Annotated in this window: 55 protein-coding genes and 1 pseudogene (1 of these 56 cut by a window edge); 37 read left to right on the top strand and 19 right to left on the bottom strand. The window is 67.0% G+C overall.

Annotated features, from left to right (window positions below):
- Positions 1-190: 190 nt before the first annotated feature.
- Together ACGGKE_RS08290 and ACGGKE_RS08285 are read left to right on the top strand one after the other, a co-directional pair.
- The gene (locus ACGGKE_RS08290) at positions 191-1,129 is read left to right on the top strand and encodes a right-handed parallel beta-helix repeat-containing protein (protein WP_394436908.1); all 939 of its coding nucleotides are present in this window, start codon (positions 191-193) and stop codon (positions 1,127-1,129) included.
- A gap of 37 nt (positions 1,130-1,166) precedes the next feature.
- On the top strand, positions 1,167-1,361 hold the full coding sequence (locus ACGGKE_RS08285) for a hypothetical protein (RefSeq protein WP_317516587.1): 195 nt from the start codon (positions 1,167-1,169) through the stop codon (positions 1,359-1,361).
- 4 nt (positions 1,362-1,365) lie between these two features.
- Here ACGGKE_RS08285 and ACGGKE_RS08280 read toward each other — a convergent pair whose 3' ends face one another.
- From ACGGKE_RS08280 to ACGGKE_RS08260, 5 genes are all read right to left on the bottom strand, one after another.
- Positions 1,366-1,719: a YbaN family protein gene (locus ACGGKE_RS08280; RefSeq protein WP_394436905.1), complete on the bottom strand. Its 354-nt coding sequence runs from the start codon at positions 1,717-1,719 to the stop codon at positions 1,366-1,368.
- A gap of 6 nt (positions 1,720-1,725) precedes the next feature.
- Complete coding sequence (locus tag ACGGKE_RS08275) at positions 1,726-2,103, bottom strand: endonuclease domain-containing protein (protein ID WP_394436902.1); 378 nt, start codon at positions 2,101-2,103, stop codon at positions 1,726-1,728.
- Positions 2,104-2,212: 109 nt separating this feature from the next.
- On the bottom strand, positions 2,213-3,517 hold the full coding sequence (locus ACGGKE_RS08270; protein WP_394441835.1) for a sensor histidine kinase: 1,305 nt from the start codon (positions 3,515-3,517) through the stop codon (positions 2,213-2,215).
- Between the two features lie 174 nt (positions 3,518-3,691).
- A complete protein-coding gene (locus ACGGKE_RS08265; protein WP_394436900.1) occupies positions 3,692-4,357 on the bottom strand; it encodes a response regulator transcription factor in 666 nt (221 codons plus the stop codon).
- 44 nt (positions 4,358-4,401) lie between these two features.
- Positions 4,402-4,740, bottom strand: a complete 339-nt coding sequence (locus tag ACGGKE_RS08260) for a hypothetical protein (RefSeq protein WP_394436898.1) — start codon at positions 4,738-4,740, stop codon at positions 4,402-4,404.
- A gap of 73 nt (positions 4,741-4,813) precedes the next feature.
- On the opposite strand from ACGGKE_RS08260, the pseudogene ACGGKE_RS08255 reads away from it, so the two are divergent.
- A pseudogene (locus ACGGKE_RS08255) lies at positions 4,814-5,089 on the top strand (DUF389 domain-containing protein); the annotation flags it as partial.
- Positions 5,090-5,300: 211 nt separating this feature from the next.
- Here ACGGKE_RS08255 and ACGGKE_RS08250 read toward each other — a convergent pair.
- Positions 5,301-6,035, bottom strand: coding sequence for an SIMPL domain-containing protein (locus tag ACGGKE_RS08250; RefSeq protein WP_394436896.1), 735 nt, complete (start codon positions 6,033-6,035; stop codon positions 5,301-5,303).
- 139 nt (positions 6,036-6,174) lie between these two features.
- Here ACGGKE_RS08250 and ACGGKE_RS08245 point away from each other — a divergent pair, with 139 nt between their 5' ends.
- Positions 6,175-7,968, top strand: a complete 1,794-nt coding sequence (locus ACGGKE_RS08245; RefSeq protein WP_394436894.1) for an ABC-F family ATP-binding cassette domain-containing protein — start codon at positions 6,175-6,177, stop codon at positions 7,966-7,968.
- Positions 7,969-7,978: 10 nt separating this feature from the next.
- On the opposite strand, the gene ACGGKE_RS08240 is transcribed toward ACGGKE_RS08245, so the two are convergent.
- Positions 7,979-8,758, bottom strand: coding sequence for a ThuA domain-containing protein (locus ACGGKE_RS08240; RefSeq protein WP_394436892.1), 780 nt, complete (start codon positions 8,756-8,758; stop codon positions 7,979-7,981).
- Positions 8,759-8,945: 187 nt separating this feature from the next.
- Here ACGGKE_RS08240 and ACGGKE_RS08235 point away from each other — a divergent pair, with 187 nt between their 5' ends.
- The 4 genes from ACGGKE_RS08235 to ACGGKE_RS08220 all read left to right on the top strand — a co-directional run bounded on the left by ACGGKE_RS08235 (position 8,946) and on the right by ACGGKE_RS08220 (position 12,324).
- Positions 8,946-9,656, top strand: a complete 711-nt coding sequence (locus tag ACGGKE_RS08235; RefSeq protein WP_394436890.1) for a VIT family protein — start codon at positions 8,946-8,948, stop codon at positions 9,654-9,656.
- A 40-nt stretch (positions 9,657-9,696) separates the two neighbouring features.
- Positions 9,697-10,242, top strand: a complete 546-nt coding sequence (locus tag ACGGKE_RS08230) for a glutathione peroxidase (protein ID WP_394436888.1) — start codon at positions 9,697-9,699, stop codon at positions 10,240-10,242.
- Entirely contained in the window at positions 10,239-11,549 is a 1,311-nt protein-coding gene (locus ACGGKE_RS08225) for a M20/M25/M40 family metallo-hydrolase (RefSeq protein WP_394436886.1), read from the top strand. The genes ACGGKE_RS08230 and ACGGKE_RS08225 overlap by 4 nt, the downstream gene beginning before the upstream one ends.
- 130 nt (positions 11,550-11,679) lie before the next feature.
- On the top strand, positions 11,680-12,324 hold the full coding sequence (locus ACGGKE_RS08220; protein ID WP_394436883.1) for a trimeric intracellular cation channel family protein: 645 nt from the start codon (positions 11,680-11,682) through the stop codon (positions 12,322-12,324).
- A gap of 299 nt (positions 12,325-12,623) precedes the next feature.
- Here ACGGKE_RS08220 and ACGGKE_RS08215 read toward each other — a convergent pair whose 3' ends face one another.
- Positions 12,624-14,021: a short-chain fatty acyl-CoA regulator family protein gene (locus ACGGKE_RS08215; protein WP_394436881.1), complete on the bottom strand. Its 1,398-nt coding sequence runs from the start codon at positions 14,019-14,021 to the stop codon at positions 12,624-12,626.
- 170 nt (positions 14,022-14,191) lie between these two features.
- Between ACGGKE_RS08215 and ACGGKE_RS08210 the strand changes: the two genes are divergently transcribed.
- Both ACGGKE_RS08210 and ACGGKE_RS08205 read left to right on the top strand, forming a co-directional pair.
- Positions 14,192-15,784, top strand: a complete 1,593-nt coding sequence (locus ACGGKE_RS08210; protein WP_394436879.1) for an isocitrate lyase — start codon at positions 14,192-14,194, stop codon at positions 15,782-15,784.
- 324 nt (positions 15,785-16,108) lie between these two features.
- Entirely contained in the window at positions 16,109-16,396 is a 288-nt protein-coding gene (locus ACGGKE_RS08205; protein WP_228165525.1) for a LysR family transcriptional regulator, read from the top strand.
- A gap of 199 nt (positions 16,397-16,595) precedes the next feature.
- On the opposite strand, the gene ung is transcribed toward ACGGKE_RS08205, so the two are convergent.
- Positions 16,596-17,306: a uracil-DNA glycosylase gene (gene ung, locus ACGGKE_RS08200; protein ID WP_394436876.1), complete on the bottom strand. Its 711-nt coding sequence runs from the start codon at positions 17,304-17,306 to the stop codon at positions 16,596-16,598.
- 94 nt (positions 17,307-17,400) lie between these two features.
- Here ung and bla point away from each other — a divergent pair, with 94 nt between their 5' ends.
- The 3 genes from bla (at position 17,401) to ACGGKE_RS08185 (ending at position 20,074) form a co-directional block, all read left to right on the top strand.
- Positions 17,401-18,519 (top strand): class A beta-lactamase, encoded by a 1,119-nt coding sequence (gene bla / locus ACGGKE_RS08195; RefSeq protein ID WP_394436874.1) that lies wholly within the window; start codon positions 17,401-17,403, stop codon positions 18,517-18,519.
- A gap of 87 nt (positions 18,520-18,606) precedes the next feature.
- Positions 18,607-18,963, top strand: a complete 357-nt coding sequence (locus ACGGKE_RS08190; protein WP_394436872.1) for an Mpo1-like protein — start codon at positions 18,607-18,609, stop codon at positions 18,961-18,963.
- Between the two features lie 43 nt (positions 18,964-19,006).
- A complete protein-coding gene (locus tag ACGGKE_RS08185) occupies positions 19,007-20,074 on the top strand; it encodes a GNAT family N-acetyltransferase (protein ID WP_394436870.1) in 1,068 nt (355 codons plus the stop codon).
- Here ACGGKE_RS08185 and ACGGKE_RS08180 read toward each other — a convergent pair.
- Together ACGGKE_RS08180 and ACGGKE_RS08175 are read right to left on the bottom strand one after the other, a co-directional pair.
- Entirely contained in the window at positions 20,052-20,903 is an 852-nt protein-coding gene (locus tag ACGGKE_RS08180) for a cupin-like domain-containing protein (RefSeq protein ID WP_394436868.1), read from the bottom strand. The two genes, ACGGKE_RS08185 and ACGGKE_RS08180, sit on opposite strands and share 23 nt — an antisense overlap.
- 14 nt (positions 20,904-20,917) lie before the next feature.
- A complete protein-coding gene (locus ACGGKE_RS08175; protein WP_394436866.1) occupies positions 20,918-22,039 on the bottom strand; it encodes a GNAT family N-acetyltransferase in 1,122 nt (373 codons plus the stop codon).
- A 129-nt stretch (positions 22,040-22,168) separates the two neighbouring features.
- Here ACGGKE_RS08175 and ACGGKE_RS08170 point away from each other — a divergent pair, with 129 nt between their 5' ends.
- The 4 genes from ACGGKE_RS08170 to ACGGKE_RS08155 all read left to right on the top strand — a co-directional run bounded on the left by ACGGKE_RS08170 (position 22,169) and on the right by ACGGKE_RS08155 (position 25,877).
- Complete coding sequence (locus ACGGKE_RS08170; RefSeq protein ID WP_394436864.1) at positions 22,169-23,173, top strand: NAD-dependent epimerase/dehydratase family protein; 1,005 nt, start codon at positions 22,169-22,171, stop codon at positions 23,171-23,173.
- A 341-nt stretch (positions 23,174-23,514) separates the two neighbouring features.
- Positions 23,515-24,474: an SIS domain-containing protein gene (locus ACGGKE_RS08165; protein WP_394441832.1), complete on the top strand. Its 960-nt coding sequence runs from the start codon at positions 23,515-23,517 to the stop codon at positions 24,472-24,474.
- Entirely contained in the window at positions 24,471-25,280 is an 810-nt protein-coding gene (locus ACGGKE_RS08160; RefSeq protein WP_394441829.1) for a 3-deoxy-manno-octulosonate cytidylyltransferase, read from the top strand. The genes ACGGKE_RS08165 and ACGGKE_RS08160 overlap by 4 nt, the downstream gene beginning before the upstream one ends.
- 6 nt (positions 25,281-25,286) lie before the next feature.
- The gene (locus ACGGKE_RS08155) at positions 25,287-25,877 is read left to right on the top strand and encodes a histidine phosphatase family protein (protein WP_394436862.1); all 591 of its coding nucleotides are present in this window, start codon (positions 25,287-25,289) and stop codon (positions 25,875-25,877) included.
- On the opposite strand, the gene ACGGKE_RS08150 is transcribed toward ACGGKE_RS08155, so the two are convergent.
- Both ACGGKE_RS08150 and ACGGKE_RS08145 read right to left on the bottom strand, forming a co-directional pair.
- Positions 25,874-26,908, bottom strand: a complete 1,035-nt coding sequence (locus ACGGKE_RS08150; RefSeq protein ID WP_394441826.1) for an LD-carboxypeptidase — start codon at positions 26,906-26,908, stop codon at positions 25,874-25,876. The two genes, ACGGKE_RS08155 and ACGGKE_RS08150, sit on opposite strands and share 4 nt — an antisense overlap.
- An 8-nt stretch (positions 26,909-26,916) precedes the next feature.
- Positions 26,917-27,360, bottom strand: coding sequence for a cupin domain-containing protein (locus ACGGKE_RS08145; RefSeq protein ID WP_394436860.1), 444 nt, complete (start codon positions 27,358-27,360; stop codon positions 26,917-26,919).
- 57 nt (positions 27,361-27,417) lie between these two features.
- Here ACGGKE_RS08145 and dapE point away from each other — a divergent pair, with 57 nt between their 5' ends.
- Positions 27,418-28,563, top strand: a complete 1,146-nt coding sequence (gene dapE / locus ACGGKE_RS08140; RefSeq protein ID WP_394436858.1) for a succinyl-diaminopimelate desuccinylase — start codon at positions 27,418-27,420, stop codon at positions 28,561-28,563.
- A gap of 3 nt (positions 28,564-28,566) precedes the next feature.
- Here the strand turns inward: dapE and ACGGKE_RS08135 are convergent, their stop codons facing one another.
- From ACGGKE_RS08135 to ACGGKE_RS08120, 4 genes are all read right to left on the bottom strand, one after another.
- The gene (locus tag ACGGKE_RS08135) at positions 28,567-30,252 is read right to left on the bottom strand and encodes a putative bifunctional diguanylate cyclase/phosphodiesterase (protein WP_394436856.1); all 1,686 of its coding nucleotides are present in this window, start codon (positions 30,250-30,252) and stop codon (positions 28,567-28,569) included.
- Positions 30,253-30,350: 98 nt separating this feature from the next.
- Positions 30,351-30,887, bottom strand: a complete 537-nt coding sequence (locus ACGGKE_RS08130) for a Smr/MutS family protein (RefSeq protein ID WP_394436854.1) — start codon at positions 30,885-30,887, stop codon at positions 30,351-30,353.
- Positions 30,888-30,898: 11 nt separating this feature from the next.
- On the bottom strand, positions 30,899-32,152 hold the full coding sequence (locus ACGGKE_RS08125; protein ID WP_394436852.1) for a murein transglycosylase A: 1,254 nt from the start codon (positions 32,150-32,152) through the stop codon (positions 30,899-30,901).
- A gap of 31 nt (positions 32,153-32,183) precedes the next feature.
- A complete protein-coding gene (locus ACGGKE_RS08120; protein ID WP_394436850.1) occupies positions 32,184-32,837 on the bottom strand; it encodes a Tim44/TimA family putative adaptor protein in 654 nt (217 codons plus the stop codon).
- Positions 32,838-33,018: 181 nt separating this feature from the next.
- Between ACGGKE_RS08120 and secB the strand changes: the two genes are divergently transcribed.
- From secB to ACGGKE_RS08100, 4 genes are all read left to right on the top strand, one after another.
- Entirely contained in the window at positions 33,019-33,525 is a 507-nt protein-coding gene (gene secB, locus ACGGKE_RS08115) for a protein-export chaperone SecB (RefSeq protein ID WP_394436848.1), read from the top strand.
- Positions 33,526-33,645: 120 nt separating this feature from the next.
- Positions 33,646-35,220, top strand: a complete 1,575-nt coding sequence (gene murJ, locus ACGGKE_RS08110; RefSeq protein ID WP_394436846.1) for a murein biosynthesis integral membrane protein MurJ — start codon at positions 33,646-33,648, stop codon at positions 35,218-35,220.
- 20 nt (positions 35,221-35,240) lie between these two features.
- Positions 35,241-36,245, top strand: coding sequence for a tryptophan--tRNA ligase (gene trpS, locus ACGGKE_RS08105; RefSeq protein ID WP_394436844.1), 1,005 nt, complete (start codon positions 35,241-35,243; stop codon positions 36,243-36,245).
- A gap of 255 nt (positions 36,246-36,500) precedes the next feature.
- Complete coding sequence (locus ACGGKE_RS08100) at positions 36,501-37,142, top strand: DUF4136 domain-containing protein (protein ID WP_394436842.1); 642 nt, start codon at positions 36,501-36,503, stop codon at positions 37,140-37,142.
- A 172-nt stretch (positions 37,143-37,314) separates the two neighbouring features.
- Here ACGGKE_RS08100 and ACGGKE_RS08095 read toward each other — a convergent pair whose 3' ends face one another.
- Both ACGGKE_RS08095 and ACGGKE_RS08090 read right to left on the bottom strand, forming a co-directional pair.
- Entirely contained in the window at positions 37,315-37,443 is a 129-nt protein-coding gene (locus tag ACGGKE_RS08095) for an entericidin A/B family lipoprotein (RefSeq protein WP_228165547.1), read from the bottom strand.
- 334 nt (positions 37,444-37,777) lie between these two features.
- Positions 37,778-38,734 (bottom strand): cell wall hydrolase, encoded by a 957-nt coding sequence (locus ACGGKE_RS08090; protein WP_394436840.1) that lies wholly within the window; start codon positions 38,732-38,734, stop codon positions 37,778-37,780.
- Between the two features lie 205 nt (positions 38,735-38,939).
- Between ACGGKE_RS08090 and ACGGKE_RS08085 the strand changes: the two genes are divergently transcribed.
- From ACGGKE_RS08085 to ACGGKE_RS08015, 15 genes are all read left to right on the top strand, one after another.
- Positions 38,940-39,935: a cysteine synthase A gene (locus tag ACGGKE_RS08085; RefSeq protein WP_394436838.1), complete on the top strand. Its 996-nt coding sequence runs from the start codon at positions 38,940-38,942 to the stop codon at positions 39,933-39,935.
- A 44-nt stretch (positions 39,936-39,979) separates the two neighbouring features.
- Complete coding sequence (locus ACGGKE_RS08080; RefSeq protein WP_394441823.1) at positions 39,980-40,309, top strand: hypothetical protein; 330 nt, start codon at positions 39,980-39,982, stop codon at positions 40,307-40,309.
- A gap of 4 nt (positions 40,310-40,313) precedes the next feature.
- Complete coding sequence (locus tag ACGGKE_RS08075) at positions 40,314-41,570, top strand: ABC transporter (protein WP_394436836.1); 1,257 nt, start codon at positions 40,314-40,316, stop codon at positions 41,568-41,570.
- A 172-nt stretch (positions 41,571-41,742) separates the two neighbouring features.
- Positions 41,743-42,240 (top strand): division/cell wall cluster transcriptional repressor MraZ, encoded by a 498-nt coding sequence (locus ACGGKE_RS08070; RefSeq protein WP_394436834.1) that lies wholly within the window; start codon positions 41,743-41,745, stop codon positions 42,238-42,240.
- Positions 42,237-43,199 (top strand): 16S rRNA (cytosine(1402)-N(4))-methyltransferase RsmH, encoded by a 963-nt coding sequence (gene rsmH / locus ACGGKE_RS08065; RefSeq protein WP_394436832.1) that lies wholly within the window; start codon positions 42,237-42,239, stop codon positions 43,197-43,199. Before ACGGKE_RS08070 ends, rsmH begins: the two co-directional genes overlap by 4 nt.
- Entirely contained in the window at positions 43,196-43,846 is a 651-nt protein-coding gene (locus ACGGKE_RS08060; protein WP_394436830.1) for a colicin transporter, read from the top strand. The genes rsmH and ACGGKE_RS08060 overlap by 4 nt, the downstream gene beginning before the upstream one ends.
- Positions 43,846-45,549, top strand: a complete 1,704-nt coding sequence (locus ACGGKE_RS08055; RefSeq protein WP_394436828.1) for a peptidoglycan D,D-transpeptidase FtsI family protein — start codon at positions 43,846-43,848, stop codon at positions 45,547-45,549. Before ACGGKE_RS08060 ends, ACGGKE_RS08055 begins: the two co-directional genes overlap by 1 nt.
- Positions 45,549-47,003 carry a UDP-N-acetylmuramoyl-L-alanyl-D-glutamate--2,6-diaminopimelate ligase gene (locus tag ACGGKE_RS08050; protein WP_394436826.1) on the top strand — a complete coding sequence of 485 codons (1,455 nt, stop codon included), beginning with the start codon at positions 45,549-45,551 and terminating at the stop codon, positions 47,001-47,003. Before ACGGKE_RS08055 ends, ACGGKE_RS08050 begins: the two co-directional genes overlap by 1 nt.
- A complete protein-coding gene (murF, locus tag ACGGKE_RS08045; RefSeq protein ID WP_394436824.1) occupies positions 47,000-48,391 on the top strand; it encodes a UDP-N-acetylmuramoyl-tripeptide--D-alanyl-D-alanine ligase in 1,392 nt (463 codons plus the stop codon). The genes ACGGKE_RS08050 and murF overlap by 4 nt, the downstream gene beginning before the upstream one ends.
- Positions 48,391-49,464 carry a phospho-N-acetylmuramoyl-pentapeptide-transferase gene (gene mraY, locus ACGGKE_RS08040; RefSeq protein WP_394436822.1) on the top strand — a complete coding sequence of 358 codons (1,074 nt, stop codon included), beginning with the start codon at positions 48,391-48,393 and terminating at the stop codon, positions 49,462-49,464. The genes murF and mraY overlap by 1 nt, the downstream gene beginning before the upstream one ends.
- Positions 49,465-49,468: 4 nt before the next feature.
- Positions 49,469-50,794 (top strand): UDP-N-acetylmuramoyl-L-alanine--D-glutamate ligase, encoded by a 1,326-nt coding sequence (gene murD, locus ACGGKE_RS08035; RefSeq protein WP_394436820.1) that lies wholly within the window; start codon positions 49,469-49,471, stop codon positions 50,792-50,794.
- Between the two features lie 37 nt (positions 50,795-50,831).
- Entirely contained in the window at positions 50,832-52,034 is a 1,203-nt protein-coding gene (locus ACGGKE_RS08030) for an FtsW/RodA/SpoVE family cell cycle protein (protein WP_394436817.1), read from the top strand.
- The gene (gene murG / locus ACGGKE_RS08025; protein ID WP_394436815.1) at positions 52,031-53,197 is read left to right on the top strand and encodes an undecaprenyldiphospho-muramoylpentapeptide beta-N-acetylglucosaminyltransferase; all 1,167 of its coding nucleotides are present in this window, start codon (positions 52,031-52,033) and stop codon (positions 53,195-53,197) included. The genes ACGGKE_RS08030 and murG overlap by 4 nt, the downstream gene beginning before the upstream one ends.
- Before the next feature lie 148 nt (positions 53,198-53,345).
- Complete coding sequence (gene murC, locus ACGGKE_RS08020) at positions 53,346-54,773, top strand: UDP-N-acetylmuramate--L-alanine ligase (RefSeq protein WP_394436813.1); 1,428 nt, start codon at positions 53,346-53,348, stop codon at positions 54,771-54,773.
- Positions 54,773-54,802, top strand: partial view of a hypothetical protein gene (locus ACGGKE_RS08015; protein ID WP_394436811.1) — the start only. It continues 168 nt past the right edge of the window; only the first 30 of its 198 coding nucleotides appear in the window; the start codon lies at positions 54,773-54,775; its stop codon lies off the right edge, out of view. Before murC ends, ACGGKE_RS08015 begins: the two co-directional genes overlap by 1 nt.

Genomic DNA, 54,802 nt, shown 5'->3' with positions numbered 1-54,802 from the left:
GGGATGCGCACTCCTTCGAACAAAGGCGAATGCCGCTTCCTTATCGGATCGCGCGCCCGATCGAAACCACCGGGCCGGCTCGCCGCCACCGTTCATCGTTCGCCCGCCGCCCGTCCCAATTCAGGCCAGCCTTCGTCCGCCGCGCCGCGCCGGCTTGGCGAAAATGCCGCCACCCTCTATGACGCGCGCCATGCGTACCCTTTCCACCGCCCTGCTGCTGTCCGTCGCCGTCGCGGCGACCGCGCTCGCGCAGGGGCGCGCGGCGCCCTTCACGCTCGGCGACTCGGGCCGCGCCTTCGCAACCCTGTCCGACGCGCTGCAGGCGATCGGCGATGGCCGGGGCACGATCATCGTCGCGCCCGGCACCTATCACCAATGTGCGGTGCAGCAGGGGGGCGACATCACCATCCGCGCCGCGACGCCTGGCACCGCGATCTTCGACGGCGTCCCGTGCGAAGGGAAGGGCGCGCTGGTCCTGCGCGGCCGCTCCGCCACGGTCGACGGCATCGTCTTCCAGAATATCCGCGTGCCTGACGGCAATGGCGCGGGCATCCGCCTGGAAAGCGGCGACCTCACCGTCACCAACAGCCTGTTCCGCAATAGCGAGGAAGGCATATTGACCGGCGACTATGCCGGCGGCCGCGTCGCCATCGACCGGTCGACCTTCCGCAAGCTTGGCCGCTGCGACCGCGATCTCGACTGCGCCCATGGCGTCTATATCGGCCGTCTCGCCAGCCTGTCTGTCACCAACAGCCGCTTCGATCAGGGCGATGGCGGCCATTATCTCAAGACCCGCACGCCGCGCGTCACCATCACCGGCAACAGCTTCGACGACAGCGCCGGCCACCTCACCAACTATATGATCGACCTGTCCAACGGCGCGACCGGCACGATCAGCGGCAATGAAATGGTGCAGGGCAAGGACAAGGATAACTGGTCCGCCTTCATCACCGTCGCGCCCGAAGGACGGGAAAACAGCAGCGCCGGCCTCGTCATCGACGGCAATCGCGCGGGTTTCGTTCCGGGGCTGGAGCGCGGCTCCACCTTCGTCGCCAATTTCACCGACGATCCCGTGCGCATCGGCCGCAACCAGCTCGCCCCGTCGATGAAGGTCAGCGACCGGCGCTGACTTGCGCCGCCGCCGCGCAGCCGCGATAAGCCGCCTCATGCGCACCACCTATGACGGCGCGACCGTGCGCCTCTATCATCTGGGCGATGACGGCGGCGTCACCACCCTGCTGTACGGCCCCTTGAGCGAAGCGCTGCGTGTCGCCGACCAGCAGCCTGCGGACATGCAGGACGGCCTCTTCATCGCCACCGACAATGATGTCGTCGCCTATCTCGACCTGATCGAGGAATAGCGGCTCAGGCCTCTGGCCGCGTCCAGATCCAGCTGCCGCCGATCAGCGCGGCGGCGACCGGGACCAGGAACCAGGGCCAGGGCGACAGGATCAGCGCCAGCGCGATGCTGAAGCCGAACGCCGCCAGCGCCGCGACCTTCCCCCGCCGCCTGATCGCCCCATGCTCGCGCCAGCGCCGGATATGCGGCCCGAACTGCCGATGGTCGAGCAGCTTGGCCTCCAGCCGCGGGCTCGACCGCGCGAAGCAGAAGGCCGCCAGGATCATGAACGGCACCGTGGGCAACAGCGGCAGAAATGCCCCGATCGCGCCCAGCCCGATCGAAACAAAGCCCGCCATGAGATAGAGGTGCCGCCGCATGGGGGGTCATTGGGCCTTTCTTCTCCCCTCCCTGGAAGGGAGGGGCTGGGGGTGGGTGCCGCCGAGGCACTCGGCGGTCTTTTCCAGGATCACGGTCAAGACGCCTTCCAGATTGCTGAACACCTCCCCGTTCCAGAAACGCAGCACGGTCCAGCCTTGATCCTTCAGAAAAGCGGTGCGCGCCGCGTCGTAGGCTATCGCATTCTGATGCTGTGCCCCGTCGAACTCCAGCGCCAATTTGGCTGAACGACAAGCGATGTCGACGATATAGGGGCCGATCACCAGTTGTCGCGTGAAGCGGGGGCGATAGCGGGACAGGTGCCGCCACACCATGCGTTCGGCCTCCGTTGCCCCATTGCGCAAAGCTCGGGCGTGGCGGGTCATCGGTTCAGGAACGCGACGCATAGGTCAGCATAGCGCCGCACGTCCGGCGCCTACCCACCCCCGGCCCCTCCCTTCCAGGGAGGGGAGGGCGGTCGCCGCACGTCCTCCTTCACGCCGCCGGCAGCCGCAACCGCACCAGCAGACCGCCCAGATCCTCGCTTTCCTCCAGCGCCACCGCGCCGCCGTAGATCTCCGCGACGTCGCGCACGATGGCGAGGCCGAGGCCGGTGCCCGGCTTGCCCGAATCGAGCCGGACGCCGCGGTCGAAGATGCGCACCCGTTCCTCCTGCGGAATCCCCATGCCGTCATCCTCGATCAAAATCTCGACCATGCCGGCCGCGCGGCCGACCGTCGCAAACACGCTGCCGCCGCCATATTTGGCGGCATTCTCGATCAGATTGCCCAGCATTTCGTCCAGGTCCTGCCGCTCGACCCGCACGGCCGCGGCCTTGTCGCCATCCATGTCGATGCGAGCGTCGGGATAAAGGCGACGAACCGCGCGCTCCACCGCCTCCAGGCTGCTCCACACCTCCGCCCGGCTCTGCGCTGCGCCGCGCCGGCCGACCGCGCGGGCGCGGGCGAGATGATGGTCCACCTGCCGCCGCATCGTCGTCGCCTCGCGGATCACCGCGTCGCCCAGGTCCGGCGCCTTGGCGGTCGCAGCGTTCATGATGACGGTCAGCGGCGTCTTGAGCGCATGGGCCAGATTGCCCGCATGGGTGCGCGCTTCCTCCGCCTGACGCTCATTATGCGCCAGCAGCGCGTTCAGCTCCTCCACCATTGGCAGCACTTCGGCCGGCATCGGCTCGGTCACGCGGTTCTTCTCGCCCGCGCGCATCCGCACGATTTCCTGCCGGACCTTGCGCAAGGGTCGCAGGCCATAGATGGTCTGCAGGCTCGCCAGCACGAACAATCCCAGCGCCAGCAGCGCAAAGCTCTTGAACAGGGTGGAGCGCAACGTCTTGATCTGCGCGTCCAGCCCGGACCGCGCCTGCGCCACCATGAACAGCCAGCGCGTGTCCGATCCGGGCAGCACCACCGTCCGCTCCATCACCCGCAAGTCCTCGCCCGGGAACTGCTTGCTGTCATAGACATGGAGCTGCCGGTCATGATGCTCGCCCGGCGCCTTGAGCGCCCGGTCCCACAAGGAACGCGACCGCCAATCCTCATGGCCCTTGGCGCTGATCTGGTAATAGAGGCCGCTATTGGGCTCCAGGAAGCGCTGGTCGGCCAGTTCACGGTTGAACAGCACCTCGCCATCGGGCCCGATCTCGGACGCGCCGATCATCGCGGTCAGCACATAATTCATGCCGTCGTCGAAATTGCGCGTGATCGCGTCCGACAGCACCCTGTCCAGCGCCACCCCGCCGCCGATCAGCAACACGCTGATCCACAGCGCCGCGATGCCGATCATGCGCCGGCTGATCGACCCGGTGGAACGGACGGGGGAAGGGGATACTGCGTCAGTCACAATCTGCCGTTCGGTTGGAGCAGCTTCGAGCAAAGCAGAGGAGCGCCAGTCGAGAACAAGAGCGCCAGCATCTGTTCTCGCCAAGCTCGAACCGAACGGGCTGGAGCGACGGTGATTTTACCGCCCCGGCTCGTCCAGGCTGTAGCCAAGGCCGCGGATCGTGGTGATGACGTCCGCGCCCAGCTTCTTGCGGATGCGCGTGACGAACACCTCGATCGTATTGGAATCGCGGTCGAAATCCTGGTCGTAAATATGCTCGATCAACTCGGTGCGGCTTACCACCTTGCCCTTGTGGTGCAGCAGGTAGGACAACAGCTTATATTCCTGCGCCGTCAGCTTCACCGGGTCGCCCTTCAGCGTCACCTTGCCTGAACGCGTGTCCAGCCGCACGTCGCCGGCGGTCAGTTCGCTCGATGCATTGCCCGACGCGCGGCGAATGAGCGCGCGCAGCCGCGCGATCAGCTCCTCGCTCTGGAACGGCTTGGCCAGATAATCGTCCGCGCCCGCGTCCAGAACCGCGACCTTGTCCGACCAGCTGTCGCGCGCGGTCAGCACCAGCACGGGGAAGCCACGGCCTTCCTTGCGCCACTTGTCGAGCACGGTCAGCCCGTCGATCGTGGGCAGGCCCAGGTCCAGCACTACCGCATCATAACTTTCGGTCGAACCCAGGAAATGGCCGTCCTCGCCGTCCGTCGCCAGGTCGACGGCATAGCCCGCTCCCTCCAGCGTGGTCCTGAGCTGATGGCCCAAGCTCGGTTCATCCTCGACGATCAGCAGGCGCATAGGCGTTTATTCCGTTTCTGTTATAACCAGTGTGCGGCGCGGGTTCAGCGCGCCATGCCGATAATATCGCCGGTCCGGCCATCGGCATCAACCCACATGACCTTGCCATTCTTCACATATTTCAGGCGATAGCGGTTGGCCGACGGGTGGAACTCGCTGCCGACATAAGTCGCGCCGCCCACCGCCGCATCGACGCGACGCTTGATCATGGCAAAGGGCATGACCTGCCCGTCCAGCATCGCGCGGCGGGCGGCATCCTGTTCGTCTCGGCGTCCGCCGGCTTCAGCGGTCGGAACCATCAGCATCGCGGCCATCAGCATGCCGGTGCCGGCTGTCAGGCATTTCCACGTCATCATCATGGGCATGCCATAGGCGCAGGCCATTGAACAGGTGGTGAATGATCGCAAGCCGGCGCTGGCTGGAAAGCCGCGCCGCGCTCGATTATGGCCTTGTGTCATGATGATGCAGGACGAAGGGCCCGTCGCCGATCCGCCACTCTGGCGCGCCATACCCCGTTGGTGGCGCAGCCATGTGATCCGTGAAATCGACCATCAGGCGGTGGTCGATCGTGTGCGCGAAGATGATGGCTGGAGCCCGCGCTACGCCTTCATGATCCTCATGTCGGCGGGTATCGCGGTGCTGGGGCTGCTGCTGTCCTCGCCGGCCGTTGTCATCGGCGCGATGCTCATCTCGCCCGTGATGGCTGCCCGACCTTGCGCTGGATCAGGATGGCGCGCCCGCCAACGCGGATTCGCTGGCGCTCGCTTTATGGGCGACGCAGCGCATCGGCCTGCCGATCGACATCGCGGTGCGCGGCGACGATCACGCGCCCCTGGCTCAGCCCTTCGCCGACCGCGGCGTCGACGCGCGCCTGACCGACGGCGCCAGCGCGGACCGGGCGGCCCTGCGCTGGCGCGTCGCGGAATGAAAGGGCGTCAGCCCATCATTTCTCCAGCGCATATTGGACGGTCAGCGTCACCGACGCGCTGACCTGCCCCGGCTCCACCGGCGTCATCGGTGCGGCGTCCGCCTTGAAGCGAGCGGCCGTCATCACGATCGGCATCGGCGGGCGACCGCCGCTGTTGCTTTCGCTGATCGACACCAGCCGCGCCGTGCGATAGCCGGCCGCCTGCGCATAAAAGTCCGCCTGCGCCTTGGCGGTCTTGAGCGCCGTCCCGCGCGCCTGCACCAGCAGCGGCGACGGATCGTCGATCGAGAAGTTCGGCCCGTTGATATTGGTCGCGCCTGCCGCCACCATGGCGTCCAGCGACGCGCCCACGCGCCTGATGTCGCGCAGCTTCACCGTCAGCTGGTTGGATGCTTCATAGCCGATGAAGCGCGGCCCTTCGGGCTGGCCGTCGCGGTTATTATAATCATATTGCGCCGACAGGTTGATGCCGCTGGTCTGGATGTCGGCCTTGGCGATGCCGGCCTTGGCCAGCGCCGCGATCAGTTTTTCCGTCTGCGCCGCATTCTGCTGCATCGCCGCCTGCGCGGTCTGCGCGCGGGTCTGCACGCCGGTGCCCACCGTCGCGACATCGGGCGCGGCCTCGACGCTTTCGGTGACGTTCAGCGTCACGATCGGCGCGGTCTCGGCGATGGTGATGCTGGTCTGCGCGATAGCGGCCGCGGGAAGCGCGGCGGCGCCGATCGCCATCAGGGCGAGGGCGGATTTCATGGGGCAAGTCTCCTCTGCGATGAGCGCATCCGTGATTGGCCTGGATGCGATGAACGAACGCTGTGCAGCGTTGAAAGCCGTGCGACAGCTTTCCGGTTCCCCACTTGCCCTCCTGCCCCTTACCCCCTAGCTGCACGCCATGGCAGCTCCCATCCTTTCCTTCGAAAATCTCGGCCTCAGCCAGGGCGCGCACTGGCTGTTCCGCAACATCGACATTCATGTGGGACAGCGCGACCGGCTGGCGCTCATCGGCCGCAACGGCGCGGGCAAGACGACGCTGCTCAAGCTCATCGGCGGCCAGATCGAACCCGATGAGGGCACTCGTTCGGTTCAGCCCGGCGCGCGCGTCATCACGCTGGAGCAGGATCCGGACGTCACGCCCTTCGCGACGCTGCATGATTTCGCGCTCGCCGGCGACTATGCGCCGCCCGCGCACGACGTCGAAGCGATCGCCGACCAGCTCGGCATCGATCTCAGCCGCGAAGCCAGGACCGCCAGCGGGGGCGAGCGCCGCCGCGCCGCCATCGCCCGCGCGCTCGCCAGCGAACCCGACCTGCTGCTGCTCGACGAACCGACCAACCATCTCGACATCGCCGCCATCGACTGGATCGAGAATTGGCTGGCGCGCTACAATGGCGCCTTCATCGTCATCAGCCACGACCGCGCCTTCCTCACGCGCCTCACGCGCCAGACGCTTTGGCTCGACCGGGGGCAGATGCGCCGCAACGAAGTGGGCTTCGGCGGCTTCGAACAGTGGATGGAGGCGGTCTATGCCGAAGAGGCGCGCGCCGCCGAGAAACTGGACGCAAAGCTCAAGATCGAGGCGCACTGGCTGGAACGCGGCGTCACCGCCCGGCGCAAGCGCAACCAGGGCCGTCTCGCCAAGCTGTGGGAAATGCGCGCCGCACGCGCCGCCATGCAGGGGCCGCAGGGCATCGCCAAGATTGCCGTCGCCAGCGACGACAGCAAGACCAAGAGCGTCATCAAGGCGGAGCATGTCACCAAGAGCTTCGGCGCCGGCGACAATCAGCGCACCATCATCAAGGACTTCACCCTGCGCGTGCAGCGCGGCGACCGCATCGGCATCGTCGGCGGCAATGGCGCGGGCAAGTCGACGCTGCTGAAGCTGCTGACCGGCCAGCTCGCGCCCGACAATGGCGAGGTGACGCTGGCCAAAACGCTCGACATGATCTTCATCGACCAGCAGCGCAGCCTGATGCAGGGCGACAAGACCGTGCGCGAGGTGCTGGCCGAAGGCGGCGACTGGATCGACGTGCGGGGCGTGCGCAAGCATGTCCATGGCTATCTCAAGGACTTTCTGTTCGACCCAGGCCTGGCCGAGGCGAAGGTCGGGACGCTGTCTGGCGGCGAACGCTCGCGCCTCCTCTTCGCCCGCGAATTTGCGCGCGAATCCAACCTACTCGTGCTCGACGAGCCGACCAACGATCTCGACCTCGAAACGCTCGACCTGCTCCAGGAAGTGATCGCCGACTATGACGGCACCGTCCTGATCGTCAGCCACGACCGCGATTTTCTCGATCGCACGGTGACGGTGACGCTCGGCCTCGACGGATCGGGGACGGTGGACGTGATCGTCGGCGGCTATGCCGACTGGGTCGCCAAGCGCGACCCGCGCAAGGCGCCCCGGGCCGAAAAGAAGGAAGCGGCCGCGCCGCCGCCGCCCAAGCCTGCCTCGGCCAAGTTGAGCTACAAGGATCAGCGCGACCTCGACCTGCTGCCGGGGCGTATCGAGGAACTGGAAGCCGCGATCGCCCGCGATGAATCCGCGCTCGCCGATCCTGCGCTTTACACCCGCGATCCCGCGAAATTCGCCGCCCTCACCAAAGCCATCGAACAGGCCCGCGCCGACAAGGACGCGGCCGAGGAACGCTGGCTCGCGCTGGCGGAAAAGGCGGAGGGGCTGGCGGGCTGACGTCGCCCGCTCAGCGCCTTTGCACCGCTGCCTGCCCGCGTCCCGTCGCCGTCCAGTAGATGCCGCCCATCAAATGGGTCAGGTAGCGATAGTCGCGATACATCGCCCCCTCATGGCCCAGCGTGGTGACGAACACGCGCCCCTTTTCATAGCTATGATACCAGGCGATCGGATGATCCCGCCCCATCGGGCGTGACACCTGGCCGGGCCAGATCTTGGTCGGATCGTAACTGCTTTCGTCCACCCCCAGCACCGTGTTGATCCGCACATCCTGGGGGTTGGTGGTGACATAGAATTCGTCGCTCCACACCCATCGCTCGGGCAGCGCGAAGGCGGCCGGAAAGCCGGGGTCCTCCACCGTCACCACGCCGGTCTGCAGCATCGGGTGGACGCCGACGCGGCGCCCCACCAGCTTTTCGTACCAGGGCCATTCCCCCGGCGGCGTGATCGCGGCGCGATGGACGATCATGGCGTTGCCGCCGCCGCGCATATAGGCCTCGAACTTCGCGCGCTGGCCGGCATTCAGCTCCTCGCCCGGCGTGTTGAGGAACATGACCGCCGCATATTGGCTCAGATCCTCGTCGAAGCTCTCGGGCCGGCGAGTCCAGACCAGTTCGAAACTGTGCAGCTTCGCCATCTGCTCCAGGCTCTCGCGCGCGATCGGTATATATTCATAATGATAGGTGCTCGGCATCGCGAAGACGAGCAGCTTGAACTGGTTCTCGGCCTGCGCGGAGGGCGAAAGGAGCAGGGCGGCGATCGCCAGCATCATCCGCACCATCATCGTCATCGCCATTCCTCCCGTGCGCCGCTGCGTCCCAGCCTATCGCGCCATGCCATCCACACGCAACGCTCCGCCCGCCCTCTACGACCTTCGTCGGATTCGCCCTGCCGCCGCGCCGCCCGCCGCTTGCCACATCCAGGATCGACACCGCCCGCCGTCGGCGGCAGGGTGCAAGCCGAACCAGAGGACATCCATGCAAGCGCCCATCGCCGCCCCGCCCCATCACGCCGTCCATTATGTCAACCGCGTCGGCTGGCTGCGCGCGGCGGTGCTTGGGGCCAATGACGGCATCGTGTCCACCGCCAGCCTGATGACCGGCATCGCAGCCTCGGGCGCGTCGGCGCAGGCGATCCTGCTGTCGGGCGTCGCCGCCCTGGTCGCGGGCGCCATGTCGATGGCGGCGGGCGAATATGTCTCGGTCAGCGCCCAGGCGGACACCGAACGCGCCGACCTCGCCAAGGAAGCGAAGGCGCTGCGCACCCAGCCGCACGTCGAATGGGTCGAGCTGCGCGACATCTATGTCGACCGCGGCCTGACGCCTGATCTCGCGGGGCAGGTGGCGCAGCAGCTGATGGCGGTCGACGCGCTGGGCGCGCATGCCCGCGATGAACTGGGCATTTCGGATCTCGCCACCGCCCGCCCGGTGCAGGCCGCGCTGGCCTCGGCCGCCAGCTTCGCCGCCGGCGCGGCGCCGCCCGTGCTCGCCGCCGCGCTCGCGCCCGCCGCCCTGGCCGTTCCCGCCATCGTCGGCATCTGCCTCGCCTGTCTGGCCTTGCTGGGCTTTATCGGCGCCCGGCTGGGCGGGGCGCGACCGCCGCGGTCGATCCTGCGCACGCTCTTCTGGGGGGCGCTGGCGATCGGCGTCACGGCGGGCGCGGGGCATCTGTTCGGCGCGGCCTTTTGATGCCAAGGTCGCGCCCATCGTGATTCAAGGGAGACAAGACATGGCCGAAATCCAGCAGATTCCGCTCAAGACCATCAAGGGCGACGATGCCAGCCTCGCCGACTATGCGGGCAAGGTCGTGCTGGTGGTCAATGTCGCCTCCAAATGCGGCCTCACCCCGCAATATGAAGGGCTGGAAAAGCTCTACCGCGATTATAAGGACCAGGGGCTGGTCGTCACCGGCTTTCCCGCCAATGATTTCGGCGCGCAGGAACCGGGCAGCAATGACGAGATCGCGACCTTCTGCACCACCAATTTCGGCGTCGAATTCCCGATGTTCGAAAAGATCGTGGTGACCGGACCGGACAAGCATCCGCTCTACGCCGCGCTCACCAGCGCCCAACCGGCCGCGCAGGGGGAGGGCGATGCCTTCCGCGAAAAGCTGATAGGCTATGGCCTCACTCCCAATCCCCAGCCCGAAGTGCTGTGGAATTTCGAGAAGTTCCTGATCGCCAGGGACGGCAGCGTCGCCGCCCGCTTCGCCCCCACCACCACGCCCGATGATCCCGCGCTGCGCGCCGCGATCGAGGCGGAACTGGCGAAATGATCCGTTCGCTGCTTTGCGCCGCCCTGCTTCTGGGCGGCGCGCCGCTCGCCCACGCCGCGCTCAGTCCCGCCGAACGCCAGATCGGCGAGCGTGTCGAGGCGGGCTATGAGCCGACCGTCGCCCTGCTCGAAAAGCTGGTGAACCAGAATAGCGGCTCAATGAACCTCGCCGGGGTGAGGGCCGTCGCCGACATGCTCCGCCCGCACTTCGAAGCGCTGGGCTTCACCGTCACCTGGAAGCCGATGGACGCGGCCAAGCGCGCCGGCCATTTCATCGCCACGCACAAGGGACGGCCGGGCACGACGAAGATGCTGCTGATCGGCCATCTCGACACCGTGTTCGAACCCGATTCGCCCTTCCAGACCTTTCGCCGCGACGGCGATTTCGCCAGCGGTCCCGGCGCCGCCGACAACAAGGGCGGCGTCGCCACCATGTTGCTCGCGCTCCAGGCGATGCAGGCCGCCGGCACGCTCGGCAATGCCAACATAGAAGTCGTGCTGACCGGGGACGAGGAGGATTCGGGCGATCCGCTCAGCGTCGCGCGCGCGGATCTCATCGCCGCGGGCAAGCGCGCCGACGTCGCGCTCGATTTCGAAGGCCTGGCGCAGGAAGACGGCAAGGATATGGGCTCCATCGCCCGCCGCTCGTCCAACAGCTGGACGCTGACCGCCACCGGCAAGTCGGGCCATAGTTCGGGCATCTTCTCGGCCAGGGCCGGCGACGGCGCGATCTACGAGCTTGCCCGCATCATCACGCGCTTCCGCCAGGACCTGCCCGAACCCAATCTGACCTTCAATGTCGGGCTGATCGGCGGCGGGCAGAGCGCGGAGGTCGACAAGGACGGCGTGCGCATCGCCGTCACCGGCAAGACCAACATCATCCCGCCGATCGCCGTCGCCAAGGGCGATTTCCGCACGCTGAGCGAAGACCAGACCCGGCGCGTGCAGGCGAAGATGCAGCAGATCGTGGAACAGGACCATCTGCCCGGCACCTCGGCGACCATCGCCTTCGACCTTGGCTATCCCTCCATGGCGCCGACGCCGGGCAATCGCGCGTTGCTGACCCGGCTGAACGCCGTCAACCGCGACCTTGGCCTGCCCGAAATGCCCGCGCTCGATCCGCTGAAGCGCGGCGCGGGCGACATCGCCTTCGTCGCGCAGGATGTGGACGGCCTTGTCGGCCTCGGCCCCGCCTCCACCGGCGACCACAGCCCGGCCGAGCGCGTCGACCTCGCCAGCATGAAGCGCCAGGCCAAGCGCGCCGCCATCCTCATGTCCCGCCTGTCGACCGAAAAGGGCGGCGCCTGACGCGCCAGCCGCTCGCGGCCCCCGCGGACCGCGCCTGTCGAAGCCTTCTTCAACGGATATGCGGTCCGTCCCCACCCGCCAGGCCAGGGCCTCGACAGGGCCCGGCCGAACGGAGATGTTAAAAAGCGCCATGCTCCCACCCACCCCCTCGCTCGCCACCTCGATCGGCCCGGTGCTTGAAAGCCTCAGCATCGTGGGCACCTTCGTCTTTGGCGCATCGGGCGCGCTTGCGGCGGCGCGGCTGCGCCAGACGCTCGTCACCTTCGCCTTCTTCGCGCTGGTGACCGGGGTAGGGGGCGGCACGGTGCGCGACCTGCTGATCGGCGCGCCGGTCTTCTGGGTCGTGGACGCAGTGCCGGCCATGGCCTGCATGAGCGCCGCGATCATCGTCTGGTTCACGCCGCGCCGCTGGTGGAGCGACCGCGCGCTCGACTGGCTCGACGCCATCGGCCTTGCCGCCTTCGCCGTGTTCGGCGCGGCCAAGGCGATGAGCTTCGGCGTCCCGCCCTTCGTCGCGGGCATGATGGGCGTCGTCACCGGCTGCGTCGGCGGCATCATGCGCGATCTGCTGGCGGGCGAGCCGTCGATCCTGCTGCGCCCCGAACTCTATGTCACCGCCGCCGCCTTCGCTTCCGGCCTGTTCGTGGCCCTGCGCTGGATGGGCCTTGACGTGCCGGTCGCCGGCCTCATCGCCGCCCTGCTGGGCTTCGCCCTGCGCGCCATGGCGATCCTGCGCGGCCTCGGCCTCCCCATCTACCGCCAACCAGGCGATTGAGCGCCTGCGCCGGCCGAAGGAAACGCCCCGCCTCCCGCGCCAGCCGTCGCAAACCCCTCATCCTCTCCGGGCAGGGGAGGTGGCTGGCCCAAGGCCAGACGGAGGGGTATCCCGCCATCGTGAGGGCGACACCCCTCTCGTCCTTCCCGGGAAGACGGGAATCCAACCCAGCGCCTGAGCCGCGCATTCCTTCTCCCTTGAGGGAGAAGGATAGGAAGCCTTGCCGCGTAGCGGCTAGGCGGAGTTGGATGAGGGGGATTGGCGCGAAATCGGCTTAATCCTGCGCGGTTGCCGCCCCATCACCCATCGGCAAACCCAAATGGCGCGCGGGTGCGTCGATGGTCGTCGGGCAGCATCTCGCGCCCGATCGGCGGGGCGGATCGCGCCATGCACTGGGTGCGGTGGCACAGGCGGCAAGTGACGCCGATCGGCGTCGGGTCGCTCGGCCCCATGGCGCGCGCATAAACCAGCCGATGAGCATGCTCGGCCGCGCAAGCGAGCGCGATCGCGCGCTCGACCCGGGGCGCGCCCCAGGCGCCGCCGCCCGCCGTCACGGTTCGGGCGATCGAAAAGAAGCGCTGGCCATCGGGCAGTTCCAGCCATTGGGTGATCACCTCGCGCGGCCGCTCGAAGGCGCGATGCACCGACCAGAGCGGGCAGGAACCGCCATGCCGCGCAAAGGGGAAACCCGCCCCGTCCAGCCGCTTGCTGACATTGCCCGCCGGGTCCACCCGCAGGAAGAAGAAGGGGACGCGCTCCTGCCCGGGCTTCTGCAACGTCGTCAGCCGGTGCGCGGTCTGTTCGAAACTGGTGCCGAACTGCCGGCTCAGCGCCTCGACATCATAGGCCCGCGCCTCTGCCGCCTTCGCGAACGCGCCATAGGGCATCAGCAGCGCCGCCGCGCCATAGCCGGCCAGCGCGCGCAGCGTCAGCCGCCGCCCGCTCGCGCCGCTGAACTGCCCGTCCTTGAGCAATGCGTCGAAGCTCTTGCGCATCTCGAGATAGGCGATCTGCAGCGCCAGCTGGAACTGCGCGCTCGCCCCGTCCAGCGCATCGTCCAGCAGCACCGCGTCGCGATGCCGGTCCAGCCGGCGCACCGATCCCGCCATCACGTCCGACGGCAGCCGCCGCACCCGCAAATTGTGCCGCGCCTTCAGCCATGCCGCCAGTCCGCCCGCCGCTTCCGCTTCGGTCGCCAGCCGCTCCGCCGCATCGTCCAGCAGCGGAAAGCTGTTGCGCCGCGCCGCCAGGAAGCGCCGCGCCTCGGCCACCGGGTCGGGCGCTTCGGGCGCGTCCTCGCGCGCCACGCCGCGGTCGGCCAGCGCCAGATGCTCCTCGCGATAGGCGGTGTAGAGCCGCAGCAGCGCTTCGGTGACGCCCGGATAATTGACCGCGACATCCTCGCTGGCGAGCGGCGGCAGGTCGATGTCGGCGAACATCGGGTCCTTCAGCACCGCGCCCAGCCGCGCCGTCTGCTCCGCGCCGCCATCGCCCGCGACCTGCGCCATGTCCAGCTTGTAGGTGCGCGCCAGCCGCAGCAGCATGTCCGCGGTCAGGGGCCGCTGGTTGCGCTCCAGCAAGGCGACATAGGATGCGCTGATCTCCAGGTCGGCCGCCATGTCGGCCTGGGTCAGGCCCAGTTCCCGCCGCAATCGCCGCAAGCGCGGCCCCATATAGACGGGCCGATCCTTGACCATGATCCCTCCCATTCCATGCCGGTGCACGCGGCAGATCGCGTGCGCATACAGTCTTTACAACTTTACACCGAATTTCTGTAAAGATCGACAACTGAACGCCGCCGCCTCTCACGCCGGCGTCCGCACCTGTCTATTTCGCTGTCTGTATCGTTCAGCCAGAGGATGTGGACATGACCTATCAAAGCGAGATTGCGAAGGCCGACAGCCTGATCGGCGGCCAGGCCGGGTGGGATGGGATCGCGCCCGAATCGGTCGCGCGCATGCGCCTGCAGAACCGCTTCAACACCGGTCTCGACATCGCCCGCTATACCGCCCGGATCATGCGCGAGGACATGGCCGCCTATGATGCCGATCCGGCCGCCTACACCCAGTCGCTGGGCTGCTGGCACGGCTTCATCGGCCAGCAGAAGATGATTTCCATCAAGAAGCATTTTGGCAGCACCAAGGGCCGCTACCTCTATCTGTCGGGCTGGATGGTCGCCGCGCTGCGCTCCGAATTCGGGCCGCTGCCCGACCAGTCGATGCATGAAAAGACCAGCGTCCCCGCCCTGATCGAGGAACTCTACACCTTCCTCAAACAGGCCGACGCGCGCGAGCTGGGCATGCTGTTCCGCGATCTCGACGCCGCCCGCGCGGCCGGCGACGAGGTCAAGGCGCAGAAGATCAGCCACGACATCGACGCCTATGAAACCCATGTTGTGCCCATCATCGCCGACATCGACGCCGGCTTCGGCAATGCCGAGGCGACCTATCTGCTCGCCCGCAAGTTCATCGAGGCCGGCGCCTGTTGCATCCAGATCGAAAACCAGGTCTCGGACGAAAAACAGTGCGGGCATCAGGATGGCAAGGTCACGGTGCCGCATGAGGACTTCCTCGCGAAGATCCGCGCCGTCCGCTACGCCTTCCTGGAACTGGGCGTCGACGATGGCGTGATCGTCGCGCGCACCGACTCGCTGGGCGCGGGCCTCACCAAGCAGATCGCCTATGTCCGCGAAGCCGGCGACATCGCCGACCAGTATAACAGCTTCCTCGACTGCGATCCCGTCGATCCCGCGACGATCGGCCATGGCGACGTGCTCATCAGCCGCAACGGCCAGCTGCTGCGCCCCAAGCGCCTGCCCAGCAACCTCTATCAGTTCCGCCCCGGCACGGGCGAGGACCGCTGCGTCCTCGACTGCATCACCGCCCTCCAAAATGGCGCGGACCTGCTGTGGATCGAAACCGAAAAGCCGCATATCGGCCAGATCGGCGGCATGGTCCGCCGCATCCGCGACGTCATCCCCGACGCCAAGCTGGTCTACAACAATTCGCCTAGCTTCAACTGGACGCTGAACTTCCGCCAGCAGGTCTATGACGCCTGGACGCAGGAGGGCCGCGACATGGCCGCTTATGACCGCGCGCGCCTCATGAGCATCGACTATGACGAGACCGATCTGGGCCGGGAGGCCGATGAACGCATCCGCACCTTCCAGAAGGACGCCGCGCGCGACGCGGGCATCTTCCATCATCTCATCACCCTGCCGACCTATCACACCGCCGCGCTCAGCACCGACAATCTCGCCAGGCGCTATTTCGGCGAGGAAGGGATGCTGGGCTATGTCAAACAGGTCCAGCGCGAGGAGATCCGCCAGGGCATCGCCTGCGTCAAGCACCAGAATATGGCCGGCTCCGACATTGGCGACGATCACAAGGATTATTTCGCCGGCGAAGCCGCGCTCAAGGCCGGCGGCGCGCACAATACGATGAACCAGTTCGCCGCCTGATCCGGTCATGGCGTGCAGGCTGTGACGCCCTCTCCCCCGCGATAGGTTCCGATACGCGGGGGAGGGGGGTGACAGCGACCGGACCAGCTGAAACAATCGGCTGAGCCGATGCGGTTTCGCGGCCAGCCGCCGCGACCCAGTCCCTTCGCGCGGGGACTCGACACTCCCTTCGCGCGCATGGGTGGAAGGACTGGACGGCCCGGCCCCACAGCCGGGCCGTTTTTTTCAGGCAGTCACGCGCCCCTTCCTCCTGACGCCGATCTTCACCGCGCCACCCAGCAATAACGCTTCCAATGTAGGATTTCCTCTGATCTATCCTCTTGGATGACCACATCCCCCGAACCTCCGCCCTCCGCGCAGGCGCGCGCGCATTGGACGCCGGCCAGGCAGCGCCTGTTTCTCACCGCGCTGCTGTCGACCGGCTGCGTGACGAAGGCCGCGCATGCGGCGGGCATGTCGCGCTCCAGCGCGCACCGCCTGCGCCAGCGCCTGTCCGGCACGCCCTTCGATCATAGCTGGACGCGCGCGCTCGCACTGCATGCGCAGGCGCTCGCTGATCCGTTCGCGCCGGACCCCTCGCGCCGTCAGCCGCCGGATAAGGCGCGGGGGTGACGCGCTGCAGGCGCGTCTCCGTCGCGTCGGCGGCGCGCGGGTGTGACCTGCCTGTCGCGCCCCTGTCGCGTCCCCGTCGCGTTCCTGTCGCGTCGCGGGCGCGAAGCGGTCGCTTCCGCCGCGAAAAGGCGCACGACACTGTGAACTTCGGACCTGTCGCGTCGCCGGCGCGTCCGCGTCGCGGCCGGACCTTCTGCGCTCACAGCAGTCGGGGCGCGTCCGTCTCCAGCGGCGGCAGCGCCCAGTCGATGGCGCCGCGTCCCCGCGCCTCTAGGAAGGCGTTGGCGCGCGAAAAGGGGCGCGATCCCAGAAAACCGTTATGCGCCGACAGCGGCGACGGGTGGGCGGAGCGGATCACCAGGTGCCGCGTCTCGTCGATCGCGCCCGCCTTGCGCTGGGCATGGGCGCCCCAAAGCAGGAACACCGTGGGGGCCGCGCGTTCCGCCACCGTCCGCACGATGGCGTCGGTCAGCATTTCCCAGCCCTTGCCCTGGTGCGACGCCGCGCGTCCCATTTCGACCGTCAGCACCGTGTTGAGCAGCAGCACCCCCTGGCGCGCCCAATGGTCCAGATGCCCGTGACCGGCCGGCGCGATCCCCAGGTCCGCCTGCATCTCCTTGTAGATGTTGCGCAGCGACGGCGGCGTGCGCACGCCCGGCTGGACCGAAAAGCACAGGCCATGCGCCTGCCCCTCGCCATGATAGGGGTCTTGCCCCAATATCACCGCCTTGACCGCGGCAGGCGGGGTGAGCGCCAGGGCGCGGTAGATATCCGCGTCGGGCGGAAAGATGCGCTTGCCGGCGGCTTTCTCGGCCGCCAGGAACTGCGCCAGCGCCCGCATCTGCGCGCCATCGATCCGGTCGGCCAAGCCATCGCCCCAGGCGTGGGGCAGGGGGAGAAGCTCGCTCATGGCGCCGGGTGATGATCGGCCCCGCGCCCCGCGTCAACCGCGGCCCGTGTGTCAAAGGCTTGCCTTGCGCGCCGGGTTGCGCGAGGAAGCGGTCATGCCGCCCCTTACGCGCTCGCCCCTCGCTGCTTCCATCCCCACGCGATTTCGCGCCCCGCGCGTCCGCGCCTCTTGGCTTGCCGGCGCGCTCGCCGGATTTGGCCTGTTCTTCGCGCCCTTGCCCAGCGCCGACGCCTTCGGCCCGCCGCCGCGCCCGCTGGTGGAACAGACCGCGCAGGCCAAGCTTCTGGCCGAATTCGAACGCTTCGCCGCGCTTTCCGACGGCACGGTGGGCATCGCCGTGCGCGATCTTCAGACCGGGGAAACCCAATCCTTCAATGGCGACACGCTCTTCCCGATGGCCAGCGCCTACAAGGTCGCGGTCGCCGGGCGCATCTTCGCGCTGGTCGATGCGGGCGATCTGCGACTGGACGATCAGCTGGCGCTCGATCCGGCGCTGGCGAGCGAGGGCGGCATCGCCTGGATGTTCTCGCGCCCCGGCGCCGCGCTCTCGGTGCAGCGGCTGCTCGAACTGATGCTGCAAAAGAGCGACAATAACGCCACCGACGTGCTCGTCGCGCGCGCCGGCGGGCCGCAGGCGATCACGCGGTTCGTGACCGGCCTTGGCGTCAACGGGCTGCGCGTGGACAGCGACACCGCGCATCTTCTCTATCGCGCCATGGGCATTCATCCCTCGTCCGGCAGCTTCCGCCACAATGCCGATGCCGCTCGCCGCGCCGATCCGATGATCGTCACGCGCGACCTGCGCGATCTGCCCAATCTCAGCTTCGCGACCGAGATCGAGGATACGTCGACGCCGCGGGCCATGCTCGATCTGCTGAGCGCCTATGAATCGGGCCGCGCCCTGTCCGCCGACAGCACGCAGCGGCTCTTCACCATCATGGCCCATTGCGAAACCGGCAAGCACCGGATCGTGGGCATGCTGCCGCCCGGCACCGCCGTCGCGCACAAGACCGGCTCCCTCAACGGCACCGGCAATGATGTCGGCGTCGTGCGCCTGCCCGATGGGCGCCGCTTCGCCGTGGTCGCCTTCGTGATGAAGGATGGCAAGGGGCACAAGGCGCGCGACCGGATCATTGCCGAAGCCGCGCGCGCCGCCTATGATTATTTCCTCTATGCGCCCGAACGGGCGCATGGATCGACGCACAAGAGTTGAGCAGCGACTGGACTTGAGCCCCGCTCAGGCTCGAGCAAAGGGCAGGGCCCGGCCAAACGGGTCCGCCGGAGAGGATGACGGGAAGCGATGCGCCATTTTCGCGACTTCTGGCCCTATTATCTGCAGGAACATGCCCGGCCCGGCACGCGCGCGATGCATTATGCCGGGACCACCCTGGTCGTCGCCCTGGTGGCGAGCGCGCCCTTCCTGGGCGGCTGGTGGCTGGCCCTGGGGCTGCCGCTCGCCGGCTATGGCTTCGCCTGGGCGGGCCATGGCCTGATCGAGCGCAATCGCCCGGCCACCTTCCGCTATCCGCTCTGGTCGCTGCGCGCCGATTTCGTCATGTGGGCGCGCTTCCTCACTGGCCATATGCGCCGTGACCTCGCCCGCGCGGGCGTGCGCCCGGACGGCACGGTCGATCCCGCTCGCCGGATCCGCGCCTGATCGGCCGCTTGACCCCGCGGCGCGCTCTGCCACAAGGGGCGCCATGCCTCTCGACGCGACTTTTTCCTGGCCCGACCGGGCGGCGCTGGCCCGGCGCTGGCAGGCGCTCGAGCCGCGCTCGGACGCGTCCTTCTTCCTGCGCTGGACCTGGATCGGCGCCTGGCTCGACAGCTACGGGCTCGAACCGGACCTGCTGGCCGTCACCGATGGGACGGGGCGGGATGTGGCGCTGGCGCTCATGGGCCATGCGATGCAGCCGCGCCTGCTGGGGCCCGTCGCGACGCTCAGCCTCAACCAGTCCGGAGATCCTGCCGCCGACCGGCCCTATATCGAATATAACGGCCTGCTTGCCGACCGCGCCCTGCAACCCGAAGCGGCCAGCGCGGCCATTGCCGCGCTGGCGCGCCGGCGCGACTGGCGGGCGCTGCGACTGAGTGGCGTGGCGCCCGGCACTCCGCTGCTCGACCTGCCCGCCCGCCGCCGCACCTGCGTCGACGCCTCGCCCGTCTATCAGGTCGATCTCGACGCCGTCCGCGCCGCGCAGGGCGACTATCTCTCGCTGCTCAGCGCCAACAGCCGCAGCCAGATCCGCCGCGCCATCAAGGATCGGGGCGGCGCCCTGCCGCAGGTCGCCGCCGCCACGCTCAACGACATCGAACCCTGGATCGCCGACATGGCTCGGCTGAACCAGGGCCGCCATGCCGACAATGCCTGGGGCGACCCGGCCTTTTGCCGCTTCGTCGCGACGCTGGCGGCGCGTGGCCTGTCGGGCGGCGAGGTGGAACTGCTGCGCGTCACCGATGGGAACGATCTCGTCGGCCTGCTCGTCACCTTCCACCACCAGGGCGTGGCGATGAACTATCAATCGGCCTTCGCCGCGCCGCGCGGGGCCAAGGACAAGCCCGGGCTGCTCTGCCATGCGGCGGCCGTCGCGCATTATGCCGGGCGCGGCCTGGCGCGCTATTCCTTCCTCGCCGGCAAGGACCGCTACAAGCAGAGCCTCGCCACATGCGAGGAGCGGCTGGAATGGTGGGTGGTCGAGCGTTTTTCGCCCCGGCTCGAACTGGAAGCGCTGCTGCGCCGCCTGTTCAGGCGCCCAGCTTCCGCATGATCCGATAGACCAGCCGCCGCACCCCCTGCCGCTCGGGCCGCTCGCTGACCGCGCCGGTCGGCAGGCCGCGCTTGCGCAGCAGGGCGTTGAAACTGTGCAATTCCCCTTCCGCCACCGATCGCTCCGATCGCCAGGTGACCGACAGGCTGACCGATACGGCGGGCCCATTCTCGACGAAATGTGGCGCCTTGACCGGCACATGCACCGCATCGCCCGGGCCGAGCGGGAAGGGGGTGCCGCGCGTCTTGAAGCCGTCTTGCCATTCCAGGTTGCGATGGCCGCCGCCGTGGAAATCCTCGCTCTTCTGCGCCGGAACCAGGCCCTTGTCCCGCGCCGGGAAGACCGTCATCGTCTTGGTGCCCATGATCTGGAGCAGGATATTATGCTCCGGGTCCATGTGAAACGGCGTCACGCTGCTGGGCGAACTCAGGAAGATGAAGGCTTCCCGGTGCAGCATCGGCCCGGTCTGCGCCGCGACGATCGGCTCCAGTTCCGCGAGCGCCGCATCGAGCAGCGCCGCATAGGCCGGATCGCGTTCCACATTCTTGAGCACCGCCCAACTGCCATTGGTCTCGATCGTGCGGATCGTCTCGCCCAGCGTCAGCCCGTTGGCGGGCATATCCTCCGGCCGCACGCCCAGCGGCAGCTTGCCCAGATTATATTCGACCGAGCCCGCCGGCATCCGCTCCGCCAGCGTGGCGAGCGCGTCCAGCGTCAGCAGCGCGTGGCCGACCAGGCCATGGTGCAGCGTCACCGGCCGGTCCGGATAGGCGGCGGCAAAGGTGGCGCGGGCGGCCTGCGGGAATGTCGGGGTTGCATCGGCAGTCATGGAGGGCAACGCAGTCATCCCTGTCCTTTCAGATGTCGAGCGGCCGCTTCCGCCGCATTGGCGATCGCAAAGGCCGCGCCTCGCTGCCACCGCGCCGCGCCGGCGCCGCGCAAGGCGATGCGATATTGCACGATCGTGCGCCGCTCTGCCCAGAGGCTGTCGATCATCGGATGGTCCGCCGCGGCGCAGCTATCCATCCAGGCGATCTGCGGATCGCCCTGCACGGCGTGAAGATTGGCGATTTCGATCAGGACGCCCGGCGAAAAGCGCCCGAGCGCCTCATCGATCGCGATCTTGAAGGAGAAAGCGCCCGGCCCGTGCCGAAAATTCACCAGCATGGCGATGGCGCGCCCGTCAAGGTCGAGCCGCAGCATGTGCAGCCGCCCCGCGCCGAAAGCCGCCGCACAGGCCGCGCGGAAGAAGGCGCTGTCCTGCGAATGGCAGGCGAGGGCGGTGCCCTCCCTGCCTTTCCAGCCCGACGCTTCGAGCGTCAGAAACGCCGTGCACCACGCCTCCAGCTCCGACCCATCCGACAGCAGCCGCTGCTCCACGGCCCCAAGGTCGGCCAGCCTCTTCTGCAACCGTCGCAATTCCTTGCGTTTCTTGGCCCGGACATGGGTTTCCCAATAACGCTCCGCGTCCAGATCGGACCGCAACATCGCGCGGTCGTAGCGATGAACTTCCCGCCAGCCGCGCCGCTGCTCGACACACACCGCCTCGATCGCTGCCGCATTGGCGCCGGCTGCGTCGATCCCCTGCAGATGCAGGAAGCCGCTAGCCCAGGGCGCAGCGTCCAGTTGCGCCAGAAAGCTGCGATAGGCGGCGAGTTCGGCGCCCCGCCGAATCAGCGGCGCGCCAAAGAAGCAATGGTCGTGCATCCAGTTACTGACGCAGCCGATCGGCAGACGGCCGTGACGCGGCGCCACCACCATTGGCAGCAGGCCGATCAGCATACTGCCGGCCTCCGCCTCGATCAGGCGCACCGCGCCGCCATCCAGATGATCCAGCGCCGCGCCCAGCATGTCGGGCGCGTAAAAGGCATTATGCTCCGCCGCCGCCTGCGCCAGCAGGCTCCACCGTGCGCGCTGCGCCGATGCCTGCCCGTCCGGGCGCGCTGGATGGGCGGCCATGTCCATGAACCGGCCTTATCGGCGAAATATTAGGGAATGGCTAAACCCGATCACCTATGGGCAGCCGGGGGCAGGGGCTTTACATCGGCCCCGGCTTCGGCAGAGACGGGCAGTATCCCGGTTGGAGAAGATGGCATGACGATATTGGTCACCGGAGCGGCAGGGTTCATCGGCATGCATGTCGCTGACCGGCTGATGGCGCAGGGCCATGCCGTGGTGGGCATCGACAATCTCAACGACTATTATCCCGTGTCCTTGAAACGCGCGCGGCTCGATGCGCTGCGCCAGGGCCATGGCCGGCTCTTCACCTTCCACGAACTGGATTTCGCGGACATGGCCGCCGTTCAGGCGGCGCTGCATGACCAGGTGATCGAGGCGATCATTCACCTGGGCGCGCAGGCCGGTGTGCGTTATTCGCTGGTCAACCCGCACGCCTATGTCCGCTCCAACCTGGCGGGCCATGTCAACATGCTGGAACTGGCGCGTGAGCGGCATGTGCGCCATCTGGTCTATGCGTCCTCTTCCTCCGTCTATGGCGGCAATGACAGCTTGCCCTTCCGGGTCGAGGATCGCGTCGACCATCCCATATCCCTCTATGCCGCCACCAAGCGGGCCGACGAGCTGATGAGCGAAACCTACGCCCATCTGTTCCGCATTCCGATGACAGGGCTGCGCTTCTTCACGGTCTATGGCCCCTGGGGGCGGCCGGACATGGCGATGTGGATCTTCACCTCCAGGATTCTCGCCGGCCAACCCATCCCTGTGTTCAATCATGGCCGGATGCAGCGCGACTTCACCTATATCGACGATATCGTCGCCGGCATTCTGGGTTGCCTTGACCATCCCCCGGTCGATGACGGGGCGGTGAAGGCCGGCGGCAGCCGCGCGCCGCACCGACTCTACAATATCGGCAACAATCAGCCCGAAGAACTGATGCATCTGATCGCGGTGCTGGAGGAGGCGATCGGGCAGAAGGCGCAGATTGACTTCCAGCCGATGCAGCCCGGCGACGTCCACGCAACCTTCGCCGATATCAGCGCCATCAGCCAGGATATAGGCTTCGCGCCGAGCACTGCCATAGAGGCGGGCGTACCGCGATTCGTGGACTGGTATCGCGCCTATCATCAAGAGCAGAGTTGATCGCACGCACGAGATGGAAAAAAGATGCGCGCTTCGTCGCCCAAATAAGCCTGCCTATCTCAAGAGCAGTGAGGATATTTCGCAATATCCACGCAATGATCGTTCTTCGCATCTGCGAAATAGATTGCCATAAATGGCTGAAAGCGCGTAGAGAGTCACGCCGTGCCGGTTGATGGCCGGCGGAGGGTCGCGGAACGAGGAAAGGTCATATGCCGAAACCGGTAGATGATCGGCGCCTCTGTGCCAGCGAGACAGGGCTCGCGGCATCGGGCGTAGAAAAGGGCGAGCGCGTGTCGACATTAGCATCCAAGATCGTACCGTTCGGCTCCGGCAGCCGGATCGTGGAAACCGCCTGCAGGAGCCTGTCCATCGCCGCGGGCGGGCTGCAGGCCCTGGAAGCGCGCTTTAGCGAGCGGGAATTTGCCGCCACCTTCCTCCGTCTGGTCGGCGTCTTGATGAATGTCCGGGGCCGCGTGATCGTCACCGGCATCGGCAAGAGCGGCATCGTCGCGCGCAAGATGACCGCGACGCTGACATCCACCGGGACGCCCGCCATCTTCCTGCATCCCGCCGATGCCGGTCATGGCGACCTTGGCATGGTGACGCCGGACGATGTTGTCCTGATGCTGTCGCATTCGGGCGAGTCGACCGAACTCGGCCCGATCATCCAATATTGCAAGCGCTTCGCCGTGCCGCTGATGGGCATGACGGCGCAACCCCAGAGCACGGTGGCTCAGTCGGCCGACATCTGCATCCTGATGCCCGACGTGCAGGAAGCCTGCCCCAATGCGCTGGCCCCCACGACCTCCACGACGGTGCAGATGGCGTTCGGCGACGCGCTCGCTGTGTCGCTGATGGAAATGCGCGGTTTTTCGGCGGACGACTTCCATAAATTCCATCCCAATGGCCGCCTGGGCGCGCAACTGCTCAAGGTGCGCGAACTCATGGCGCGCGGCGACCATGTGCCGATGGTCCGGGAAGACGCCTCGCTGCTCGACGCGACCATCGAAATGACGCGCGCGCGCCTTGGCGGCACGGCCGTGGTGGATCGCAACGGCCGCCTGATCGGCGCCTTCACCGATGGCGATCTGCGTCGCACCGTCACTGGCAAGCAGAATCTGACCGAGCCCGTCGGCCGGTTCATGACCGTCACGCCGCAGGCCGTGGGGCCCGACGAACTGGCGTCCGAAGCGCTGCACATGATGCATGAACGCAATATCATGCTGCTGTTCGTTTGTGAGAATGGGCGGCTGACCGGGGCGCTGCACATGCACGACCTGCTGCACGCCGGCGTCGCCTGAACCTTCTCGTCGTCATTCCCGCGCGGGCAGGCTCCACCCGATTGCCGCGCAAGCCATTGCGGCTGATCGCCGGGCGCACGCTGCTGCACCGGACGATCGCCATGGCGCGCGCCGCGATCGCCGGGCGCGGCGGCGTCGGCCTGATCGTCGCGACCGATGATGAAGCGATCGCCGATCATGCCCGCATGGCGGGATGCGACTCGGTCCTGACCGACAGCGCCATAGCGACCGGCTCCGGCCGCGCGCTTGCCGCGGCGCTATCGCTGCCTCAAGCGCCGCGCTTCGTCGTCAATCTGCAAGGCGACTCGCCGTTCCAGCCCGAAGGCGCCCTGGCCGCGGTGATCGCCGCGCTGGAGGCGGGCGCGGAGGTCGCGACCCCGGTCATCGCGCTTGACTGGGCGGCGCTCGACGCCTTGCGCGACCACAAGACGCGCTCGCCCTTCAGTGGCACGACCTGCGTGCGCGGCGTGGATGGGCAGGCGCTCTGGTTTTCAAAGGCGATCATTCCCGCCATCCGCGACGAGGAACGCCTGCGCGCCGCCGCGCCCCTGTCCCCGGTATGGCGCCATGTCGGCCTTTACGGCTATCGGCTCGACGTGTTGCAGCGGTTCGAAGCGTGCCCGCCCACCGCGCTCGAAAATCTCGAAGGACTGGAGCAGTTGCGACTGCTGGAACTCGGCATCAGGATCATGACCGTCGCGGTCGATCCGCCGCGCTTCGACAGTTCGGGGATCGACACCGAAGCCGACATTGCCCGGGTCGAGCGCCTGATCGCCGCGCATGGCGACCCCACGCCGGATCTTTGACGCTCCATGCGCCGGGTCTTCGTCATTCGCCACGGCAACACCTTCGCCAGCGGGGAGGCGCCCCGCCGGATCGGATCGCGCACGGACATTCCGCTGGTGGAGAGCGGCCATGCCCAGGCGGCGGCGCTTGCCAACAGCTTTGCGGGCTCGCCCGTTCGCCTGCTGCTGTCCAGCCCGCTGCTGCGCGCGCGCCAGACGGCTGCGCCGATCGCCTTGGCCACCGGTCATCCACTGGACGGCACTCGGCCCTGGCTGGCGGAGATCGATCATGGCCCCGACGAAGGCCAGCCGGAAGAGGCGGTGATCGCGCGCATCGGTGCCCAGGCACTTGCCGATTGGGAAGAGCAGGGCATCGCGCCCGACGGCTGGCATGTCGATGGGCCGGCACGGATCGCGGCCTGGCGCAGCTTCTTCGCGGACGGGGGCGAGGGCGCCGACCTGCTGGTCACCAGCAACGGCGCGGCGCGCTTCGCCCTGATCGCGCTGGGCCTTGCCCCGCGCAAGCTGCGCACCGGCGCCTTTGGCGAATTCGCCGTGGAGGAGGACGGTAGGGCTGAACTGATCCGGTGGGACGTCCGGCCGCAGGAGGCGGCCTAGCTGACGGCAGGCTCCAGCAGCCGGATCGTGCCCGCGCTCGCATCCATTTCCGCCTGCACGCCCAGGGGCAGGCTATATTGATTGGCGACATGGCCGAACTGACCGCCCTGAAAGGCGGGGATGCCCAGCGGTTCGAGATGCTGCTGCAGCACTTCCGACAGGGTGAAGCCGCCATAGCTGGGGCCTGCCGCGCCGCAGTCGGTGCATTGGCCGAAGACGACGCCCGCCAGCTTGCCGAGCACCCCTGCCAGCGCCAGCTGCGTCAGCATCCGGTCGATCCGATAGGGCGCTTCGCCGATATCCTCGATGAACAGGATCGCGCCGGAGAAATCGGGCAGCCAGGGCGTGCCCATCAGGGCGGCGAGGACGGTCAGGTTGCCGCCCAGCAGACGGCCGCGCGCGACGCCCGGGCGAAAGGTGCGGACGCGGCCCACGCGCTGCGCCAGCCGATCCTCATGCCCCTGCGGATTGACCAATGTCGGCGTCGCGGCGTCGAAGGCGACGGCGCGGAAGGCGTCCCAGCTATAGCTGCCCCAGCTGCTCGATGCGTTGGGACCATGAATGGTGGTGAAGCCCACCTTCGCCGCGAAGGAGAGATGCAGCGCCGTGATGTCGGAAAAGCCGATCAGCAGCTTGGGATTGCGGCGGATCGTCGCGAAGTCGAGCAGCGGCAGGATGCGCGCGCAGCCCCATCCGCCGCGCACCGCGAACACGGCCCGGACCTGCGGATCGGCGAACATGGCGTTGACGTCCGCCGCCCGATCCGCATCCTTGCCGGCCAGATAGCCATAGCGATCCACCAGATGCGGCGCGAGCCGGGGGGTAAGGCCCATCGCCAGGATCGTGTCCTTGACCAAGTCGAGGTCGAACGCGTCATCGGTGAAGCCCGCCGGCTCGATCAGTCCCACCGTATCGCCGGCGCGCAGCCGCGGCGGTTTTATCAGCGTGTGCGATGGGGCGGCCAGCGCGCCCGGCGCTCGCGCCGCCAGCGTCAGGCTGCCCAGCGCGGCCACCCAATCGCGGCGGTTCATCTCGATCGTCAATAGCGTCTCCCATCCTTGTGACGATAGACCCCGCCCGACCACAGCAGGTCGATGTCGGGATAGTGGCAATCGCCCGTCGGCGGACGACCGAAGGCAACGAAGGCGCAGTCGGTGTCGCTTTCGTTGACCAGATGATGGCCGTCGGGCTCGCCCTTGGGAAAGGCGGCCATGTCGCCCGCGCGCAGCACCGTGCGCGCGCCCTCTTCGACCAGCATGGCCTCGCCCGACAGCATCACCAGAAATTCATCCTCATCCTCGTGCCAATGGCGCTGGGACGACGCGGCGCCGGGCTTCAGAACGACATGGCTGACGCCAAAGTCGGTGAGGCCGGCAACCGGGCCCAGGCGCCGCACCCAGCGTTGCTGCACGAGGCGTGCATGCGCGCCGGGATAGCCGGTGTCGTTGCGCTGCGCGATACTGTCCAGGTCGATGCGGGGCATGGCCTCATCCTCCTTCTGCCGCTGGCCAAGGGCCAGGGCTTTCGCTAACGCGTCCCCATGAGCATGACCAGCACCAAAGACGATGTCGTGGCCTTGGCCCAGCGCCTGCTGGCCTGCCCGTCCGTGACGCCTGCCACCGGGGCGGTCTTCGCCGAACTGGAATCGATGCTGGCGCCGCTGGGCTTTACCGTCGATCGCTTCATCGCCGGGGAGGCGCCCGACGGGCCGGTCGAAAATCTGCTCGCCTGGCGCACGACTGGCGCGGGGCCGCATTTCGCCTATGCCGGCCATCTGGACGTGGTGCCGCCGGGCGCCGGTTGGACCAGCGATCCGTTCGCGCCCGACATTCGCGGCGATCTGCTCTACGGCCGCGGGGCGGTCGACATGAAGGGGTCGATCGCGGCTTTCGTGGCGGCGCTGTCCGACTTGCCCGACGATCTGCGCGGCACGATCAGCCTGATCATCACCGGCGACGAGGAAGGGCCGGCGGTGTATGGCACATTGGCGCTGATGGACAGGATGGCGACGCGCGGCCTTCGGCCCGATTTCTGCCTGGTGGGGGAGCCCACATCGACGCAGCGGTTGGGCGACGTGGTCAAGATCGGCCGCCGCGGATCGGTCAATATGTGGATCAACGTTCAGGGCGCGCAGGGCCATGTCGCCTATCCGCATCTGGCCGACAATCCCATACCGCGGCTGGTGCGCATCCTGGCGGCCATCGAAGCCGAGGAGCTGGACCAGGGCACGGACTGGTTCCAGCCCAGCAATATCGAAATCACCGATCTGGAGGTCGGCAACCCGGCCCATAATGTCATTCCCGGCCAGGCGACGGCGCGCATCTCGATCCGGTTCAACGACCGGCATAGCGGCGCGTCGCTCATCGAGCGGATAAAGGCACTGGCGGCCGTCGAAGGCGGCACGGTCGAAGCGCGGATCAGCGGTGAATCCTTCCTGACGCAGCCGGGCCCGCTGTCCGGCATGGTGACCGCCGCGATCCGAGACGTTACCGGGGTCGAGGCGGAACTGTCGACGACCGGCGGCACGTCGGACGCGCGGTTCCTCTCGCGCCTCTGCCCGGTGGTGGAGTTCGGGCTCAACAACGCGACGATGCACAAGCTGGACGAAGCGGTCGCGGTGCAGGATCTGCGCGATCTGCAGTGCATTTACGCGCGGATCATGGAACGGGCGCTGCGGCCCGCCTGACCGTCAGACGATGCGCCGTTCCTGCATGATGAGCGGGACGGCGAAGCGCGAGAGATAGGCCTGCTCGTCCATCGGCCGCGCGAGATGATAGCCTTGGAACAGGGTGCAGCCGATGACGCGCAGCATTTCCATCTGTGCTTCGGTTTCCACCCCTTCTATCACCACTTCGATGCCCAGCCCCTGGATCAGGCCGACGACGGCCGAACAGATGGTCCGCGCTTCGGCGGAGGTGGCGATGTCGCGCACCAGGCTGCGGTCGATCTTCACCCTGTCGACGGGCAGTTCCTTCAGCCGCGCGAGATTGGAATAGCCGGTGCCGAAATCGTCGATCGCCACGCGCAGCCCTTCGCTGCGCAGCGCGGCCAGCTGCTCCGAAATGCGCTGGTCCATCTCCATCGCGACCGATTCGGTGATCTCCAGCTCCAGCATCGTCGCGGGCGCCTGATAGGTTGCCATCGCATGTCGCAGCCGCAGGAAGAAGTCCGCCTGCGCCAGTTCGCGCGTGCTGATGTTGATCGCGATCCGCTGGTGCTGGCCCGCCTGCGCCCACCGTGCGGCGGTTTCGCAGACCCTGCTCATCACCCAGTCGCCCAAGGCAACTATGGTGCCGCTCTCCTCTGCGATGGGGACAAAGGCGCCGGGCATCACCAGATCCCGCTCTGGGTGCGCCCAGCGAACCAGCGCTTCGGCGGCGACGGCCTGTCCGCTCGTCGTGTCGATCTGGGGCTGGAATTGCAGCAGGAATTCGTCTCGCTGCAACGCCAGCAGCAGGTCGCGCTCCAGATCGGCGCGGTCGGCCGCCTCCAGCGCGAGTTCGGCGCTGTAGATTTCGGCGCGCCCGCGGCCCTGATGCTTGGCATGGTACATGGCGACATCGGCCGCGCGCAGCAGCGCCGACAGGGTATCGCCATGTTCGGGATAGCAGGCGATGCCGATCGACGCGCCCAGTTCGACATGCTGGCTGCCCAGGTCGAACCGTTCGCCCAGGGCGAATTGCACGGCGCGCGCGATCCGCGCCGCTGCGCTCGGGCCCGGCAACATGGGGAAGAACATGGTGAACTCGTCGCCGGCAAGACGGCCGATCACGGCGTCGCCTGTCCCGGCGCTCACCTGCGCCATCACCACTTCGCGCAAACGGCCTGCGACCCGCGCGAGCAACTGGTCGCCTGCCGCATGGCCCAGCGTGTCGTTCACGCCCTTGAACCCGTCCAGGTCGATGAAGAACAGCGCCGCCATGGCATCGGTCTGCCGGCCGGTCAGGTGGTGCTCGACCTGGCGGCAGAAGCTGGTGCGGTTCGCTAAGCCCGTAATCTGGTCGAACAGCGCCAGGCTCTGGACATGGTCCAGATTGGTGCGCACCTGGCTGAACAGGCTCTGCATCGCGACGGACAGATCGGGCAATTCCGCACCTATGTCAGGAGAGACCGGCGATTGCAGATCGCCATGCGCGGCCGAAAGCAGCCGTTCCGTCGCCGTGTCGATCGCGGCAGCAGTAGCCGCCATCGATCGACTGGCCGACGCCCAGCTCAACGTGCCGCACAGGATCGCGATGATCAGCGCGCGTCCGACCTGCATCAGGTCGTCCTGTTGCCCGGGTGTATAGCCCAGCACCAGGGAAAGGGTGAACACCAGCGCCCCCGCGGCGCAGGCGAAGGCAGCAGCGCGGCTTTTCAACGTGACGCCCTGCATTCGCCTCCTGCCCACTTTACGCTCCGTAAAGAGCCCGTTGCAATCCATATGGGGGAGAGTGGTTAAGAAACGGTCAGCAGCGAGGCGACGGCTGATGTTTATTTTCTGCGCCGCAAAATCAGATAAAGCGCGCCGTCGCCGCCGTGGCGGGGATGAGCAATGCGCACGCTGGCGATGCGATCGGCATAGACGCTGGTTTCCAGCCAATGGCCAATCTCCCCCCGGATCGCACCGCGACGCGATCTCCCCAGGTTTTCGGCAGTTTTCGGCGGCTTTCCCGTCACCACCAGCAGCACACGGGCATTGTTCGCAAGCGCGTTCGCGATCGCCTGGTTCAGCCGCGCATGCGCTGCCGACAGGCTATGACCATGCAGGTCGATGCTCATGTCTGGGCTGATGGTGCCGCCGCGAATGCGCCGTTCCCAGCTATTGTCCAGCATGGCGGCGGGCGCCGCCCGTGGGGGCGCCGGAGCGGCGGCAGGGGCAGGGGGTGTTAACCTTGTTTTCGCGGGATTATCCGCTGGAGAGGGCGGCATTGGCGTCGCCATGCGCGGGCCCGGCCGCAACGGACGGACCGACCGGGTCAGCGCCGTCCAGAGCGCCTCTTCCTCCGAACTCAGCCGCCGCCGGACCATGGCGGGGCCGCTCAGCGCCCGGTGAGTCGTGCGGCCGATCCGATCGGCAGCAGGATGAGCGCGCTGCCGCGAGCCGACATGCCGCCCGCGATGCCGCGCGCGCGCGCGCCCGCGCCCCAGAAGCTGTCGAAGCGGTTCGCGCCCTTGATCGCCCCGCCCGTGTCCTGCGCGATCCAGATGCCGTTGGGCTCCGCCCGGTCGAGCGAGAGCAGCACCGGCGCGCCCATGGGGATGAATTTGGGATCGGCGGCAACCGTGGCTTCCGGGGTCACGGGCATGCCCATGGCGCCGAGCGGCCCCGGCCCGGTGAGTTCGCGGAAAAAGACGAAGCTCTTATTCTCGTTCATGATGGCCGCGCCTTCGGCCGGGTGTGCGCGCAGATAGGCCATGATGTCCTGCATCGACCCGGCCTGGATCAGGCCGCGATCCTTCATCAGCTTGCCGATGCCGGTATAGTCGCGGCCATTCTGCCCGTCATAGCCGATGCGCATGACGCCGCCGTCGGGCAGCAGCAATCGCCCGCTGCCCTGCACCTGCAGAAAGAAGAACTCGACCGGATCGGCCGCCCAGGCCAGCTCCAGTCCGCGCCCCGCTAGCGATCCCGCCACGATCCGGCTGCGTTCGTCATAGGGAATGAACCTGGTGCCCTGCACCTTGCCGCGGATCGATCGGCCCTTCAGGCTTTCGCTGAACTGGCCCAGATCGACGTCGATCAGGTCGTCGGGACGGCGATAGATCGGCACGTCGTAACCGGGCTGGCGCGTGCGCGACCCGGCGATCTCCGGTTCATAATAGCCCGTGACGAAGGCGGCGCCATCGCCCACCTGCACCGCTTCGAAATAGCGCGAGAAAAATTCGCTGGCGGAGGCATCGGGCCAGCTGGAGGCCGCCGCGCAGCTATTGTTCCAGTCTGACCCGCGCGTCAGGCCGCTCGCGTCCGTGCGGCGCATCAGGCTGGGGCAGGAGAGGCGGAAGGCCTGCAGGGCGCGGCGCGCCTGTTCACCCGAGGGGAGAAGATCGGCAATCGCCGGCCCGCGCGTGACGCCCAGTCCCGCAGCCGTGCTGGTGTCGATGCCGAGCTCGGCTGGCGTAGCGACGGACAAGGTGGGACGGGGCGTGGCCGGCGTGGGCCGGGTCGCCACTTCGCTCGACGGCGCCGGCCTACCAGGCGCAGGCCCGCCCGCAGAGGGTGGAATGACGCTGCCCGCGCAGCCGGACAGCATCAGCGCAGCGATCAGCGCGCCTCCCTTGCTGCGCCGGATCATGCCGCGCTCGCGCTCCCGGACATGCGCGGGATCACGCTTCGTCGGTTTCGCTGAGCTTCCAGTTCGGGTCGGCGCTGCGAATGTCGCGGGTGAAGGTCCAGATGTCCTTCGTCCCGATCGCATCGGTCAGCGACCCGGCAATAACATTGCCGTCCTTGTCGCGCGTGATGGCGGCGATGTCCGCCTCGAAGCGCAAAGCGACTTCAGCGGTGCGATCGCGCATCGACGCCTCGACAATCTGCGCCTTCTCGATCCGAACCAGCCGGTTGTCCAGCACATGGCCATCGGCCTCGCGGGCGGCGATCGCTTCCTCGAACGAGGCCAGAACATCGGCGTCGCACAGCCAGGCCAATTCTTCCCGATCACCGCGCCAGAAGGCCTCCAGCACCATCTTGTAGGCGCTCTTTGCCCCATCGACGAACTGCGGCACGTCGAAGCTGCGATCGGCGGCGATGAGCGCGCGCACGCCGGCTTCGGCGCCCGGGGCGATCAGCCCTTCGGCCAGCCGCACCGAATCGCTGCCGCCCTGGCTCATCGGGCCGGGCTGCAGCACCGTGACCTGCGCGCGATCCTCGGCGGGACGCAGCGCCGGCTCCTGCTCATGCCCCGTGCGCTTGCCGAGCACGGAATAGAGCCGCAGCGCCAGAAAGCCGGCGATCATGGCGAGGATGACGATCACGTACACGGAAGCAAATACCCTTTGTTCGGGACGATGTTCCCGACAACATAGGCATGTTTCCCCCCAACTTCAAATAGACTGTGCCCGGGCCGCCATTGCCCTTGTTCCACGCCCCTGCTAAGCGCGCGGGCTATCATCTTCCGGGGGCGCGCCGCCGCCGGCCAACTGGGAAAGTCAAGGTAGGGATATGGCCGACGAAGCCGACATCAACAGCACCATCAACGTCCAGCCCAATGGCGTTGACGCCGGGCCGCAGATCGCGCTCATCAGCCAATATGTGAAGGACCTGTCCTTCGAAAATCCCAACGCCCCGGCGGTCTACCAGTGGCCCGACCAGCCGCAGATCGACGTCCAGTTCAACATCGGCGCCGACAAGGTGGGTGAGGAAGTGCTGGAAGTCTCGCTCCGGATCGAGGTGAAGGCGGTTGCGCCGCAGGGCACGGCCTTCGCGGTCGAACTGCTCTATGCCGCGATCTTCGGCATGCGCAACGTGCCCGAAGACCAGGTCCAGCCCTTCATGCTGGCCGAAGCGCCGCGCCTCATCTTCCCCTTCGCGCGCCGCGTCCTGGCCGACGCCATCCGCGACGGCGGCTTCCCGCCGCTGCTGCTCGATCCGATCGACTTCGGTTCGCTCTACATGCAGCAGGCCCAGCAGATGCAGGCGACCGCAGGCGAGCCCGCGGGCCACGCCTGACCCTCAGGCCATGTCTCTCTCTCCCGTTCGGGCCGAGCCTGTCGATACCCCTTCCTTGTCTTTCGGGGACAAGGAAGGTCCTTCGACAGGGTCGGCCCGAACGGGACGCGCATTTGCCCCATGAAACTGGTGAAAGCCCTGGGCTCGGTCGGCGGGCTGACGCTCGCCAGCCGCGTGCTGGCGCTGGTCCGCGATTCGCTGGCGGCGCGTTATGTCGGCGCCGGCTTTGCCTCGGACGCCTTCAACGGCGTCGCCTTTCGCCTGCCCAACATGTTCCGCGCGCTTTTTGCCGAGGGCGCCTTTTCCGCCGCCTTCATTCCGCTCTTCAACAGGAAGGCGGCCGGGGAGGGCGGCCTTCCCGCCGGCTATGACTTCGCCGAGCGCGCGCTGGCCGTGCTGCTGCCGGTGCTCATTGTCTTCACGCTGCTGCTGCTGGCCGCCGCCTGGCCGGTCACATGGCTGTTGTCGGGGGGCTTTTCGCGGCAGAACCCCACGCCCGATCAATTCGCCTATGCCGTCACCCTGGCGCGCATCACCATCCCCTATCTGGCGCTGATCTCGCTCGCCTCGCTGCTGGGCGGCATCCTCAATTCGCTCGATAAATTCTGGGTGAATGCCGCAGCGCCGATCCTGCTCAATGTCGCCATGATCGCGGGCTTGTGGTTTTTCCACGGCGCGGACGAATATGAAACCGCGCGGGTTCAAGCGATGTCGGTAACGATCGGCGGCGCGCTGCAATTGCTGTGGCTGATGATCGCCTGCCGCCGCGCCGGCGTCGCGATCCGGCTGAAGCGACCGCGAATGGACAAGGATGTGCGGGAATTGCTGCGCCTGATCGTGCCCGCCGCGGCGGGCGCTGGCGCCGCCCAGATCAATCTGCTGATTTCCACCGCCCTGTCGGGCTGGCTGCTCGCCTCGGGCTCCATTACCTATATCTACTATGCCGACCGGCTGAACCAGTTGCCGCTGGGCCTGATCGGCATCGGCCTTGGCACTATCCTGCTCCCCACCATCTCGCGCATGTTGTCAAAGGGCGAGGAGGCGGCAGCGATGGAGACGCAGAACCGGGGTATCGAACTGGCGCTGTTCCTCACCTTGCCCGCGACCGTGGCGTTTCTGACCGTGGCGGAACCGATCGTGCGCGGTCTCTTTCAATATGGCCGCTTCACGCCTGAAGACGCGATGCGCTGCGGCTGGGCGCTGTCGGCCTTCTCGATCGGCCTGCCCAGCTATGTGCTGGTGAAGGTGCTGACGCCGGGCTATTATGCGCGGGGCGACACCCGGACGCCGGTGCGCTACGCGATGCTGTCGATCCTGATCAACATCGCCGGCAATCTGGCGATGATCCCCACGCTGGGCCATATCGGCCCTCCGCTTGCCACCGCCCTGTCCTCGACCGTCAATGTCGCCATGCTCTACACCACATTGGTCAGGCGCGGTCACTTCGCCGCCGACGCCGGCCTGCGCCGCCGCATCCCCCGCCTGGCGCTGGCTGCGCTGATCATGGGCGGGGCGCTCTGGGCGGGCGAGGGGCTGCTCGATCCGTGGCTCACCGGGGCGATGCTCCAGCGCTATGTCGCGCTCGCGCTGCTGGTCGGCGCCGGGGTGGCGCTTTACGGGCTGGCGTCCTTCGTCACGGGCGCTTATCGGCTCTCCGACATCAAGGCGCTGATGCGCCGCAAACGTTCAACCTGACTAGAGAACGGATCAGTCCCATGCGCGTCCTTTCCGGCATCCAGCCGACCGGCAATCTGCACCTTGGCAACTACCTGGGCGCGATCCGCAACTGGGTGCGGATGCAGGACGAGATGGACAGCGAAAGCCAGTGCTTCTTCTTCCTTGCCGACATGCACTCGATCACGGTGCATGAAGGGCGCGAACAGCGCATCCGCAACGTGCGCGACATGGCGGCCGCTCTGGTCGCGGCCGGCATCGATCCCGACCGTTCGGTCCTGTTCAACCAGGCGCGGGTGCCCGCCCATGCGGAACTGTGCTGGCTGCTGAACGGCACCGCGCGCATCGGCTGGCTCAACCGCATGACCCAGTTCAAGGACAAGGTGGGCAAGGATCGCGAAGGCGCGTCCATCGGCCTGTTCGTCTATCCGGTGCTGCAGGCGGCCGACATATTGCTCTACAATGCCACGCATGTGCCGGTGGGTGAGGACCAGAAGCAGCATCTGGAACTGGCGCGCGACATCGCCACCAAGTTCAACACCGACTTCGGCGTCGATCTGTTCACCATGCCGGCCCCGATCATCCCCAAGGAATCGGCGCGGATCATGTCGCTGCGCGACGGCACGGCGAAAATGTCGAAATCCGACCCCAGCGACATGAGCCGCATCAACCTGACCGATGATGATGACGCCATCATGCAGAAGGTGAAGAAGGCCAAGACCGATCCCGAACCGCTGCCCGAAACGGCGGAGGGCCTGGCGGGCCGGGCGGAGGCGAGCAATCTGGTCGGCATTTTCGCGACCCTGTCCGGCGCGACGCCCGATGCCGTCTGCGCGGATTTCGCCGGGAAGGGCTTCGGCGCGTTCAAGCCGGCGCTCGGCGAATTGCTGGTCGAAACGCTTCGCCCGATCCGTGAGCGTTTCCTGCAGCTGCGCACCGACGATGCCGCGCTGGACTCGATCCTGGAAAAGGGCGCGGCCAAGGCCGCGTCGGCCGCCGAACCCACGCTGCGCGCCGCCTATGACGCCATGGGCCTGATGCGCTGAAAATACCGGGAGCGGGCGAGGCGTCGCGCATTCGCCGGCGTCGCCTCGTCCGCATGGCGGAGGCTCCATCTTTCGCCAGCGACCATTCTTTCCAGCGCCCTGACGGTTTTGCCAGCGCCGCGTCGTCCCTCCACCGAGAACATGGTTTGCGCCCATTCGGTCTCTTCAAGCGTTCAAACGATGTTCAGTTGCCTTTTGCTAATGCAGGGCGCAAGAATGAACCCAGGCTCCATGCCTGTCACAGGACGCAGAAAAATGACCCGTATCAAGAAGTTCGGTCTGTTCGCGGCGCCCGCCCTGGCGCTGGTGGCGCTGTCGGGCTGCGCCACGTCTTTCAAGGCCGATGTCGCCCGCTTCCAGCAACTGCCCGCGCCCGCGGGGCAGAGCTTCACGATCGTCGCCGATGATCCCAAGCTCGCCGGCGGCCTGGAATTCGCCCATTATGCCGACCTTGTCGGACAGCGACTGGCGCAGACCGGCTATGTCCGCGCCAATGATCCCGCCGGCGCCGACATGATCGTGCGCGTCGCCTACAAGGTCGATAATGGCCGTGAAAAGGTCCGCTCGACCGGCTTTGGCGATCCCTATTATGGCGGCTGGGGATGGCGCGGCCGCTGGGGCCGTCCCTGGGGCTATGGCTTCTATGATCCCTGGCTGTTCGGGCCGAGCGGCTATACCGATGTGTCGAGCTATACCGTCTATACCAGCGACCTCAGCCTGAAGATCGATCGCGCGGCTGACAATCGCCGCCTGTTCGAAGGCACGGCGAGCGCGCAGTCGCTCTCGAACAAGCTCACCTATCTGGTGCCCAACCTGATCGACGCGATGTTCACCAACTTCCCCGGCCAGAATGGCGAGAATGTGAAGATCACGCTGCCGCCGGAAAGTCGCGGCTGATCAAAGCCGCCAGCTTGGCGGATGGATAGAGCCCGGCCCTCGACAGAGGCGCCGGGCTTTTTCGTGGGCTAGCGGTATGCCACGGGGGGGGGCGCCCGACAAAAAAAAGGGCTCGCCGTCTGCCCGGCGAGCCCATGCTAGGGAGGGGGTCAATGAAAAAGCGGGCGCGCCTTTAGTCCGCGGCGTCTTCTACGGCCTGGCCAGCGCTCTGCACGTCGCGGCCGGCGCCTTCGACGGTGTTGCACGCGGCGACCATCAGCGAACCGGTGAGCAGCAAGGCGGTAAAAATCTTCTTCGCCATCGGGAAATCTCCTCAAGAAACTGTTGCCGCCTGGCTGTCCAGGGCGGCGACGAGAGAAAGAACCCGCGCCGGCGAAATCCGTTCCGGATCCTAAACAATAAAGATTTCAGGCTGTTGCCCAAAAAAGTCTGAGCCCGGAACGCGTCGGGGGGGGAGAAACGTTCCGGGCTCATATTTTGTGGATAGCAAGAGCGGGGGGCAAAAGATTTGCTATCCGAAGTGCAGAACCGCCGACGGACGCATTCGGTTCCCGCCTATGTTCAGGGAGCACGATTTTTATTTTTGCGCTCCGTCAAGCACTTCGCTGGTGTGTAAGAAATTAACCGCGAAAATGTCAGATCAGCGGACGGCCGCTGTTGCGATATTCCGGGCGAATGGTGGATTCCGGCAAGCGTTCATTGGGCGCGGGCGCAACTTGTGCGGGCGCGGCAGATACAGCATCGCCGCCGGGGCTGGGCGCAAAGGCTGCCAGAGCCGGACCCAGGGATCTCATCAAATTCTGTGTTGGCGCGGGCCTTGCCGGCCAACTGTGGCGCGCCGGGCCGGAAATCAGTTCCCGACCGGCATAAGCGGCGGTGAACGCCGCGACTGTGCCGTTGAAGCCGGGATTGCGGTAAAAGATATGCGCGCCCACGACCGCGACGGGTTGCAGCATCCCTGACCAGTCAGGCCGCACCGCCAGCGTATGATAATGGGTGGCCAGGCCGACGGGCGCATAGACGGACCCGGCCAGCGCCTCCTGCGCGATGCGCCGCGCGCGCGCCCATGCGGCTGGCGCGGGGATGCGCATCATCGACCCGTCGCAGCTGAAGGTGAACTGGCATTTATAGTCGGTCCGTTCGGACCCCTGGTAGATGACGCCGCACACGCTGTCTGGCCATAGCCGACTGCGCACCCGGTTAAGCACCACCTGCGCCACCGCGCGCTGCCCATCCTCCGGCTCGTTCCCTGCTTCATAATAGATGGCGTTGGTCAGGCAATTGAGCGCGCGATAGCTGTCCAGCGCGGTGATGCCACGAAACACGCCCGCGGGCGCGGCCCTGACTGCGTCCAGCCCCAGCACATGCGCGCTCCGCACGGTTTCCACGCCCGGCACCGGATCGAACGCGCCTTCCGCGAAGAAGAAGGCCGAGCCGGGGAAATTGTCGCCGGGCTGCTCGGTGGGGTCGACGGGCGCGGCGCTGCCTTCCAGCAGGTCGAGCGGCGCGGCGGTGATCAGGCGCGGTGCGACCAGCGCGCACAGCGCCAGCAGGGCGATCCCGCCCTTCGCCTTCCATCCCGTTGCTCGCATGTCGCCATTCCCGCGCATGGCCTCACGCCATGCTCCGGGCCTCCCATAGGCGAAATCTCCACCTATTTCTCCTGTAGAATCGCCGCGTGCCGCATTGGGACGGGCGTGGCGGAAAAGGTTAAGCCGCGCGCTTAAACCGACCCTTTGTCCCAGGCATCATTCGCTTGCTTGGCAAAGCCGCGCCTGCTCCGCTATGCGTGGCGCCATGCTGCTTTCCCCCAACAGTCTCGCGCTCATCGGCAATACGCCGCTGGTGCGCCTCGCCGGCCCTTCTGAAGAGACGGGCTGCGACATTTTCGCCAAATGCGAATTCGCCAATCCCGGCGCATCGGTGAAGGACCGGGCGGCGCTGTTCATCGTCAATGATGCCGAGGAGAAGGGGCTGCTGAAGCCCGGCGGGACCATCGTCGAAGGGACGGCGGGCAATACCGGCATCGGCCTGGCGCTCGTCGCCAATGCCAAGGGCTACAAGACGATCATCGTCATGCCCGAAACACAAAGCCGCGAAAAGATGGACACGTTGCGGGCGCTGGGGGCGGAACTGGTCACGGTGCCGGCCGCGCCCTATTCCAACCCCGGTCATTTCGTCCACACCTCGCGCCGCATCGCGGAAGAGACCGACAATGCGATCTGGGCCAATCAGTTCGACAATATCGCCAATCGCAAGGCGCATATCGTGGGCACGGCGGAGGAAATCTGGGCGCAGATGGACGGCCGCATCGACGGCTTCACGTGCGCGGCGGGCACGGGCGGCACCATTGCCGGCGTCGGCCTGGGGCTCAAGGCGCGGGATGAGAATGTCATCATCGCGCTCAGCGATCCCCATGGCGCGGCGCTCTACAACTATTATGCCCATGGCGAACTCAAGGCCGAAGGCTCGTCCGTCGCCGAAGGCATCGGGCAGGGGCGCATCACCGCCAATCTGGAAGGCGCGCCGATCGACACCCAGTTCCGCATTTCCGATGAGGATGGGTTGCATTGGGTCCGTCGCTTGCTGAGCGAGGAGGGGCTGTGCCTGGGTCTGTCCTCGGGCATCAACGTCGCGGGCGCGGTGGCGCTGGCCAGGCAATTGGGGCCGGGCAAGCGCGTCGCGACCATCCTTTGCGATACCGGTTTCCGCTATCTTTCCACCCTTTATAACCGCCCATGGCTGGAATCGAAGGGCTTGACGGTCTTCCCCTGGCTCGCGCACACTGCATGATCGCCGACACGGGTCGCGGCGAGGACGGGAACAAGAGCGCGAACATGGTCGATACGCCCCGCCGCCAGGAAGGGTTGCAGCGCGTTCAGATCGGACTGACCGGCCTGGCGGGCGTCGTGCTGCTCGTCGGCCTGGCCAATATCGTCATCGAAAAGGCGCGGGTCGATGACGCCGCGCTGGCGCCGCCAGTGACGACGACGCTCGAAACCAACGCGCTCGCGCCCAAGGAGCCGCTGGCGGAACTGGGCGTGCAGCCCGCGCCCGAGCAAGCGCCGATCGTGCCCGACCTTCAGCCTGATCCCAATCTCAAGAAACCCATGGACCGGGATCCGGCGCAGCCGCTCGATCGCGATCCAGCCCAGCAACCCAACTGACCGGATGGGCAGCCGCAGGGGAGGGCGCGTCGCGACAGCGGCGCTGAAGGGATTCCTCTGTTTCTGGCTGCCGATGATCGCCGCATTGCTGGCCGGCCTCTGGCGCGCCTTGCGGACCGGGCAGGCCGATCCCTGGGACTGGAGCATGCCTGTCGCGCTTCTGATCGTGCTGGCCGGCCTGTCGCTGGCCCGACGGTCCTGGCTGGTGCTGGCCTGGGGCGCGATCGGCGCAGCAGTGCCGCCGCTGCTCTTCTGCACGATTGCGGCCGATCGCCTGCCGCTGGTGTCGGCGGCGTTTGGCTTGGTCCTGGTCGCGCTGCTGGCCGCCTTTGCCGGCGCTTGGCTGCGGCGGCCGCCGGTCCGCGCGGCCCGTCCTGTCGCCGTCCTGATGATGGCGGCGGCGGCGTTGCTGCTCTGGCGCGGCCCCGCCCAGCCGCTGGCATCCGTGGCCGATCGGCCAAGGCTTGCGGTGCTGACCGGTCTTCCGCTCTTCTGGGCGGAGCCGGGACAGGGCGGGACCGCTCCGCACGACGCTCCGATCGTCACGGTCCTGCGCACGCGCTTCACGGTCGAACCACTGGATGATCCGATCGATCTGCCCCGCAGCGGCGCGGACCGACTGCTGCTGGCCCAGCCGCGTCCCATGACCCCGGCGCAGCGCGTGGCGATCGACGCCTGGGTCAGGCGTGGCGGCACCGCTCTGGTGCTTGCCGATCCGCTGCTGCGCTGGCCTTCCGACCTGCCGCTGGGGGATCGGCGGCGGGCGCCGTCCGCCACATGGCTCGCCCCTTTGTTGGCTCATTGGGGCTTTTCCCCCGGCCAGTTCCAGCCGGCGGAGGTTCGCCACTTCACGGCGGAGGACCAGCTTCTCACCCTCTCCGCCGCCTGGATGGCAGACGGCGCGGCGATGCAGCGGCGGCGGGTAGGAGCAGGCGATGTGCTGCTGGTGGGGGACGCAGACCTGATCGACGACCGGCTCTGGCTGGCGGCCTCCGGCGATCCGCTCGATCCACGCGCCTGGAGCGCCGATGCGCCCGCGTGCGTCGCGCAATGGCTGGGCTCCGCGACTCCGCAGGGGCGTCGCTGGATGCGCGCGCCAGCGAACGTGGTTGCGGGGCTGCGCTGGGCGATTCTGGTTGGGACAGGATGGGCGATGCTGGGTGGCGCATTGCTGCGCCGGCAATTCCAGCGTAGAGAAGTCGGAACAAAAAGTGAAAACCTGACAGGAGAAACAGAGAAAATCCCCTCAACCCACTTTTGACCAGCTTTTCCCATCCTCTCCCGACTTTTCCCTTTTCAGTCGGCTCCATGCTTGGTAGGAAAACCGGCATTGGGGTTCGTCAGGCTTTGTGCAGTCCTGTTTGTCGGATGGTCTGTTCGCGATTCCGGCGAAGGACGGCCTGCGTCCCATTGAAAAGGGGCCAGTTTCCAGCGTGTCGGACGTCATTCTCTATTCGGGCAACGCGTTCAGCGTCGCGGACGGCAAGGGCCGTTTCGTGCTGCCCTTGGAGATGCGCAAGCTGGTGGCCCAGGCCAGCGGCGGCCAGAATCGCCTCTGCCTGTCCGTGCACTTCGACAATGGCTGCGCGACGGGCTTTGGCCTGTCGCACAAGCAGTTCCTGTTCGACGAGGTCGAGAAGCTGGAGCGCCAGGCTTATGAAGCCGGGCGCGACTTCAATGCCGATCTGGAGCGCGAAAACCGACTCGGCACGATCGAAGACGTCAATTTCGACGATGGCGGCCGTTTCTTCCTCCACCCCGACATCAAGGAAGAAGCCGGCATCACCGACGCCGTCTTCTTCTATGGCGTGGGCCGCTACTTCCAGATCTGGAGGCCCGAAGCGCTGGTCGAAAGCCCCGATCGCCCCGCGCTGATCCGCAACAAGGTACGGCGCTGGCTCGATCAGCGCGCGGCGGGGGGTGGCAAGTGAGCGCTGCGCCTCATGTCCCGGTGCTGATCGACGAGGTGCTGGACGCCCTCGCCATCGCGCCGGGCGAAATCCATGTCGACGGCACGTTCGGGGCAGGCGGCTATAGCAGCGCCATGGCCAACGCCGGCGCCCGCGTCTTCGCCTTCGATCGCGATCCCGACGCGATCCGCGAAGGGCAGGGCGTGGCCGCCGCGCACGGCATCACTCTGATCCCCGGCGAATTTTCCCGCATGGCGCAATTGCTGGCGGAGCGCGGCGTCGACCGGGTGTCGGGCGTAACGCTCGACATCGGCGTCTCCTCGATGCAGCTCGATCGGCCCGAACGCGGCTTTTCCTTTCAGGCCGACGGCCCGTTGGCGATGACGATGAGCCAGGACGGCATGAGCGCGGCCGATTTCCTCAACTCTGCCCCGGAAGAGGAAATCGCCGACGTCATCTACCGTTATGGCGAAGAGCCGCGTTCGCGCCGCGTCGCGCGCGCCATCGTCGAAGCGCGCCCGCTGGAGCGGACCGGCCAGCTCGCCGCCGTGGTGCGCCGCGCGCTCGGCCACAAGCCGCATGACAAGAAGGATCCGGCGACCCGCACCTTCCAGGCGATCCGCATCCATGTGAATCGCGAGCTGGAGGAGCTGGAGCGCGGGCTGGAAGCGGCCGAGGCGCTGCTGGAAGAGGGCGGGCGCCTCGCCATCGTGACCTTCCACAGCCTGGAAGACCGCATCGTCAAGCAGTTCCTGCGCAAGCGCAGCGGCGGTGAAGGCGCGGGTTCGCGGCATCTGCCCGAACGCGCCGCCGGGCCGCAGCCGACCTTCGGCAAGCCGGCCAAGGCGGTGCGCCCCGGCGAGGCGGAACTGGCGCGCAACCCCCGCGCCCGCTCCGCCACCCTGCGCAGCGCGATCCGCACGGCCGCGCCGGTCGCCGCTTCGCTCGCCCCCTCGTCGTCCCGGAGTAGCCGCGCATGATCGCCGTCAAGAGATTGCAGAGCCTGATCTGGGTGATCCTGGTCGCGCTTGGCGCGCTCGGGGCCTATATGATCTCACTCAAGGTCGCGACGGAACGCAACGAGCTGATGCGCGTCCGCTACCAGATCGCCGCGGCCAAGGCCGACATCCGCTATCTGGAAACGGAATTCAGCGCGCGCGCCTCGATGCGCCAGCTGGAAAGCTGGAACCAGCACGACTTTCTCTACGCCACGCCGACCGCACAGCAATATCTGGGTGGAGAGCGTGCGCTGGCGCAGCTGGACGGCGTTCAGCCCAACGGCCCCGACTATGTCGCGCCGCCCGTCATGGTGGCGATGGTGGAAACTCCCGCCGACCTGCCGTCCGCGCCGCAGAAGGCGCCTGAAAGCCCGGCCGCGACTCAGATCCGCAGCGACATCGCCATCATCCGCGAGGCGCACGCCGCGGACAATGTCGATACGCTTCCCCGGCCCGCGCCGCGCGCTCCGGTCGCCCAGGCGAAAGCCGACGCCGACATGTCCAAACCCAATCCGATCGCGCGCAAGGCGGAGCGGATGGCGATGCTGGACGCCAAGCTGCTCGACGACAGCACGCTCGGCGATCTCACCGCCCGGGCGGCCCGGGAAAAGCGGAAGGGAGCGCGCTGATGGCCACGATCATCGTCCAGCCCGGTGGACCGCGCGCGGGGCGGCAACGGGTCAGCCTGACCGCCACGGCGCACAACAGGTTGATGCTTCTGCTCATCCTGTTCCTGGGCATCACCACCATCCTGATCGGCCGGCTCCTTTGGGTCGGCGTTTTTGCGCAGGGGGCGGGCGGCGACGGTGCGCTGGGCCCGTTCGTGCCTGCGCGGGCCGACATCGTCGATCGCAACGGCGTGCCGCTGGCGCGGACGATGGACGCCTATTCCATCTCGGTGCGGCCTTCCAAGTTGATCGGCGAACCGGCGGAGCTTGCCCGCAAGCTGCATCAAATCTTCCCCGACGAAACCGAATCCGCCTTCTACAAGAAGCTGTCCGGCAAGGGCTGGGCCTATCTGCGCCGCCGCGCGCTGCCCGAACAGGTGGCGGCGGTGAATGCGCTCGGGGAAATCGGCATCGAATTTCCGCGCGAAAAGGAACGCCTCTACCCGCAGCGCACGCTCGCCGCCCATATTCTGGGCTTCGCACCCAATGGCGAGGGGGTGGGCGGCATGGGCGCGGAGGCGGCTTTCAACGACCGGCTGATCGATCCGGCGCTGCGCGGCCAGCCTTTCGCCTTGTCGATCGACAGCCGCGTGCAGGGTGCGCTCGAAAGTGAGCTTTATGCGCAGCTGGTCCAGACCCGGGCCAAGGGCGCGGGCGGCATCATCCTTGACGTCAATACTGGCGAAGTCATCGCCATGGCGTCGATCCCGGTGTTCGATCCCAACAAGCTGCAGAATTACGCGGGCAAGCGCTGTTCGGAATCGCCGCTTTGCAACCATATGGTGCAGGCGCGCTATGAGCTTGGCTCCGCCTTCAAGCCGCTGTCGATCGCCGCCGCCATGGATGCCGGCGTCGTCACCTCGATGAGCAAGCGCTATGACGCCACCGCGCCGCTCGCCGTCGCGGGCTTCCGCATCAAGGACGACCATCCGCTCGGCCGCTGGATCAACGTTCCCGAAATCCTGGTGCACAGCTCGAACATCGGCACCGCGCGCATCGCCGATGAAATGGGCGCCGCGCCGTTGCAGAAGCTGTTCCGCAGCCTCGATTTCGACCAGCGCGCGCCGATCGAGTTCAACGAGCGGGCAGGGGGATTGTGGCCGTCCAACTGGGGCCGCATCACCAGCATGACCGTGTCCTACGGTCACGGCATCGCCGTCACGCCCCTGCATCTGGCGACCGCTTATGCGGCGCTGGTGAATGGCGGCATGTGGCGGCCCGCGACCGTGCGCAAGCTGCGGCCGCAGGACGTGCCCCACGGCCGCCGCGTCTTTTCCGCCGCGACCAGCGCTCGGATGCGGCAGCTGTTGCGGATGATCGTGTCGGAAGGTACAGGGCGTAGCGCCGACGCCAAGGGATTCCGGGTGGGCGGCAAGACGGGTTCGGCCGAAAAGCCCCAGGAAGGGCGCTACAACAAGACTTCGCTGGTGACGACTTTCGCTTCTGCCTTCCCGATGGACAATCCCCGCTATGTCGTCGTCGCGATCATGGACGAAGCGACGGGGCAGTTCGGCCTGCGCACCGCCGCCTGGACCGCCGCGCCGGTGGTAAAGCGGGTGGTCGAGCGCACCGGCCCGATGCTGGGCGTGATGCCGGACGAGCGGCGCGACGTCGATATTTCCGATCTGATGCCGCTGCTGCACGGCGAGAAGGAGAAAGAGTGATGCGCCTCGGGTCGCTTGTCGAGGAGCTGGATACCGAGGTCGCCAAAGCGGTGAACGCCGCTGGCGACCTCGACACGTCCGTCACGGGCTTCGCGATCGACAATCGCAAGGTCGCGCCGGGCACCGTCTTCGGCGCATTCCAGGGCCTGCGCGTCAATGGCGAGGATTATATTCCCGAAGCGATCCGGGCCGGCGCCATCGCCATCGTCGCCCGCCCCGAAGCGAAGGTGGACGGCGCGATCCATATCGCCGACGCCAATCCCCGCCGCCTCTTCGCGCAGCTGGCGGCGCGCTTCTTCGCGCCTTTCCCCGAAGTCACCGTCGCGGTCACCGGCACGAACGGCAAGACCAGCACGGTCGAACTCGCCCGACAGCTGTGGCGGATGCTGGGCCATAACTCCGCATCGATCGGCACGCTGGGCGTCACCACCGCGGTCGATCAGGTGTCGACCGGCCTCACCACGCCCGACATCGTCACCTTCCTCGCCAACATGGCGGGCCTGCGCCGCGAAGGCATCACCCACGCGGCCTTCGAAGCGTCAAGCCATGGCCTTGACCAGTATCGCACCGAAGGGCTGCCGGTCCTGGCCGGGGCCTTCACCAACCTGTCGCGCGATCATCTCGACTATCATGGCGACATGGACAGCTATTTCGACGCCAAGATGCGGCTGTTCGACGAAGTCGTCGCGCCGCAGGGCAGCGCCGTCATCTGGGCCGACGACGCATGGTCGGACAAGGCGATCGAACGGGCTACGAAGCGGGGGCTTCGTGTGCTGAGCGTCGGGGTGAAGGGGCAGGGCCTCAGGCTTGCCAACCGCACCCCGACCCAGTTGGGCCAGGCGCTGGAAATCGAAGCCGACGGCACGCTCTACAAGGTCACTCTGCCGCTGATCGGCGCCTATCAGGCCGCGAACGCCCTGACCGCCGCGGGCCTGGTCATCGCGACCGGGGGCGACATCGCCCGGGTCATGGAATCGCTCGGCCGGCTTCAGCCCGTGCGCGGCCGGCTGGAGCGCGCGGTCATCAGCAAGGCGGGCGCGCCCGTCTATGTCGATTATGCCCATACGCCCGATGGCCTGCGCGCCGCTATCGAAGCGCTGCGGCCGCATACCCGGGGGCGGCTCATCACCCTGTTCGGAGCGGGCGGCGACCGCGACGCGGGCAAGCGTCCGCAAATGGGCAAGGTCGCGGCCGACCTGTCCGATCATGTCATCGTGACGGACGACAATCCCCGCTCGGAAGAACCCAGCGCCATTCGCGCCGCTGTGTTGGCGGGCGCGCCGGACGCGCAGGAAATCGGCGGCCGCCGCGACGCCATCGCCGCCGCGATCGCGCAGGCCGGCGCGCAGGACATTGTGCTGCTGGCCGGCAAGGGCCATGAACAGGGCCAGATCATCGGCGATCGCGTCCTGCCGTTCGATGACGTCACCGTTGCGCGGGAGTGCGCGGGGTGAGCGACCTCTGGACCTCTGCAGACATTGCCGAGGCCACGGGCGGCGCCGCGTCGGCGCCGTTCGCCGTTTCTGGCGTCGCCTTCGACAGCCGCGAATTGACGCAGGGCGACCTGTTCGTTGCTATGAAGGGCGAAACCACGGACGGCCATCGCTTCATCGACAAGGCGTTCGCGCAAGGCGCGGCCGGCGCGATCGTCAGCGACGCCGTCGATCATCCCCATGTCCGCGTGACGGACAGCGCCGCAGCGCTGGAAGCGCTAGGCGTCGCCGCCCGCAGGCGCATGGCGGGCAAGGTCGTCGGCGTCACGGGATCGGTCGGCAAGACCGGCACCAAGGAAGCGCTGTTCCTGGCGCTCGATCGCGCCGCGCCGGGGCGTGTCCATCGCTCGGTCAAAAGCTACAACAACCATGTCGGCGTGCCGCTCAGCCTCGCGCGGATGCCGCGCGACAGCGCCTTCGGCATCTTCGAAATGGGCATGAACCATGCCGGCGAACTGTCGGCGCTGACGCGGCAGGTCCGGCCCCATGCCGCCATCGTCACCGCCATCGCGCCCGCGCATATCGAATTTTTCGGGACCGAAGCGAAGATCGCCGAGGCCAAGGCCGAGATTTTCGAGGGGCTGGAGCCGGGCGGCACCGCGATCATTCCCTATGACAGCCCCCATGTCGCGACTCTCTACAACAAGGCGGAGCGGCATGCCGGCCGTATCCTGACCTTCGGCATGAGCCCGGACGCCGATGTCTGCGCGTTGGAAACCGTACCCGCGCCGGCCGGCGGCACGCTGGTGACGGCGCGTCTGCCGGACGCGGAACTATGCTTCACCGTCGCTGCGCCGGGCGATCACTGGGTATCGAATGCGCTTGCCGTGCTCGCCGCGGTCGAGGCGGTGGGCGGCGATCTTGCCGCCGCTGGCCTGGCGCTCGCGGAAATGCCGGGGCTTCCGGGCCGGGGCGAGCGGCGCATCCTGCCCGTCGCCGGCGGCGAAGCGCTGCTGATCGACGAAAGCTATAATGCCAATCCCCTGTCGATGGCCGCGACCCTGAAGCAGCTTGGCCGCGAAAGCGCCGATCGCCGCATCGCCGTGCTGGGCGGCATGCGCGAGCTGGGCAGCGCCAGCGCCGATCTGCATGCTGGGCTTGCAAAGCCGATCGGGGAGGGTGCGGTCGACTTCGCCCTGCTGGTCGGCGCGGAAATGGCGCCGCTCGCCGACGCGCTGGATGGGGCCATTGCCTACGCCCATGTGCCCGACACCGCGAGCGCCATCCCTCTTATCCGGAAAGAAATGCGTGCGGGCGACGCGATCCTGGTCAAGGGCTCCAATGGCGTCGGGCTGTCCCGCCTGGTCGCCGCCCTTAGCGAAGCCGCCCGCGACGGAGATACGAACTGATGCTTTACTGGCTTGCCCAGACCTTGGACTTCGCGGGCGTCTTCAACCTCATCCGCTATCTGTCCTTCCGCGCCGGCGCGGCGATCGCGACGGCGCTCATCATCGGCCTGGTGATCGGCCCCAAATTCATCGGCTGGCTGCGCGTGCGCCAGGGCAAGGGGCAGCCGATCCGCACCGATGGCCCGCAAACACATCTCGCCAAGCGCGGCACGCCGACCATGGGCGGGCTCATGATCCTCACCTCCATGGTCGCGTCGGTGCTGCTGTGGATGGACCTGGCGTCCACCTATGTCTGGGCCTGCCTTTTCGTGACCCTGGGCTTCGGCGCGATCGGCTTCCTCGACGACTATGACAAGGTGACCAAGGCCAGCCACAAGGGGCTGTCGGGCAAGATGCGCCTGATCTTCGAGTTCCTGATCGCCGGCGTCGCCGCCTGGATGATTGTCAACCAGCATGGCAATACCGCGCTCTACGTGCCCTTCTACAATGGTCCGGCGATCGAGCTTGGCCCCTTCTATTTCTGCTTCGCCGCCTTCGTCATTGTCGCGTTCGGCAATGCGGTCAACCTGACCGATGGCCTTGACGGTCTGGCGACCATGCCTGTCATCATCGCCTGCATGGCGTTCATGGCTATCGTCTATCTGGTTGGCCGCGCGGACTTCGCCGACTATCTCGGCATCCCGCATGTGCCGGGCGCCGGCAACCTCACCATCCTGTGCGGCGCGATCATCGGCGCGGGTCTCGCATTTCTCTGGTTCAACGCGCCGCCCGCCGCGGTCTTCATGGGCGACACCGGCAGCCTGGCGCTGGGCGGTACGATCGGCGTGATCGCCGTCACCGCCCATCATGAAATCGTGCTCGGCATTATCGGCGGCCTCTTCGTCGTGGAGGCGATGTCGGTCATCATCCAGGTCTTCTTCTACAAGCGCACCGGCAAGCGCGTCTTCCGTATGGCGCCGATCCATCATCATTTCGAACAGATGGGCTGGGCCGAACCGACCGTGGTGATCCGCTTCTGGATCATCGCCTTCGTGCTGGCGCTCGCCGGCCTCGCCACGCTGAAGCTGAGGTAAGCCGATGATCGTGTCGAAGGCCTTCGAGGGAAAAACCTACGCCGTGCTCGGGCTGGCGCGTTCCGGCCTGGCGACGGTGGACACGCTGGTGGCCAGCGGCGCCCGCGTCGTTGCCTGGGACAGCCGGGAAGAAGCGCGCGCGCTGGTCGCGGACAAGGCCGAACTGGGCGATCCCCTGGAGATCGACCTAGCCGGCTTCGACGGCATCGTCGTGTCGCCGGGCGTGCCCTTGAACCGCCACCCCATCTCTATGCGCGCCAGGCTCGCCGGCGTGCCGATCATCGGCGACATCGAACTGTTCGCGCTCGCCCGGCCGACCCTGCCGCCGCACAAGGTCGTGGGCATCACCGGCACAAACGGCAAGTCGACCACCACGGCGCTGATCCACCATATTGTCGAACAGGCCGGCTATCCCACCGTCATGGGTGGCAATATCGGCCTGCCGATCCTCAGCCAGCCACCGCTGGAGCCCAACCTCCACGGCGTCGGCGTCTATGTGCTGGAACTGTCGAGCTACCAGATCGACCTCACGCACAGCCTCGATTGCGACGTCGCCGTGCTGCTCAACATCACGCCCGATCATCTGGATCGCTATGACGGGTTCGCTGGCTATGTCGCGTCCAAGGCGCGCCTGTTCGCGATGCAGTCGGTCGGCCAGACGGCCGTGGTCGCGACCGAAGACGAACCGAGCCGCGATATCGCTCATTCTCTCCGCAAGATCCGCGGGGACGACGTGGTCGACGTGGCCTCGTCCGATATCGGCATCAGCGAACAGCTTGGCTGGCCCTCGCTCCAAGGCCCGCATAATGCGCAGAATGCAGCTGTCGCGATCGCTGTCGCAAAAGCGCTCGGCATCGACGAAGCGACGATCGCGAATGCGCTGGCCAGCTACGCCGCTCTCCCCCACCGCATGCAGGCGGTCCGGACCCATAACGGCGTGCTCTATGTCAACGACAGCAAGGCGACCAACGCCGCCTCGACCGCGCCGGCGCTTGCTGCGTGGCCCACGATCGACGGCAAGCCGCGCATCCACTGGATTTTGGGCGGCGTCGCCAAGTCCGACAATCTCGACGAATGCGCGCCGCACTTCGGCAATATCGCCCATGCCTACACCATCGGCGAAGCGGGCCATATGTTCGCCGATCTGCTGCGCCCGCATATGGCGGTGGACGACAGCGAGATGCTAAGCGCCGCCGTCCGCCGCGCGGCGCGGATCGCCCGGCCGGGGGACATCGTGCTGTTGTCGCCGGCCTGCGCCAGTTTCGATCAGTTCCGCGATTTCGAAGCGCGCGGCGACGCTTTCGTCGCGGCCGTCAGCGCGCTGGAATAGGGAAGGCACAGGGGCGATGAGCAAAAGGGGAACAGGGATGTCGAGGGCCGGCGAACTGGTGAAGGGTTTCCGCACCCGCACCGTCCCGCGCGAACGCACCGCGCTCGCCATCTGGTTCTGGGAAATTGATCGCGTTCTCCTGTCCCTGATCGTCGCTCTGATGGCGATCGGCCTGGTCGCGGTCGCCGCCGCGTCGCCGGTGGCGGCGATCGACCGATCGACTGCCGATGTCGCGGTCAACCCGCTCATCTATTTCTACCGTCAGTTGATGTGGGTGATGATCGGCCTGCCGATCATGCTGGTCATTTCCATGCTGCCCAGGCCCCAGGCGCGCCGGCTCGCCATTTTCCTCTGCGCCTTCTTCTTCGTCATGCTCCTGTGTGTCCCGATCCTGGGATCGACGGTGAATGGGGCTAAGCGGTGGATCGATCTGCCCGGATTCCGGTTTCAGCCCTCGGAATTCCTGAAGCCCGCCTATGTCGTGACACTGGCATGGTTGTTGTCGCTGCGCGTGAAAGACATGAGCCTCCCGGTCGTCCCCCTGACCGGCGCTCTTACCCTGCTGATCGGCGCCATCCTGATGAAGCAGCCCGATTTTGGCCAGACCGTGATTTTCCTTGCCTGCTGGGGCGCGCTGCTGCTGCTGTCCGGGCTGGAGATGCGCTGGATCGCGATGCTGGGCAGCGCGGGCCTCGTCGGCCTCATCGCCGTCTACATGTTCTATGAAAATGGACGGCAGCGCATCAACGACTTCCTTGGCATCGGCGTCCAGATGGACACCGGCCCCGACCAGACCGACCTCGCCTTCCGCACCATCACGCATGGCGGCTTCACGGGTGTGGGGCCGGGCGGGGGCCTCAACAAGTTCCGCCTGCCTGAAGCGCATACCGACTATATCTTCTCGGTCATCGGCGAGGAATTCGGCCTGCTCGCCTGCATCGCCATAGCCTGCGTCTACCTTGCCATCATCGTGCGCGTGCTGCTGCGCCTGCTGGACGAGGAGGATGTCTTCACCATCCTCGCCGCTGCTGGCCTCACCACCCAGTTCGGGCTTCAGGCGATCATCAACATGGGCGTCAATGCGCAGATATTTCCGTCCAAGGGCATGACGCTCCCCTTTATCAGCTATGGCGGCTCCTCTATGCTCGCGCTTTGCATCGGGGTCGGCCTGCTGCTCGCCTTCACGCGACGCAATCCCTTCATGGGCCGGCATACGGTGGTCAAATGGAGTGGTCGATGAGCATTTCCCGTCACTTCGTCCTCGCCGCCGGCGGGACGGGGGGTCACATGATTCCCGCCCATGCGGTGGCGCAAGAATTGATGGCGCGCGGCCATCATGTCGCGCTGGTCACGGACGAGCGCGGCGCGAAGATCCCCGGCATCTTCGACAAGGCGCAAGTCCATGTCATGCCAGCGGGCCGCATGACCAAAAACCCGGCGAGCTGGCCCGGCGCGCTCAAGGCGATCCTGGCCGGCCGCGCCATGGCGCGCCGGCTGAACGAGACGTTCCGTCCGACCGCCGTGGTGGGCTTTGGCGGTTATCCGGCCATGCCCGCACTGCTGGGCGCACTAGCGGACGGCGTGCCCACCGCCATTCATGAACAGAATGCGGTGCTCGGCCGCGTCAACCGCATCCTCGCCGGCCGGGTCGACGCCATCGCCACCGCCTATCCCGATGTCGAGCGGATGAAGCCTCGCCATGCCGGGAAGGTCCATCTGGTCGGCAACCCCGTGCGCGAGGAAGTCAAGCAGCTGCGCGAGGAGGAGTTCCCCGCCCTCACCGACGAGAGCGTGTTCCGCGTGCTCGTCATCGGCGGCAGCCAGGGCGCGACGATCCTGTCGAGCGTCGTGCCCGAAGGCCTGTCGATGCTGCCGGTCGCGCTGCGCCGCCGACTGCAGGTGACGCAGCAATGCCGCGCCGAGGATATCGAGCGCGTGCGCAAGACCTATGCGGAGATGGAAATCCCCGCCGACCTCGCCACCTATTTCAACGACGTGCCCGAAAAGCTGGGCTGGTCGCATCTGGTGATCGCGCGGGCCGGCGCGTCCACGCTGGCCGAGCTGACCTGCGCCGGGCGGCCCGCTATCCTCATTCCGCTGCCCAGCGCGATGGACGATCATCAGACCGCCAATGCGCGCGAAATGACGCAGGCCGGCGGCGCGCGCACCATCCCGCAGGCGCGCTTCACCGCCGTCGAACTGGCCAAGCAGATGCAGAAAATGGCGATGGAGCCCGGCGCGCTTCAGAATGCCGCCAGGCGCGCGCGCAAGTGCGGCCGGCCCGACGCCGCCCGTGACATGGCCGACCTTCTGGAAAGCATCGGCCGCGCGCCGATCATGAACGATCCGGTCAAGGCCGGCCCGACGCCCACCACGCTGAATCTGCAGGGTGTGCCGGCGTGACAGCTGAAATTGAAATCCTCCCCGGCACGGGGAGGTGGCAGCCCAAGGGGCTGACGGAGGGGGCTATCCTCCCGGGGCGGCGCGTGGGGGGCTTCCCTTCCACCATCGCTTCGCGGCGGTTTCCCTCGCCATATTTTGGAGGAATAGCATGAAGGGTGTCGGCACCGACATCGGCACGATCCATTTCATCGGCATCGGCGGCATCGGCATGTCCGGTATCGCCGAAGTGATGCATAATCTGGGGTATAGCGTGCAGGGCTCCGACGTGGCCGAAGGCTATGTCGTGGAAGGGCTGCGCGCCAAGGGGATCAAGGTGATGATCGGCCACAAGGCCGAAAATCTCGGCGACGCCGCCGTGGTCGTCACATCGACCGCGATCAAGCGCGGCAACCCCGAAGTCGAACTGGCGCTCGAAACCCGGGTTCCCGTGATCCGCCGCGCGGAAATGCTGGCCGAACTGATGCGCCTCAAATCCACTGTCGCGGTCGCCGGCACCCATGGCAAGACCACGACGACGTCCATGATCGCCGCGCTGCTGGACGCGGGCGGGGTTGATCCCACGGTCATCAACGGCGGCATCATCAACAGCTATGGCTCCAACGCGCGGCTGGGCAACAGCGACTGGATGGTCGTGGAAGCTGACGAGAGCGACGGCAGCTTCCTGCGGCTCGACGGCACGATCGCAGTCGTCACCAATATCGATCCCGAGCATCTCGATCATTATGGCAGCTTCGATCGGGTGAAGGACGCATTCGTCGAATTCGTCGGCAATGTCCCCTTCTACGGCGCCGCTTTGCTGTGCCTCGATCATCCCGAAGTGCAGGCGATCCTGCCGCGCGTGCAGGATCGCCGCATCGTCACCTACGGCTTTTCGGCGCAGGCGGACATTCGCGGGGAAAATGTGCGCCCCGTTCCGGGCGGGAACATCTTCGACGTCATCATCCGCGATCGCGATGGCCATGTCGAAACAATCAGCGACATTCTGCTGCCCATGCCCGGTCGGCATAATGTGTCCAACAGCCTCGCCGCGATCGGCGTCGCGCTGCAGCTTGGCATCGCCCACGACGTCATCTGCACGGGTTTCGAGAAGTTCGGCGGGGTGAAGCGGCGCTTCACCAAGGTCGGCGACATCGCGCTGGAACACGGCGCTGCGAGCGTGATCGACGATTACGGCCACCATCCCGTCGAGATCAAGGCCGTGCTCGCCGCGGCGCGCGAAGGCGCGAAAGGGCGGGTGGTCGCCGTCGTCCAGCCGCACCGCTTCACGCGCCTGCGCGACCTGATGGATGAATTCCAGCAGGCCTTCAACGATGCCGACATCGTCTATGCCGCGCCCGTCTATGCCGCGGGCGAACAGCCGATTGAGGATGTCGACAGCGCCGCGCTGGTCGCCGGGCTCAAGCGGCGGGGCCATCGCCATGCCGCGACGGTCGCCGACGCTGACGATCTTGCGACCCACATCGCCGCCGACCTTCAGCCCGACGACATGATCGTCTGCCTGGGCGCGGGCGACATCACAAAATGGGCGGCCGGGCTTGCCGCCGCCGTCTCTGCCAAGGTGAAGGAAACCGTCTGATGTTCGAACTGTTCGCCGTCGGCCTGGAA

Origin of the sequence: Sphingobium naphthae (assembly GCF_043589935.1) — a bacterium.
Classification (GTDB): Bacteria; Pseudomonadota; Alphaproteobacteria; order Sphingomonadales; family Sphingomonadaceae; genus Sphingobium; species Sphingobium naphthae_A.
Note: the sequence above shows the minus strand (reverse complement) of the source record. Positions and strands in the feature narration are given on the sequence as shown.

Bases quoted from the DNA above. Each gene is read 5' to 3' on its own strand.
- ACGGKE_RS08095 (WP_228165547.1), bottom strand. From the start codon at position 37,443: ATGGCGAAGAAGATTTTTACCGCCTTGCTGCTCACCGGTTCGCTGATG.
- ACGGKE_RS08155 (WP_394436862.1), top strand. From the start codon at position 25,287: ATGCGCCGGGTCTTCGTCATTCGCCACGGCAACACCTTCGCCAGCGGG.
- ACGGKE_RS08030 (WP_394436817.1), top strand. From the start codon at position 50,832: ATGTCGAGGGCCGGCGAACTGGTGAAGGGTTTCCGCACCCGCACCGTC.
- ACGGKE_RS08230 (WP_394436888.1), top strand. From the start codon at position 9,697: ATGGCCGAAATCCAGCAGATTCCGCTCAAGACCATCAAGGGCGACGAT.
- secB (WP_394436848.1), top strand. From the start codon at position 33,019: ATGGCCGACGAAGCCGACATCAACAGCACCATCAACGTCCAGCCCAAT.
- ACGGKE_RS08210 (WP_394436879.1), top strand. From the start codon at position 14,192: ATGACCTATCAAAGCGAGATTGCGAAGGCCGACAGCCTGATCGGCGGC.
- ACGGKE_RS08260 (WP_394436898.1), bottom strand. From the start codon at position 4,740: ATGGCCTGCGCCTATGGCATGCCCATGATGATGACGTGGAAATGCCTG.
- trpS (WP_394436844.1), top strand. From the start codon at position 35,241: ATGCGCGTCCTTTCCGGCATCCAGCCGACCGGCAATCTGCACCTTGGC.
- ACGGKE_RS08245 (WP_394436894.1), top strand. From the start codon at position 6,175: ATGGCAGCTCCCATCCTTTCCTTCGAAAATCTCGGCCTCAGCCAGGGC.
- ACGGKE_RS08190 (WP_394436872.1), top strand. From the start codon at position 18,607: ATGCGCCATTTTCGCGACTTCTGGCCCTATTATCTGCAGGAACATGCC.
- ung (WP_394436876.1), bottom strand. From the start codon at position 17,306: ATGAGCGAGCTTCTCCCCCTGCCCCACGCCTGGGGCGATGGCTTGGCC.
- mraY (WP_394436822.1), top strand. From the start codon at position 48,391: ATGCTTTACTGGCTTGCCCAGACCTTGGACTTCGCGGGCGTCTTCAAC.
- dapE (WP_394436858.1), top strand. From the start codon at position 27,418: ATGAGCATGACCAGCACCAAAGACGATGTCGTGGCCTTGGCCCAGCGC.
- ACGGKE_RS08185 (WP_394436870.1), top strand. From the start codon at position 19,007: ATGCCTCTCGACGCGACTTTTTCCTGGCCCGACCGGGCGGCGCTGGCC.
- ACGGKE_RS08265 (WP_394436900.1), bottom strand. From the start codon at position 4,357: ATGCGCCTGCTGATCGTCGAGGATGAACCGAGCTTGGGCCATCAGCTC.
- ACGGKE_RS08055 (WP_394436828.1), top strand. From the start codon at position 43,846: ATGGCCACGATCATCGTCCAGCCCGGTGGACCGCGCGCGGGGCGGCAA.
- ACGGKE_RS08135 (WP_394436856.1), bottom strand. From the start codon at position 30,252: ATGCAGGGCGTCACGTTGAAAAGCCGCGCTGCTGCCTTCGCCTGCGCC.
- murC (WP_394436813.1), top strand. From the start codon at position 53,346: ATGAAGGGTGTCGGCACCGACATCGGCACGATCCATTTCATCGGCATC.
- ACGGKE_RS08085 (WP_394436838.1), top strand. From the start codon at position 38,940: ATGCTGCTTTCCCCCAACAGTCTCGCGCTCATCGGCAATACGCCGCTG.
- ACGGKE_RS08270 (WP_394441835.1), bottom strand. From the start codon at position 3,517: ATGATCGGCATCGCGGCGCTGTGGATCAGCGTGTTGCTGATCGGCGGC.
- ACGGKE_RS08235 (WP_394436890.1), top strand. From the start codon at position 8,946: ATGCAAGCGCCCATCGCCGCCCCGCCCCATCACGCCGTCCATTATGTC.
- ACGGKE_RS08220 (WP_394436883.1), top strand. From the start codon at position 11,680: ATGCTCCCACCCACCCCCTCGCTCGCCACCTCGATCGGCCCGGTGCTT.
- ACGGKE_RS08075 (WP_394436836.1), top strand. From the start codon at position 40,314: ATGGGCAGCCGCAGGGGAGGGCGCGTCGCGACAGCGGCGCTGAAGGGA.
- murD (WP_394436820.1), top strand. From the start codon at position 49,469: ATGATCGTGTCGAAGGCCTTCGAGGGAAAAACCTACGCCGTGCTCGGG.
- ACGGKE_RS08130 (WP_394436854.1), bottom strand. From the start codon at position 30,887: ATGGTCCGGCGGCGGCTGAGTTCGGAGGAAGAGGCGCTCTGGACGGCG.
- bla (WP_394436874.1), top strand. From the start codon at position 17,401: ATGCCGCCCCTTACGCGCTCGCCCCTCGCTGCTTCCATCCCCACGCGA.
- ACGGKE_RS08090 (WP_394436840.1), bottom strand. From the start codon at position 38,734: ATGCGAGCAACGGGATGGAAGGCGAAGGGCGGGATCGCCCTGCTGGCG.
- ACGGKE_RS08150 (WP_394441826.1), bottom strand. From the start codon at position 26,908: ATGAACCGCCGCGATTGGGTGGCCGCGCTGGGCAGCCTGACGCTGGCG.
- ACGGKE_RS08215 (WP_394436881.1), bottom strand. From the start codon at position 14,021: ATGGTCAAGGATCGGCCCGTCTATATGGGGCCGCGCTTGCGGCGATTG.
- ACGGKE_RS08280 (WP_394436905.1), bottom strand. From the start codon at position 1,719: ATGCGGCGGCACCTCTATCTCATGGCGGGCTTTGTTTCGATCGGGCTG.
- ACGGKE_RS08205 (WP_228165525.1), top strand. From the start codon at position 16,109: ATGACCACATCCCCCGAACCTCCGCCCTCCGCGCAGGCGCGCGCGCAT.
- ACGGKE_RS08170 (WP_394436864.1), top strand. From the start codon at position 22,169: ATGACGATATTGGTCACCGGAGCGGCAGGGTTCATCGGCATGCATGTC.
- ACGGKE_RS08240 (WP_394436892.1), bottom strand. From the start codon at position 8,758: ATGACGATGATGGTGCGGATGATGCTGGCGATCGCCGCCCTGCTCCTT.
- ACGGKE_RS08290 (WP_394436908.1), top strand. From the start codon at position 191: ATGCGTACCCTTTCCACCGCCCTGCTGCTGTCCGTCGCCGTCGCGGCG.
- ACGGKE_RS08175 (WP_394436866.1), bottom strand. From the start codon at position 22,039: ATGGACATGGCCGCCCATCCAGCGCGCCCGGACGGGCAGGCATCGGCG.
- ACGGKE_RS08225 (WP_394436886.1), top strand. From the start codon at position 10,239: ATGATCCGTTCGCTGCTTTGCGCCGCCCTGCTTCTGGGCGGCGCGCCG.
- ACGGKE_RS08180 (WP_394436868.1), bottom strand. From the start codon at position 20,903: ATGACTGCCGATGCAACCCCGACATTCCCGCAGGCCGCCCGCGCCACC.
- ACGGKE_RS08145 (WP_394436860.1), bottom strand. From the start codon at position 27,360: ATGCCCCGCATCGACCTGGACAGTATCGCGCAGCGCAACGACACCGGC.
- ACGGKE_RS08250 (WP_394436896.1), bottom strand. From the start codon at position 6,035: ATGAAATCCGCCCTCGCCCTGATGGCGATCGGCGCCGCCGCGCTTCCC.
- ACGGKE_RS08285 (WP_317516587.1), top strand. From the start codon at position 1,167: ATGCGCACCACCTATGACGGCGCGACCGTGCGCCTCTATCATCTGGGC.
- ACGGKE_RS08050 (WP_394436826.1), top strand. From the start codon at position 45,549: ATGCGCCTCGGGTCGCTTGTCGAGGAGCTGGATACCGAGGTCGCCAAA.
- murG (WP_394436815.1), top strand. From the start codon at position 52,031: ATGAGCATTTCCCGTCACTTCGTCCTCGCCGCCGGCGGGACGGGGGGT.
- ACGGKE_RS08080 (WP_394441823.1), top strand. From the start codon at position 39,980: ATGGTCGATACGCCCCGCCGCCAGGAAGGGTTGCAGCGCGTTCAGATC.
- murJ (WP_394436846.1), top strand. From the start codon at position 33,646: ATGAAACTGGTGAAAGCCCTGGGCTCGGTCGGCGGGCTGACGCTCGCC.
- ACGGKE_RS08275 (WP_394436902.1), bottom strand. From the start codon at position 2,103: ATGACCCGCCACGCCCGAGCTTTGCGCAATGGGGCAACGGAGGCCGAA.
- ACGGKE_RS08125 (WP_394436852.1), bottom strand. From the start codon at position 32,152: ATGATCCGGCGCAGCAAGGGAGGCGCGCTGATCGCTGCGCTGATGCTG.
- ACGGKE_RS08100 (WP_394436842.1), top strand. From the start codon at position 36,501: ATGACCCGTATCAAGAAGTTCGGTCTGTTCGCGGCGCCCGCCCTGGCG.
- ACGGKE_RS08060 (WP_394436830.1), top strand. From the start codon at position 43,196: ATGATCGCCGTCAAGAGATTGCAGAGCCTGATCTGGGTGATCCTGGTC.